The 54,232-nt window shown below is 65.6% G+C and carries 59 protein-coding genes and 2 pseudogenes (2 of these 61 cut by a window edge); 28 read left to right on the top strand and 33 right to left on the bottom strand.

Annotation, left to right across the window (positions count from 1 at the left end; genetic code table 11):
• On the top strand, positions 1–332 hold the 3' end of the coding sequence (locus WMN78_RS20850; RefSeq protein WP_340535649.1) for a helix-turn-helix transcriptional regulator. The gene continues 2,473 nt to the left of window position 1, outside the view; only the last 332 of its 2,805 coding nucleotides appear in the window; its start codon lies off the left edge, out of view; the stop codon is at positions 330–332.
• Positions 333–343: 11 nt separating this feature from the next.
• Here WMN78_RS20850 and WMN78_RS20845 read toward each other — a convergent pair whose 3' ends face one another.
• The 6 genes from WMN78_RS20845 to WMN78_RS20820 form a co-directional block, all read right to left on the bottom strand.
• Positions 344–1,165: a hypothetical protein gene (locus WMN78_RS20845; protein WP_340535648.1), complete on the bottom strand. Its 822-nt coding sequence runs from the start codon at positions 1,163–1,165 to the stop codon at positions 344–346.
• A gap of 123 nt (positions 1,166–1,288) precedes the next feature.
• On the bottom strand, positions 1,289–3,619 hold the full coding sequence (locus WMN78_RS20840) for a hydantoinase B/oxoprolinase family protein (RefSeq protein WP_340535647.1): 2,331 nt from the start codon (positions 3,617–3,619) through the stop codon (positions 1,289–1,291).
• 64 nt (positions 3,620–3,683) lie between these two features.
• Positions 3,684–5,810 (bottom strand): hydantoinase/oxoprolinase family protein, encoded by a 2,127-nt coding sequence (locus tag WMN78_RS20835; protein ID WP_340535646.1) that lies wholly within the window; start codon positions 5,808–5,810, stop codon positions 3,684–3,686.
• Between the two features lie 27 nt (positions 5,811–5,837).
• Complete coding sequence (locus WMN78_RS20830) at positions 5,838–6,278, bottom strand: acetone carboxylase subunit gamma (protein ID WP_340535645.1); 441 nt, start codon at positions 6,276–6,278, stop codon at positions 5,838–5,840.
• 52 nt (positions 6,279–6,330) lie between these two features.
• Positions 6,331–8,259 (bottom strand): hydantoinase/oxoprolinase family protein, encoded by a 1,929-nt coding sequence (locus tag WMN78_RS20825; protein ID WP_340535644.1) that lies wholly within the window; start codon positions 8,257–8,259, stop codon positions 6,331–6,333.
• Between the two features lie 196 nt (positions 8,260–8,455).
• A complete protein-coding gene (locus WMN78_RS20820) occupies positions 8,456–9,055 on the bottom strand; it encodes a heme-binding protein (protein ID WP_340535643.1) in 600 nt (199 codons plus the stop codon).
• A gap of 229 nt (positions 9,056–9,284) precedes the next feature.
• On the opposite strand from WMN78_RS20820, the gene WMN78_RS20815 reads away from it, so the two are divergent.
• The 7 genes from WMN78_RS20815 (at position 9,285) to WMN78_RS20785 (ending at position 16,687) form a co-directional block, all read left to right on the top strand.
• The gene (locus WMN78_RS20815) at positions 9,285–10,448 is read left to right on the top strand and encodes a sensor histidine kinase (protein WP_340535642.1); all 1,164 of its coding nucleotides are present in this window, start codon (positions 9,285–9,287) and stop codon (positions 10,446–10,448) included.
• Positions 10,445–11,071, top strand: coding sequence for a response regulator transcription factor (locus tag WMN78_RS20810; RefSeq protein WP_340535641.1), 627 nt, complete (start codon positions 10,445–10,447; stop codon positions 11,069–11,071). The genes WMN78_RS20815 and WMN78_RS20810 overlap by 4 nt, the downstream gene beginning before the upstream one ends.
• An 81-nt stretch (positions 11,072–11,152) precedes the next feature.
• Positions 11,153–12,304, top strand: a complete 1,152-nt coding sequence (locus tag WMN78_RS20805; protein ID WP_340535640.1) for a GGDEF domain-containing protein — start codon at positions 11,153–11,155, stop codon at positions 12,302–12,304.
• Positions 12,305–12,395: 91 nt separating this feature from the next.
• Positions 12,396–12,713, top strand: a complete 318-nt coding sequence (locus tag WMN78_RS20800; RefSeq protein WP_340535639.1) for a hypothetical protein — start codon at positions 12,396–12,398, stop codon at positions 12,711–12,713.
• A 9-nt stretch (positions 12,714–12,722) separates the two neighbouring features.
• Positions 12,723–15,461 carry a PEP/pyruvate-binding domain-containing protein gene (locus tag WMN78_RS20795; RefSeq protein ID WP_340535638.1) on the top strand — a complete coding sequence of 913 codons (2,739 nt, stop codon included), beginning with the start codon at positions 12,723–12,725 and terminating at the stop codon, positions 15,459–15,461.
• Positions 15,461–16,339, top strand: coding sequence for an alpha/beta fold hydrolase (locus WMN78_RS20790; protein WP_340535707.1), 879 nt, complete (start codon positions 15,461–15,463; stop codon positions 16,337–16,339). The genes WMN78_RS20795 and WMN78_RS20790 overlap by 1 nt, the downstream gene beginning before the upstream one ends.
• A 144-nt stretch (positions 16,340–16,483) precedes the next feature.
• The gene (locus WMN78_RS20785; RefSeq protein WP_013599688.1) at positions 16,484–16,687 is read left to right on the top strand and encodes a cold-shock protein; all 204 of its coding nucleotides are present in this window, start codon (positions 16,484–16,486) and stop codon (positions 16,685–16,687) included.
• A gap of 371 nt (positions 16,688–17,058) precedes the next feature.
• Here the strand turns inward: WMN78_RS20785 and WMN78_RS20780 are convergent, their stop codons facing one another.
• Complete coding sequence (locus WMN78_RS20780; RefSeq protein ID WP_340535637.1) at positions 17,059–17,499, bottom strand: VOC family protein; 441 nt, start codon at positions 17,497–17,499, stop codon at positions 17,059–17,061.
• A gap of 204 nt (positions 17,500–17,703) precedes the next feature.
• Between WMN78_RS20780 and WMN78_RS20775 the strand changes: the two genes are divergently transcribed.
• From WMN78_RS20775 to WMN78_RS20760, 4 genes and pseudogenes are all read left to right on the top strand, one after another.
• Positions 17,704–18,237 (top strand): MBL fold metallo-hydrolase, encoded by a 534-nt coding sequence (locus WMN78_RS20775; RefSeq protein WP_340535636.1) that lies wholly within the window; start codon positions 17,704–17,706, stop codon positions 18,235–18,237.
• A 93-nt stretch (positions 18,238–18,330) separates the two neighbouring features.
• Positions 18,331–18,669, top strand: a complete 339-nt coding sequence (locus tag WMN78_RS20770) for a transcription initiation protein (RefSeq protein ID WP_340535635.1) — start codon at positions 18,331–18,333, stop codon at positions 18,667–18,669.
• 39 nt (positions 18,670–18,708) lie between these two features.
• Positions 18,709–18,870: pseudogene (locus WMN78_RS20765) on the top strand (patatin-like phospholipase family protein); the annotation flags it as partial.
• 20 nt (positions 18,871–18,890) lie between these two features.
• Entirely contained in the window at positions 18,891–19,418 is a 528-nt protein-coding gene (locus tag WMN78_RS20760; RefSeq protein WP_340535634.1) for a DUF427 domain-containing protein, read from the top strand.
• A 19-nt stretch (positions 19,419–19,437) separates the two neighbouring features.
• Here the strand turns inward: WMN78_RS20760 and WMN78_RS20755 are convergent, their stop codons facing one another.
• Positions 19,438–20,493: a DNA polymerase IV gene (locus WMN78_RS20755; protein WP_340535706.1), complete on the bottom strand. Its 1,056-nt coding sequence runs from the start codon at positions 20,491–20,493 to the stop codon at positions 19,438–19,440.
• A 139-nt stretch (positions 20,494–20,632) separates the two neighbouring features.
• On the opposite strand from WMN78_RS20755, the gene WMN78_RS20750 reads away from it, so the two are divergent.
• A complete protein-coding gene (locus WMN78_RS20750; protein ID WP_340535633.1) occupies positions 20,633–21,700 on the top strand; it encodes a hypothetical protein in 1,068 nt (355 codons plus the stop codon).
• A gap of 101 nt (positions 21,701–21,801) precedes the next feature.
• Complete coding sequence (locus WMN78_RS20745; RefSeq protein ID WP_340535632.1) at positions 21,802–22,266, top strand: phage tail protein; 465 nt, start codon at positions 21,802–21,804, stop codon at positions 22,264–22,266.
• A 37-nt stretch (positions 22,267–22,303) separates the two neighbouring features.
• Here the strand turns inward: WMN78_RS20745 and WMN78_RS20740 are convergent, their stop codons facing one another.
• The gene (locus WMN78_RS20740; protein WP_340535631.1) at positions 22,304–22,624 is read right to left on the bottom strand and encodes a hypothetical protein; all 321 of its coding nucleotides are present in this window, start codon (positions 22,622–22,624) and stop codon (positions 22,304–22,306) included.
• Between the two features lie 151 nt (positions 22,625–22,775).
• The gene (locus WMN78_RS20735) at positions 22,776–23,489 is read right to left on the bottom strand and encodes a hypothetical protein (protein WP_340535630.1); all 714 of its coding nucleotides are present in this window, start codon (positions 23,487–23,489) and stop codon (positions 22,776–22,778) included.
• A 144-nt stretch (positions 23,490–23,633) separates the two neighbouring features.
• Here WMN78_RS20735 and WMN78_RS20730 point away from each other — a divergent pair.
• Positions 23,634–23,735: pseudogene (locus tag WMN78_RS20730) on the top strand (cupin domain-containing protein); the annotation flags it as partial.
• Between the two features lie 12 nt (positions 23,736–23,747).
• Here the strand turns inward: WMN78_RS20730 and WMN78_RS20725 are convergent.
• A complete protein-coding gene (locus WMN78_RS20725; RefSeq protein WP_340535629.1) occupies positions 23,748–24,395 on the bottom strand; it encodes a response regulator transcription factor in 648 nt (215 codons plus the stop codon).
• Complete coding sequence (locus WMN78_RS20720; RefSeq protein WP_340535628.1) at positions 24,386–25,600, bottom strand: sensor histidine kinase; 1,215 nt, start codon at positions 25,598–25,600, stop codon at positions 24,386–24,388. The genes WMN78_RS20725 and WMN78_RS20720 overlap by 10 nt, the downstream gene beginning before the upstream one ends.
• Before the next feature lie 109 nt (positions 25,601–25,709).
• On the opposite strand from WMN78_RS20720, the gene WMN78_RS20715 reads away from it, so the two are divergent.
• The gene (locus WMN78_RS20715) at positions 25,710–26,708 is read left to right on the top strand and encodes a hypothetical protein (RefSeq protein ID WP_340535627.1); all 999 of its coding nucleotides are present in this window, start codon (positions 25,710–25,712) and stop codon (positions 26,706–26,708) included.
• Between the two features lie 151 nt (positions 26,709–26,859).
• Here the strand turns inward: WMN78_RS20715 and WMN78_RS20710 are convergent, their stop codons facing one another.
• Positions 26,860–27,258, bottom strand: a complete 399-nt coding sequence (locus WMN78_RS20710; RefSeq protein WP_340535626.1) for a DUF1304 domain-containing protein — start codon at positions 27,256–27,258, stop codon at positions 26,860–26,862.
• A 120-nt stretch (positions 27,259–27,378) separates the two neighbouring features.
• Here WMN78_RS20710 and WMN78_RS20705 point away from each other — a divergent pair, with 120 nt between their 5' ends.
• Complete coding sequence (locus WMN78_RS20705; protein WP_340535625.1) at positions 27,379–28,416, top strand: helix-turn-helix transcriptional regulator; 1,038 nt, start codon at positions 27,379–27,381, stop codon at positions 28,414–28,416.
• Positions 28,417–28,473: 57 nt separating this feature from the next.
• On the opposite strand, the gene WMN78_RS20700 is transcribed toward WMN78_RS20705, so the two are convergent.
• The 4 genes from WMN78_RS20700 to WMN78_RS20685 form a co-directional block, all read right to left on the bottom strand.
• Positions 28,474–29,409, bottom strand: a complete 936-nt coding sequence (locus tag WMN78_RS20700; protein WP_340535624.1) for a hypothetical protein — start codon at positions 29,407–29,409, stop codon at positions 28,474–28,476.
• Positions 29,410–29,433: 24 nt separating this feature from the next.
• The gene (locus tag WMN78_RS20695; protein WP_340535623.1) at positions 29,434–30,153 is read right to left on the bottom strand and encodes a TetR/AcrR family transcriptional regulator; all 720 of its coding nucleotides are present in this window, start codon (positions 30,151–30,153) and stop codon (positions 29,434–29,436) included.
• A 154-nt stretch (positions 30,154–30,307) separates the two neighbouring features.
• Positions 30,308–30,610 (bottom strand): hypothetical protein, encoded by a 303-nt coding sequence (locus WMN78_RS20690; RefSeq protein ID WP_340535622.1) that lies wholly within the window; start codon positions 30,608–30,610, stop codon positions 30,308–30,310.
• Positions 30,611–30,963: 353 nt separating this feature from the next.
• Entirely contained in the window at positions 30,964–31,365 is a 402-nt protein-coding gene (locus WMN78_RS20685) for a cytochrome c oxidase subunit 4 (RefSeq protein WP_340535621.1), read from the bottom strand.
• Positions 31,366–31,549: 184 nt separating this feature from the next.
• Here WMN78_RS20685 and WMN78_RS20680 point away from each other — a divergent pair, with 184 nt between their 5' ends.
• The 3 genes from WMN78_RS20680 (at position 31,550) to WMN78_RS20670 (ending at position 32,727) form a co-directional block, all read left to right on the top strand.
• Complete coding sequence (locus WMN78_RS20680) at positions 31,550–31,837, top strand: hypothetical protein (protein ID WP_340535620.1); 288 nt, start codon at positions 31,550–31,552, stop codon at positions 31,835–31,837.
• Entirely contained in the window at positions 31,821–32,093 is a 273-nt protein-coding gene (locus WMN78_RS20675; RefSeq protein WP_340535619.1) for a GNAT family protein, read from the top strand. The genes WMN78_RS20680 and WMN78_RS20675 overlap by 17 nt, the downstream gene beginning before the upstream one ends.
• A 61-nt stretch (positions 32,094–32,154) precedes the next feature.
• Complete coding sequence (locus WMN78_RS20670; RefSeq protein WP_340535618.1) at positions 32,155–32,727, top strand: dihydrofolate reductase family protein; 573 nt, start codon at positions 32,155–32,157, stop codon at positions 32,725–32,727.
• A 9-nt stretch (positions 32,728–32,736) separates the two neighbouring features.
• On the opposite strand, the gene WMN78_RS20665 is transcribed toward WMN78_RS20670, so the two are convergent.
• The gene (locus WMN78_RS20665) at positions 32,737–33,870 is read right to left on the bottom strand and encodes an acyl-CoA dehydrogenase family protein (RefSeq protein WP_340535617.1); all 1,134 of its coding nucleotides are present in this window, start codon (positions 33,868–33,870) and stop codon (positions 32,737–32,739) included.
• 159 nt (positions 33,871–34,029) lie between these two features.
• Here WMN78_RS20665 and WMN78_RS20660 point away from each other — a divergent pair, with 159 nt between their 5' ends.
• The 3 genes from WMN78_RS20660 (at position 34,030) to WMN78_RS20650 (ending at position 36,792) form a co-directional block, all read left to right on the top strand.
• Positions 34,030–35,751: an AMP-binding protein gene (locus WMN78_RS20660; protein WP_340535616.1), complete on the top strand. Its 1,722-nt coding sequence runs from the start codon at positions 34,030–34,032 to the stop codon at positions 35,749–35,751.
• 30 nt (positions 35,752–35,781) lie between these two features.
• Positions 35,782–36,288: a MarR family transcriptional regulator gene (locus WMN78_RS20655; protein ID WP_340535615.1), complete on the top strand. Its 507-nt coding sequence runs from the start codon at positions 35,782–35,784 to the stop codon at positions 36,286–36,288.
• A 75-nt stretch (positions 36,289–36,363) separates the two neighbouring features.
• Positions 36,364–36,792: a DUF1761 domain-containing protein gene (locus tag WMN78_RS20650; protein ID WP_340535614.1), complete on the top strand. Its 429-nt coding sequence runs from the start codon at positions 36,364–36,366 to the stop codon at positions 36,790–36,792.
• 6 nt (positions 36,793–36,798) lie between these two features.
• Here WMN78_RS20650 and WMN78_RS20645 read toward each other — a convergent pair whose 3' ends face one another.
• Entirely contained in the window at positions 36,799–37,377 is a 579-nt protein-coding gene (locus WMN78_RS20645) for an XRE family transcriptional regulator (RefSeq protein WP_340535613.1), read from the bottom strand.
• Positions 37,378–37,454: 77 nt separating this feature from the next.
• Between WMN78_RS20645 and WMN78_RS20640 the strand changes: the two genes are divergently transcribed.
• A complete protein-coding gene (locus WMN78_RS20640; protein WP_340535612.1) occupies positions 37,455–38,420 on the top strand; it encodes an NAD(P)/FAD-dependent oxidoreductase in 966 nt (321 codons plus the stop codon).
• A 63-nt stretch (positions 38,421–38,483) separates the two neighbouring features.
• Positions 38,484–39,116, top strand: a complete 633-nt coding sequence (locus WMN78_RS20635) for a class I SAM-dependent methyltransferase (protein WP_340535611.1) — start codon at positions 38,484–38,486, stop codon at positions 39,114–39,116.
• 12 nt (positions 39,117–39,128) lie between these two features.
• Here the strand turns inward: WMN78_RS20635 and WMN78_RS20630 are convergent, their stop codons facing one another.
• The 4 genes from WMN78_RS20630 to WMN78_RS20615 are packed head-to-tail and all read right to left on the bottom strand — an operon-like array spanning position 39,129 to position 43,537.
• On the bottom strand, positions 39,129–39,908 hold the full coding sequence (locus WMN78_RS20630) for an enoyl-CoA hydratase (protein ID WP_340535610.1): 780 nt from the start codon (positions 39,906–39,908) through the stop codon (positions 39,129–39,131).
• 56 nt (positions 39,909–39,964) lie between these two features.
• Positions 39,965–40,897: a 3-hydroxyisobutyrate dehydrogenase gene (gene mmsB / locus WMN78_RS20625; RefSeq protein WP_340535705.1), complete on the bottom strand. Its 933-nt coding sequence runs from the start codon at positions 40,895–40,897 to the stop codon at positions 39,965–39,967.
• Positions 40,898–40,925: 28 nt separating this feature from the next.
• Positions 40,926–42,038, bottom strand: coding sequence for an enoyl-CoA hydratase/isomerase family protein (locus WMN78_RS20620; protein ID WP_340535609.1), 1,113 nt, complete (start codon positions 42,036–42,038; stop codon positions 40,926–40,928).
• Positions 42,038–43,537 carry a CoA-acylating methylmalonate-semialdehyde dehydrogenase gene (locus WMN78_RS20615; RefSeq protein ID WP_340535608.1) on the bottom strand — a complete coding sequence of 500 codons (1,500 nt, stop codon included), beginning with the start codon at positions 43,535–43,537 and terminating at the stop codon, positions 42,038–42,040. Before WMN78_RS20615 ends, WMN78_RS20620 begins: the two co-directional genes overlap by 1 nt.
• Positions 43,538–43,821: 284 nt before the next feature.
• On the opposite strand from WMN78_RS20615, the gene WMN78_RS20610 reads away from it, so the two are divergent.
• Positions 43,822–44,628: an exodeoxyribonuclease III gene (locus tag WMN78_RS20610; protein ID WP_340535607.1), complete on the top strand. Its 807-nt coding sequence runs from the start codon at positions 43,822–43,824 to the stop codon at positions 44,626–44,628.
• Between the two features lie 10 nt (positions 44,629–44,638).
• The gene (locus tag WMN78_RS20605; RefSeq protein ID WP_340535606.1) at positions 44,639–45,589 is read left to right on the top strand and encodes a hypothetical protein; all 951 of its coding nucleotides are present in this window, start codon (positions 44,639–44,641) and stop codon (positions 45,587–45,589) included.
• Here the strand turns inward: WMN78_RS20605 and WMN78_RS20600 are convergent.
• From WMN78_RS20600 to WMN78_RS20580, 5 genes are all read right to left on the bottom strand, one after another.
• Positions 45,586–46,665 carry a LacI family DNA-binding transcriptional regulator gene (locus WMN78_RS20600; RefSeq protein WP_340535605.1) on the bottom strand — a complete coding sequence of 360 codons (1,080 nt, stop codon included), beginning with the start codon at positions 46,663–46,665 and terminating at the stop codon, positions 45,586–45,588. The two genes, WMN78_RS20605 and WMN78_RS20600, sit on opposite strands and share 4 nt — an antisense overlap.
• Positions 46,666–46,765: 100 nt before the next feature.
• Entirely contained in the window at positions 46,766–47,035 is a 270-nt protein-coding gene (locus tag WMN78_RS20595) for a hypothetical protein (protein ID WP_425341191.1), read from the bottom strand.
• Complete coding sequence (locus WMN78_RS20590) at positions 47,032–47,928, bottom strand: carbohydrate ABC transporter permease (protein WP_340535603.1); 897 nt, start codon at positions 47,926–47,928, stop codon at positions 47,032–47,034. Before WMN78_RS20590 ends, WMN78_RS20595 begins: the two co-directional genes overlap by 4 nt.
• Complete coding sequence (locus tag WMN78_RS20585) at positions 47,925–48,962, bottom strand: sugar ABC transporter permease (RefSeq protein WP_340535602.1); 1,038 nt, start codon at positions 48,960–48,962, stop codon at positions 47,925–47,927. Before WMN78_RS20585 ends, WMN78_RS20590 begins: the two co-directional genes overlap by 4 nt.
• A 6-nt stretch (positions 48,963–48,968) precedes the next feature.
• On the bottom strand, positions 48,969–50,255 hold the full coding sequence (locus tag WMN78_RS20580; protein ID WP_340535601.1) for an ABC transporter substrate-binding protein: 1,287 nt from the start codon (positions 50,253–50,255) through the stop codon (positions 48,969–48,971).
• Positions 50,256–50,365: 110 nt separating this feature from the next.
• On the opposite strand from WMN78_RS20580, the gene WMN78_RS20575 reads away from it, so the two are divergent.
• Positions 50,366–52,270 carry an alpha-amylase family glycosyl hydrolase gene (locus WMN78_RS20575; protein ID WP_425341190.1) on the top strand — a complete coding sequence of 635 codons (1,905 nt, stop codon included), beginning with the start codon at positions 50,366–50,368 and terminating at the stop codon, positions 52,268–52,270.
• A gap of 99 nt (positions 52,271–52,369) precedes the next feature.
• On the opposite strand, the gene WMN78_RS20570 is transcribed toward WMN78_RS20575, so the two are convergent.
• The 5 genes from WMN78_RS20570 to WMN78_RS20550 form a co-directional block, all read right to left on the bottom strand.
• Positions 52,370–52,981 carry a hypothetical protein gene (locus WMN78_RS20570; RefSeq protein ID WP_340535600.1) on the bottom strand — a complete coding sequence of 204 codons (612 nt, stop codon included), beginning with the start codon at positions 52,979–52,981 and terminating at the stop codon, positions 52,370–52,372.
• Positions 52,978–53,541 carry a DUF6286 domain-containing protein gene (locus tag WMN78_RS20565; RefSeq protein ID WP_340535703.1) on the bottom strand — a complete coding sequence of 188 codons (564 nt, stop codon included), beginning with the start codon at positions 53,539–53,541 and terminating at the stop codon, positions 52,978–52,980. Before WMN78_RS20565 ends, WMN78_RS20570 begins: the two co-directional genes overlap by 4 nt.
• 113 nt (positions 53,542–53,654) lie before the next feature.
• The gene (locus WMN78_RS20560) at positions 53,655–54,038 is read right to left on the bottom strand and encodes a hypothetical protein (protein ID WP_340535599.1); all 384 of its coding nucleotides are present in this window, start codon (positions 54,036–54,038) and stop codon (positions 53,655–53,657) included.
• The gene (locus tag WMN78_RS20555; RefSeq protein WP_028272905.1) at positions 54,035–54,226 is read right to left on the bottom strand and encodes a hypothetical protein; all 192 of its coding nucleotides are present in this window, start codon (positions 54,224–54,226) and stop codon (positions 54,035–54,037) included. Before WMN78_RS20555 ends, WMN78_RS20560 begins: the two co-directional genes overlap by 4 nt.
• A protein-coding gene (locus tag WMN78_RS20550; RefSeq protein WP_340535598.1) for an Asp23/Gls24 family envelope stress response protein crosses the window boundary here: on the bottom strand, positions 54,223–54,232 show its 3' portion. It continues 452 nt past the right edge of the window; 10 of the gene's 462 nt are visible here — the last part of the coding sequence; the start codon falls outside the window, past its right edge; the stop codon is at positions 54,223–54,225. Before WMN78_RS20550 ends, WMN78_RS20555 begins: the two co-directional genes overlap by 4 nt.

The following is a 54,232-nucleotide window of genomic DNA, read 5'->3' as shown; positions in this document are numbered from 1 at the left end:
GTGGCCACGAGTTACCGCGTTTCCTCAGTATCCTCATCCGGCTGGACACCCAGGCCAAGACCAACCGCGACGCCGGGTGGTCAGCAGAGGCCGTCTCTCCCACCACCGGCGCGGGCACCACCGTTCCGGAACCGGGCTTGTCGCAGCGCGAACAGATGATCCTGCGCCTTGTGGAGAAGGAACGGTCCAACCGCGAAATCGCCCAGGAGCTCCATCTGGGCATCAATACCGTCAAGTGGTATCTCAAGAGCCTGTTCAACACTCTCGGCGTCAGCGACCGAAGAGCCTGTGTCATGGAGGCCCGACGCCGGCACCTGCTCCCGTCGAAGTAGCCAGAGGGCAGTCACCCCAGGGTTTCCAGCCTGGCCAGTACGCACTCCGGCGAAGCGGCGCTGGGGATGTCGGCAAGGTAGAAGTCCCCGGCAGGGAGTTCCACGTCCGGTTCCAGCCAGAACCCTGCAGGAATATAGGCGCCAACCGCAGCGTCCCCTTTCAGGCGCGCCTGGTCGTCGTCGAGCTGCCCCAGTGTCCAGCGGTAGTTGCCGGCCAGATTGGCAATCGGAGTGTAGGCCTCCAGCGGAACGTGCACGCCGCGGGAGGCGCCGGCAGGCGTTCGGTTGTCCAGCAAGAGTCCCGCGACGGGCAGCCCCGCGAACGCCCGCAACCAGTCGCTGACATACATGGAGGCATTCTCGGCATTGTCGGCGTCGAGGCCGCTGGTGTCGTCCGAGCCCGAGAAGTGGTGCGTTTCCATGAGCCACGCCATCGGCGACTTGAAGCGCAGCACCACAGGCTGGCGGGCTGTCTTGGCGAACACGGTAACGAAGTCCAGCACCGCACGGTTCAGGTCCTCGTCTCCCAGCAAAGTCCTCAGCGCGAAACCCGTCCGGGATCTGGCCGCCATGGCGGTCTCGAGCCGGGCGTTACCGGTGGTCAGATGACCGTACAGCCGGTTCAGGTCCAGGAGCGCCACGTCCGGCCGGAGCAGCCCCTGTGCCTGGGCGAAGGAAGCCGCGTATGCAGTGGCGTTGTCCCAGGGAACGGGCCTGCCGCGAAGAATGACGGAAGCCGCGTACTCGTGGTGGTCGAACACCACAGCTTTCGGGCGCCCCGACGGAGGGGAGGCAACAACGTTGGCGAGGGTGGTGGCAGTGGAAGTGGTCATGACGTCTTTCTCCAAACTTGGGTTTTATAACGGCCTTCAGCGCCGCACCGTCCTGGGTTGGGAGGATGCGGCGCTGAAGGCTTCTTGAGTTGCTGCGCCCAGGCGGGGACGTACCGTGACGGGCTAGGACTTACGGTGGACGACTTCCCCATGCTTAGTTTCGAGCTCGCGGATTCGATCCTCCAGTGCGCTGATCTTGACTTCCCTGCGGTCCGGAAGCATGATCAGCGGCAGCTTGTCGATGGTCGCTTTGACCCGTTCCGGTCCGTTGTTGGTGAAGTGGGTGGCGGTGAGCTCCTCCGTGTCGTCGCCCCATGACCCGTAGTAGAGCAGGTCCTTGGGGGGCTCGGTCTTCACATAGCCCTCGAGGAACTCCTTGTAGGGCTTGCCGCGGGCGATCCGTGCCTGCCGTGAGTCGTGGCGCAACCGGGTAGTTGCCTCCTGGTCCACCACGAAGGTTTCGGGATCCCAGACGACGCCGTAGATGCTGGTGGCGACCTTCGGTGAAATGCGGCCGAGTTCCAGGTCCTTGGCCACCGCTTCCGGATCACGTTCCAGTACGTCGCCGTAGCCCCCGCCGGAGCCCTGGGCGATCATGTACATCTCGCCGTCCTTGGCGACGTCGAACTGCAGCCCCATATGGGAAGTGGTGTACTTACCGCCCTCGTAGGGCTGCTCGTTCATGATCCGTTCCATGGACAGATCGAACTTGCTGGAATCCTTGCGGATCACGTCGTAGATGTTGATGCCCTTGACCATCGCCAGCGGTGTGGTGCTGCAGCCGTAGCCGCCGAACATTCCCGTGACGGACGAGAACTTTGACCCTGAGGTAACGGTCATGAATCCCCACATCGGGGTTCCCTCGGCGGCGACGATCATCTCGTAGCCCATGCCACCGCTGTTCTTGCCGAAGCCCTGGTTGTCGCGGACGATCCGCTTGCTGACCAGCTGCATGAAAGGAACTTCCTCTTCCATGACTTCCTGTTCAGCGGTGTCAGCCATGGCACAGAACAGCGGTGAGACGGCGTCTTCGCCGTCGCGGAATGCCTTGGCACCGCCGCCCATGCCGTTGAGGTCGGCACACAGGTTTCCCACCTGGTCGCCGTGCTGGGTCAGGCCTCCCCACAGGAAGGTGTTGATCTGGTTGAACCACGGAGCCAGGACATTGGAGAACTTCTCCGGATTGGAGAACTGCATCTTGGCAAAGGCTGTCTGCAGGGCAGAGAATCCCCGGAACGACGCCTGCAGCGACTGCCCCATGGGGGCATCGTAACCAGCGTCGGCCCAGGTGTGTTCATCCGAGATGATGTCGATGGGCGACATCGCCGAGGTACACCGTGGCAGGTCCGGCCACCAGAACGCCAGGATCGCCTGCATCATCATCGACTTGACCGAGCACAGCGGGGAGTTGATGGCCCGGTTGAGGATTTCCGGTCCGGTCCCCCTCAGGTCCACCGTCATTTTGTCACCCTTGACCGTCACCTTGCAGGCGAACTTGATCAGGATGTTCTCCTTGAGCGTGGAGTCCATGAACTGGTTGAAGGACACGGTCCCGTCCGGCAGTTCACTGATGCGGCGCTTGACTTCCTGCTCCACGTCTTCAACGGTGACCCGCAGGGCGGCGACGAAGGTCTCCACTCCCACCTCGTCGATGATGCTGTCGACGCGTTCCTGGATGCGCTGGACGGCACCGATCTTGACCTTGAGGTCGGCCAGTTGCAGCTTGGGGTCGCGGACCGAGTGCTGCAGGAACGTCAGCAGGTCCCGGCGCAGATCGCCCTTTTCAACGATCTTGAACGGGGACATCCGGAGTCCGTCGTCGAACGGGGTTTCGGAGCCTGACGGCATTCCGCCTGGCTCGCAGGCCCCGTTCTCGCCTTCGTGAATGGTCGCGGCGACCCAGGCGATGATCTTCCCCTCGCGGAAGATCGGCATGATCATGGACTGGTCCGTGTTGTGGACGTTTCCGTACCGGGCATCATTGTGGATGAATCCGTCGCCGGGGTTGATCCCCACCGTCGGCTCGTCCTTCCAGTACTTCATGATGTAGCGGATCGGGTGATGCAGGATCGCCGAGAACGCGATCACGCCGTGGCAGGACAGGTACGTGACGTCCCCTTCGGCGGTGTAGATCGCCGTCGTCAGGTCCCCCCATTTGGCGCCCGGAGCGGCACCCATGGCCTCGCACATTTCGTAGCCCTCATCCAGGGCGCCGGCAAGGCGCTTGCGGATGCGGTCCACTTTGATGGGGTCCACGCCCTTGGAGATGCACTCGTCCTCGTAGGCGGAGCGGGACGTAATCTGGTGGCTTCGCATGATGGCCGGGTCCGGGCCGAGGAAGAGGGTCGTTTCGTCCATAAACTGGTCCACCCACTGCTGCTCCTGGGCAGTCAGCGGCTGGGAACCTTCTTCGGCTGGGCCGGTCGTGCTGGTTTCATTTGCTGTAAGCGTCATTGCTGTCGAGCTCCTTCAATGGGATGAGCTGGAAGGTCTGGATGTGGATCCGTGAGGCACGGGATCAGTCTTTGAGGAACCACACGGCTCCCTGCGATGTCGGTTCCAGGCGCCATCCCGGTTCCACCAGATATGTGGTGTTTTCCGTGGTGACGATGGCCGGGCCGTGGATGACGTGCTGGTGGTGGAGGGCCTCGGCGTCGTACACCGGGGTATCCACGGCTCCGTCGATCTTCACGAAGTGGACCTGGCGGGTGCCGACCGGGCTGGGCATGGTCCTGTCATGTCCGGAGTCGATGGAATCAAATTTGACGACGTCCCCGTCCACATAGGACGACACCCTCACGGTCTGGGCCCGGATGCCGGCCTCGGGAGCCTGGCTGCCGGCACCGTAGCGCTTGCCATAGATATCCGAGAACGTCCTGATCAGGTGCAGCACGTCCGCGACGCCGTTCACACGGTTGATGTCGAAAACGACGGCCGTGGTCACCAGCTGGTTGCCGTAGCGCATGTCCATTTCGAGGCTGTAGCGGATGTCGGCGGCGTCGTACCCCTGGCGGATCAGGTCTTCCTTGCCCTTGGCTTCCAGCTCCTGGATGACGTTGTTCAGTTCGTCGTAGCTCTTGTAAAGGCTGCGGTCCGTGGGGTTGTAAAGCACCACGTGGGAGCCGCGCTCATGGATGTGGAGGGGTTTCATGTTGCCGGCGCCGCAGGCCGAGAATACCGACGAAAAGGGCGGTGCAAGGATCCTGCGGATGCCGGCGTGGTCGGCAATCCCGCACGCGTGCAGGGGGCCGTTGCCGCCATAGGCCAGCATGGTGAAGTCTTCCGGAAGGTATCCCCGGACCCGCAGCTCCTTCGCCATCCCGATCGCCATCTGTTCGTCGACAGCATTCTTGACGATCTTGGCAACCTGGATGGTGTCCATGTTCAGCTCATCGCCGAGAACCTCGTCGATGGCGTAGACGGAACGCTTCTTGTTCAGCTTGATGTAGCCGTTGGCGTAGTTGTCCGGATCCAGGTACCCCAGGACCAGGTCGGCGTCCGTGACTGTCGGGCGGAGGCCGCCGCGGTCGTAGCAGGCCGGGCCCGGATCCGAGCCTGCCGATTCCGGCCCGATCTGTACGGCGTGGTGGATGCGGTCATAACTGGCAATCGAGCCGCCTCCCGCACCCAGCGTCAACAGGTGGATCATGGGAACGGATACCAGCCAGCGGCCGATGGTCGGCTGGAAGTCGTAGTGCTTGACGCCGCCTTCCGGGACCAGGCCGATGTCGAAGGACGTGCCTCCCATGTCCGTCGAAATCACGTTGCCCAGACCGGTGCTGTCAGCCAGGTGCTGGGCAGCGCCCACGCCGGCGATGGGTCCGGAGTGGATGGTCTGCAGGGCATCCGTGGAGTTGGACTGCGCCATGCCGCCTGAGTTGTGGATCACAAGCATGGGCTTGTCGTAACCGGACGAACGCAGGTTGTTGGACAGCTGCCCCAGCGCGTGGAACATGATCTCGTGTAGGAACGCATCCACGATCGTGGACGTCGCACGGACGTACTCGCCTTTTCGGCCCGACACCTGGCTTCCCAACAGGACGGGGATGGCCCCGAGCTCGTGGGCCGGGTACTCGTCCAGGATGATCTCCAGGATCTGCTGCTCATGGACCGGGTTTTCGGTCGAGTTGACCAGGGAGACCACGATCGCTTCCGCTCCGGCATCCACGAGTTCGCGCACCTGGGTGCGGACATCATCTTCCATCAGCGAAACGACCACCTTGCCGGCCGAGTTGATTCGCTCCTTCACCGACCGGATCAGGGCGCGGGGCACGAGCGGATCAGGACGGGTGGCATCAGGCATGTTCTGCTGTTTGGAAGGGTCCAGCCCTTCGCCGTAGCCACGGCCGCGGGACAGCGGGATGGTGTCCTCGAAGCCGTGGGTGACCAGCGCCCCCACACGCGGGCCTTTGCCTTCGATCAGGGCGTTGGTGCCGAGGGTGGTGGCATAGCGTACGGAATCGACTTCCTTCAGGACGAGGTCCCGGTCCAATCCGGCGCGTGAGCAGGCGAGATCGAGTGCTTCATTGAAGCCTTGGGCCAGGTTGTGGTGCGTTGTGAGCGCCTTTGCTTCAACGTACTGGTCGTCCCAGGCAAAGAAACAGTCGGTAAATGTGCCGCCGATGTCGACGGAGATTCGTTTCATGACCAGTGGTCTCCTTTATTCCAAGTACTAGCTGAACGAATGGGGGGAATGGTTGTGGGTGTTGTATGAGCCGAGGGCCGGGCTGAAATCGGCAACCGCCTCTTCGCCGGGTCCGTAGTTGATGACGACCTCAGGTTTGGTGCCCCGCTTGATCCAGGTTTCGCGGAGCGAGTCGATGTCCCACAGCATGTCCACTGTGGGCGGGTGTCCCGGCGGTACGTACTCCGTTTCCAGCTGCGTTCCGCACCCCGGGCAGTAGAACTCGAGGATCCGGCAGAACGTGGGGTCCGGGGCGAACGTGAATTCGTACTTCTCCGGGTCCAGGATCGACTGGTGGATTTCGGTGGGGTCCCGGTCGTAGACCAGGGTCCCCTCCTTGTAGTTGCCTCTGGCGTCGCCGAGGTCCTGGTCGCATACCTTGCAGTTCCACCGCTCGGTGTCGAGATCGATGATCAGATATTCCGTCATTGGAATTCGCATAACGTGTCTCACCTGTTTTCTTGCTGATGGGGGTGTGGGGTCACTTCTGGAGAGTGTCTGTGAGCATGAGGTCACCGGAGACCGTTACATCGAAGACCCAGCCATGCGGCACGCGGGCCGTGAAGTAGGGGCCTTCGACGATTGCGGGGCCCGCCGCCGAGGCCCCGGCCGTTTGGTTGTCCAGTTCGAAGACCTGAACCTCGTCCACCTTGTCCACGGCGGAACGGACCTTTCGGGTGGAGCCGGCGACGGCGGGCGTCTTCGCCACTGATTCGGCCCGCTTGATCGATGCGTGCGGCAGTTCGTACCGGGCGGTCAGGGTCAGCATGGAGTTGTGTTCGCTGGCGCCGGGCTGCGGATCGGAAGCCAGGTACGGCAGCTCGGAAACCAGCTGGCCTTCGGCGTCTTCCAGGACCACGTTCCATTCGAGCCGGCATTCGTCAATTTCGTGGCCCTCCTGGAACATGTCCCGCGCAGCCCGGGCCAGCAGCATCGCCTTGGCTGCGCCGAAGTTTTGCGCGTCCATTCCCGCGACATTCGCCTCATAGGTCTGCGCAATGTCGGAAAAGCCGATTCCGAAGGCTGAGAAGACCGCGGCCATCTTGGGCACCAGGACACGGCGAACGCCGGCGATCCGTGCCGCGCCGCAGGCGCTCATGGGGCCCGCACCGCCGAACGCGGCAACCGTTGTGGCGTCCGCATCCTCGACGTCGGCCGCAAAGGACCACGACATGCGTTCGAAGTATGCGGCCTCCATCCGAATCAGGGCGTCGTTCAGGGTGATTCCCAAAGGTTCTGCGATGACTTCGGTGATTACGGCGCGGGAGCGATCCGCGTCAAGACTGAAGCCTCCATCGAGGTAGGTGTCCGGATCGAGCACGCCGAGTAGCAGATTTACGTCCGTGATAGTGGCCTGCTTGCCCCCAAAACCAAAACAAGCAGGGCCCGGTGCAGCTCCGACGCTCTCGGGGCCGACGGTGATGACGCCGTTGCGAACGGCGATGACGGAACTGCCTCCCACGCCGCTGGAGTGGACGTTACTCATCTCAAATGACACCGGAACTCCCTGAATGGAGCCCCTGCGGTGCGTCGAGATGGTCGAGTTCTTGACGGAGCCGACGTCCGTGGTGGTGCCGCCGACATCGATCATGAGGACGTGCGCGAGTCCGTAGGCCTCCGAGAGGGCCTTCGTTCCTTCCAGCCCGCCGCGGGGGCCGGAAGAGTAGGTCTTCAACGCGACGGACTTGGCCACGCGTGACGACGCCCCGTCATTGCGGTAGATGAGGAGCGGGTTTTTGACCTTGTGGTCCCGCAGCCGGTGCTCGGTGCTGTAGAGGAAACGCTCCATGGTGGGATGCAGGAAGGAGTTGATGATTCCGGACCACACCCGGCGGGCCTGGACGGTGTCGGGCGTAAATTCCCAGGAGAACAACATGGGAACCGAGCCCAGCAGATGGCGGGGGAACTTCCGGAGCAGAACGCCTTTGACGGCCTTCTCCTTGGTGCGGTCCGCCATGGCGATGACAAGCCGCGCGGCGCCGTCGGTGGTCAGGCGGTTGACATGCTTGACGATTTCCTGGGAGAGCTCCTCCACGTCCTGTTCAGCGTTGATGACTGCCACCCGCGTGCCGACGAGGTCTGCAAACAGCTCAGCTGCCGCCTCGCCGTTGCGGAGCTCGCCAGCCAGCGTGGGGCCGTCTGTGAGGATGCCAATCCTGGGACCCTTGCGTTCCACGAGGGCATTGGTTCCCTGGGTGGTGGAGTACCGGATGTGGCGGGTTGAGTGCAGAAGCCCGGGGAGATCCTCTTCGCCGAAGATTTCCTTGGAAGCTTTGGCCATGCCGTCGAAGAGACACTGGGAGAGGTCAAAGGGTGTGGTGAGAGTCTTCGTGAACGAAAAATTCTCACCGTCCCAGACACAAATATCGGTCAGCGTCCCACCGTTGTCGATGTTAATGAGCCGTTCCATTGATACTCCTTTGTATGTTGAGGCGCGGTGACACCAGCGGCGTATTCCTCAACATGCGACTGTGATCCAAGCCACATTGAGGACTGACCTCAGTGTGGCTCAGCAGCCGGAGTGGCCCGCAACCACCTGACCGGGTGGACTATTCGGGGCCTGGACGGCCACCCGGGTGGGTGGTGGGGTGGTTTGCGGCGAGAGCCTACTTCGCGGAGCCAGCGGCGATGGCCTCGGCTCCGGCGGTTGCGCAGGCTTCGTCCAGGGCGCCGTCCGGGGCGCCGCCCACGCCGATGCCGGCCACGGACACCCCGTTGACCTTGAGCGGGACGCCGCCGGCCAGGAAGAGCGTGCCGGGGAGGTCCGCAATGCTGGGGCCGTTCCCGTTGACGCGCTTGGCGAGCTCGCTGGTGGGCGTGCCGAACGCGGCGGCGGTGTAGGCCTTCTGTTGCGCCGCCTCAATGGTGTGCTCGGCTGCGTTGTCGCCGCGGAGGAGTGCCTGGACGGTGCCGAACCTGTCCACCAGGGCCACCGTGACGAACGGCAGCTTGTCGGCCTGGCACTTGGCGAGGGCAGCCTTGACGGCGTCCGCTGAGGCACCCACGCTGATCCGGTTCTGCGCCACCACTGTTTCGGGCGCCGGCTGGACATCGACGGCGGGCACGGCCGCGGGCTTTGCGGCGGCGACGGCCACGGGTGCAGGGGCAGCAGTTGAGGTACCGGCGTTGGCCGCAGCGGTCAGCCCTCCGGTCAGAAGCAGTGCTCCTGCGGCAGCAGCGGCGGCGATCTTGTTGGACTTCTTCATGGGGTTCTCCTTGGATACGGGTTTTTCCGGGACGTGCCCCGGGACCGCCCGGAGCCACGTCCCGGGCCTCAAATCCATCCTTCCGGCCGGGGACCCGGCCGGGCATCGGGCATTGGTCTGCCGCAGCCTCCCCCATCGGGCTGGAGGTATCAGCCAAAAGGCTGAGAGACCAGCAACGGCGCGGGCCCTAGCATGGTGGATAAAACCCCTCCACCGGAACCGGACCCCCATGCCCTCCTTACCGCCAGCCCCTCGGACACCATTGGGCCGCATTGACGCCGTCGTCCATCTTGGTTTTGCCGTGCTGCTGGTGGCGTCGGCGGTGCGGTACGTGATGCGCCACAGCCCCGCAGACAACCTGTGGGTGCTGGCGCTGGCCGCCGCGGTGTGTTCGCTTTATGCCGTGATCGCCGTGCTTTCGCAGCGCCGACGGCCGTGGGCCGTATGGATGTTCGTCCTGGTGGCGTTGTGGGCGGTGCTGGTGGTCGCTGCGCCCAGCTTCGCGTGGTGCTCGTTTGCGCTGTTCTTCCTGTGCCGGACGGCCTTCACCGGCTGGGTGGCGTACCTGGCGGGAGGCGCGACGGCGGCAGCCACCGCCGTCGGATTGTTCCGGCTCAGCGGCGGCAGCGATATTGCCATGCTCCTGGGACCCCTCGCCGTGGGCGTCATGCTGACGCTGATTTACGACCGGATCGAGCAGGACGCCTCGGAGCAGCGCCGCCTCCATGCCGAGGTCTCGCTGGCCCAGGGACGGCTGGCGGCCAGCGAGCGCCGGGCCGGCACCGTCGAGGAACGCGAGCGGGTGTCCCGCGAAATCCATGACACCGTGACGCAGGGCCTGGCCAGCAGCCTGCTCCTGCTGGAAGCCGCGAACAGGTCGTGGCCCAGCCCGGCCGCGCGGGAGGACGTCCGCACCGCCAGCGGGATGCTTCGCCGGAACCTTGCAGACACCCGGAGCCTCGTCCACGAACTCGCCTCCCCCGGGCTGGACACCGCACCCCTGTCGGATGCCCTCCTGCACGCGGCATCCCAGTACATACCGGGTATGCGACTGCTGGTCACCGGCGAGCCTCGCTCCGTCCCGGCAGATGTCCGGCACGCCCTGCTACGCGTGGTCCAGAGCGCGGCGGCGAACACGAAGCTGCACGCTGCGGCGGCGAACGCGACGGTGACGCTGGGATTTCTGCCGGGCGCCGTCACCCTGGACGTGTACGACGACGGCGCCGGTTTCGACCCGCAGGCGCTGGCGCCGCCGTCGGACGCCGGAGGCTACGGACTCCGGGCCATGCGCCAGAGGGTGGAGCAGCTGGGCGGTGTGTTTTCGGTGGAAAGCGCCCCCGGGGAAGGGACGATCGTGGCCGCGCAGCTGCCCACCGGGGAGGACCACCAATGAACCGAATTACCGTGCTGCTGGTGGATGACCACCTGGTGGTCCGCAGCGGACTCAAGGCACTGTTGGGAACGCAGCCGGACATCGAGGTGGTGGCTGAGGCGGCCTCCGGAGAGGACGGCCTGGCCCTGGCGGAGCAGCACAGCCCCGCGGTGGTGGTGATGGACCTGGCCATGGGTGCCGGTATGGACGGAATCGAGGCCATCAAACAGCTGCGCCGGCGCAACGCCAAGCAGGCCGTGCTCGTGTTCACCACCTACGACTCGGATGCGGACATCGTCCGGGCCGTGGACGCCGGAGCCATGGGCTACCTGCTGAAGGACGCGGCGCCTGAGGAGATTTTCGCCGCGATCCGGGGCGCGGTCCAGGGCAAAAGCGTGATGAGCGCACCGGTGGCGTCGCGCCTCTTCCAGCAGTTGCGGAACCCGGACGAGGTCCTCACTCCGCGCGAGGCGGAATTGCTGAGCCTGCTCATCGAGGGACTCAGCAACCGGGAGCTCGGCCAGCGGCTGTTTATCTCCGAGGCCACGGTGAAGACTCACCTGGCCCACATCTACGCCAAGCTCGGCGTGGAAACCCGGGCCGCGGCGATCGCCACGGCAATCCGGCGCGAGGGGATGCGCTAGCGGATGCGATACTAAGTCTGCGTATGGTCCCGGTCGGAGTTCGGTCCGGGGCCTCGCTTGGTTGCGAACCGGGGGGACTGAATGCAACTCGACACGCTAACCCTCAGGGTTGCCTTCGCCATTGTCGCGTTCACGTTGGCATTGCTGTTCTACTTTGCCTCGTTCCGGAGTACGCGGTCCGCCTACAGCGCCTGGTGGTGCGTGGCCCTGACGCTTTTCCTGGCCGGTTCCGCGGCTTATCTCCTCAACGGGACGCCGCACCAGGTATGGGCCAATCCGCTGGGGAACTGCATGCTGGTTGCCGGCGGAGCCTGCGTCTGGGCCGGCGCCCGGTCGTTGCGGGCATCGCGGCCTAGTTCCTGGCAGTTGGCGGCGGGACCGGCCGTGGTCACAGTGTCCTCGGCCCTGGAGAACCCCGGCACGAACATCTGGGCCGGAGGCGCGGTCTTCCTTGCCCTGATGGGCCTGATGCTGGGCCTGGCATCGCGCGAACTCTGGCGGCTGGAGCCGGGCTACTCACGGGTGCGGATCCCGTTGGCCATCGCCGCTGCGTTCTTCTCGTTCTACTACCTCTGCCGCTTGATCGTTTACGTTGCTGAGGGTCCGGACGGCCCTGTCTTTGTCACGTACTTCGGCTCTGCCGTCACCACCCTGGTCACCATGGTGCTGCTGGTGGTGGTCTCCTTCAGCATGGCCGCCCTCAGCAGCGAACAGCAGACGCGCGCACTCCGGGCCGTGGCAACCCAGGACGGCCTCACAGGGCTGCTCAACAGGGCCGCCTTCCTGGACCTTGCCTCAGGTGAGCTGGAGCGGCTGCGGCACACCCGTGCACTGGGCTCCCTGGTCCTGGCCGACCTGGATCATTTCAAGGCAGTCAACGATACCTACGGCCACGCTGCGGGGGACGCAGCACTGCAGTCGTTCGCCGCCGCGTGCAACGGTACTGTCCGGTCAACCGACCTCGTGGGCCGGTACGGCGGCGAGGAGTTCATTTTCCTGCTGCCGGGCGTAAGTCCGGACCGGGCCGAGGCCATTACGAAGGAAATCAACCGGCATCTGAAGGCTGTCCGCGGTCCGGACGGGTCCCGGATGCCCACCGTCAGTTACGGCATCGCGCCCATTGACCGCGGAACGTCCGGCCTTGATGAGCTGATCGCGACGGCGGATGCCGCCCTCTACCGGGCCAAATCCCTGGGCCGCAACCGCACCGTCCGTGGAGTCCGCGCGCCGTAGGCCCCAAAGTAGGGCATTTCTCCCCTTTGCGCCGCCCGCCGCCGGGTCTAGGGTGATCCGCATCAGCGTCCACCGCCGTCGAGGAGCCGTCATGGCCGGGTTTGTGCAGATCATGGAATTCAAGACCTCCCGCATCAAGGAGATCGAAGAGCTGGGCCGTCCCTCAAGAACCGAGGGAAGCACTCCGCCCACGTTCCGCCGCATTGTTGCGACGGCGGACAGGGACCGGCCGGGGACCTATTTCACCATCGTCGACTTCGATTCCTTTGACTCGGCGATGGAGAATTCCGACCGTCCGGAAACGTCGGAATTCGCGGCCAAGATGGCGGCGCTGTGCGACGGACCCGTGATCTTCCACAATCTGGATGTTATGTGGGAGGACACCGGAGAAAGTGCGGACAACGGCTAGGAACATGCCATGGCTTCCGTGAGTCCCGCTCCGGAGCCGGGCTCCGGTGCGGGCAGCCTCGTTGCTGACCTGGGCCGGCTGGAGTCGGCGCCGCTGGCGCTCGTGGGCGGCAAGGCCCTGAACCTCGGCAGGCTCGCCGCTGCGGACTTTCCCGTGCCGCCGGGGTTCTGCCTGACAACAACGGCCTACCGGACGGCCGCACCCGCGGAACTGGACGCCATCGCCGCCCGCCTGGACGGCCTCGGACTGGACGGCACCGGCCTGGACGGGGCGGAACGGTCCGACGGCGATCGCGGACTTCCGGACGAAGACCGGGACGGGCTCGCGCGGCGTGGCCGCGAGGCGATGGCCGCAGCGCCGGTGCCTCCCGACGTCGAGGCCGCCGTCCGCGGCGCCTACGCCGCAATGGGCAGCGGACCGGTCGCGGTGCGTTCTTCGGCCACCGCCGAAGACCTGCCCTTTGCCAGCTTCGCAGGGCAGCAGGACTCCTTCATGGACGCTGTGGGAGCCGACGCCGTCGTCGCGGCCGTCCGGCGCTGCTGGGCCTCCCTGTGGACGGACCGCGCCGTGGCCTACCGCACAGCGAACGGGATCAGTCACCGCGAAGTGGGGCTCGCCGTCGTCGTTCAACGAATGGTCGACGCCGGGACGGCCGGCGTGCTGTTCACCGCCAATCCGGTGACCGGCACACGGACCCAGACCGTCATCGACGCCAGCCACGGGCCCGGACAGGCCGTGGTGTCCGGTGCGGTGAATCCGGACCATTTCGTCGTCGATTCGGCATCGGGCCGGATCCTGCAGCGGCCGCAGGGCCGGGCGCCGAGCCTGACGGAGGCGCAGCTTCGCGAACTCACGGCCCTCGGTGGCGCGGCCCAGCGGCTGTTCGGCGCGCCCCAGGACGTGGAGTGGGTGATCGACTCCGGCGGCAAGGCGTGGCTGACCCAGTCGCGCCCCATCACCACCCTGTACCCGCTGCCGGAAGAGGACCCGCTGGACAGGCAGTCCGGCACGGACCGCGCGGCGGACGCAGATACCCGCGTTTACCTGTGCGGCACCCTGCTCCAGGGCCTCACGCGCCCCATCACGCCGATGGGGCTCTCCGTCCTTGGCCTCATGAGGGGCACCAAGGGGCCGTGGAAATACGTGAACCCGGGATTGCGGATGTACGTCGAACTGACACCGTTTATCCGCAACAAATCCGGCCGCAAGGCAATGATGAGGATGCTGCCCCTCGCGGACGGAAGGTCGGCGGCCGTCTTCCCGGCGCTCTTGGACGACCCGCGGTTCAGCATCGTCAAGCCGGCCCGCAGGAAGTCAAGCCGCAAGGCGTCCGGTGGCAAGGACGCACCTGCCCGGACGCAGCCCAAGAGCACTGAAAGTAGCCAGAGCCTGGGCCTGTATTTAGGGCTCCTCCCGGCCATGGTCCGGGCCCTGCTGTGGCCGGACCTGGAACTGCGGAGGGCGCGGCGGTACCAGGACCGTCTTGCAGCCCAGCTGGTCCTCCCCCTACCTGCCACTGCGGCCAGGCGGCTCCAGCACGCCGAGGACATCCTGGTCACCACGGTCAACGGGTTGATCCGGGCCACGCTGCCGGCACCGTCCGTGGGGTACCTGATGCTGGCGGCGGCCCGCAGGTTGTTGCGCGGGATTGCCAAGCCGCGCGAACTTGAGGCTGTCCTTCGGGGGCTTCCCCACAACGTGACCACCATTATGGACCTTGAACTGTGGCACCTGGCTGTGTCCTTGGGCAGGGATCCGGAGGCCCGCCGGGCGTTCACGGAACTTAATCCCGGGGAACTGGCCGCCCTCTACAAGGCGGGCACGCTGCCAGCTTCCGCCCAGGCGGGGCTGCGGAAGTTCCTGTCAAAGTACGGCCACCGGGCCGTGGCGGAGATCGACCTGGGCATGCCGCGGTGGTCTGAGGAACCGGACCACCTTTTGGGAATGATCTCGAACTATCTGCGGGTGGAGGATCCCGAACAGGCGCCGGACCGGCAGTTCGCCCGGGCGGCCGACCACGCGGAGGCCCGGATCAGCGAGCTGGTGGAGCGGGCCGGGAGCAAGAGCCGGTTGCGGGGGCGCCTGGTGGCGCTGTGCCTGCGCCGGGCACGCCAGCTGGGCGGGCTGCGGGAATTGCCCAAGTTCTGTATTGTGACAGCGCTCGCGGAGATGCACCGGCAGCTCGTGGCGGTGGGCGCCGAACTGGTGAGGACCGGAACCGTCGCGGCCGCCGGTGATGTGTTCTTCCTGGACTTCGATGAACTCCGTGTGGGCCTTCGCGGTGCGGACCTGAAAGGCATCGTCGTCAGCCGCCGCCGGCTTTACGACGTCGAACTCCGGCGGCGGCGCGTACCGCGCCTTCTGCTCTCGGACGGCACCGACGTCGAGGCCGCCATGATGGCGGCGGCCGCCGCGCTGCCCCACCCGGCTGCGGCGGACAGGCTGACAGGGACGCCTGCTTCTGCCGGCACCGCCACCGGGAAGGTCCGGGTGGTCATGGATCCGGTGGGCGCCCACCTCGAACCCGGGGAAATCCTGGTGGCCCCGTCCACGGATCCCGGCTGGACGCCGCTCTTCATGACGGCAGGCGCCTTGGTGATGGAGATGGGCGGCGTCATTTCCCACGGGGCGGTGGTGGCCCGCGAGTACGGCATCCCGGCCGTGGTGGGTGTTCCGGATGCCACCACGCGGCTGCGCGATGGCCAGAGCATCACGGTGGACGGGGCCGCCGGTACAGTTACATGGTGATGGACGACGCGACGCTGAAGGACGCGGAGATCCGCGACTGGAACTGGGCGGTCCTCCCCGAAGGGGCCGTGAGCACCCGGTTTTCAGCGCCAAGCGGCAGCCTGGCAATGGTGTCCATGGGCAAGCCGCATAACCCGCGGGTGGTGCTGGTTCCCGGAGCCACAGGCTCCAAAGAGGACTTCGCCGTGATGATGCCGGAGCTCGCCGAGGCCGGGTTCTATGTGCTGAGTTACGATCTGGCCGGCCAGTACGAATCCGCGGGCGCCGGGCCGGAGAACCTCGTCCCGCCCCGAAAACACTATGACTACGAGCTCTTCGTGAACGATTTCATCGCTGTGCTGGAGGCCGGCGACGTTCCCGCCCATGTGGTGGGATACTCCTTTGCCGCAATCGTGGCCCAGGTTGCGTTTTCGCAGCGCCCGGAGCTGTTCCGCAGCTTTACGCTCCTGAGCTGCCCGCCGCTGACCGGGCAGTGTTTCCGGGGACTCAGCAGGATCGGGCCTTTCACCGGCTGGGCCAACGGCCGGGTGGGCGCCGCGCTGATGATCTGGGGCATCCGCCGGAACGTCAACAAGGTCTCCCCCAACCGGCTGCGGTTTGTGCGCAACCGGTTCAGATTCACGCGGCGCCAGTCCGTCCGCGACATCTATGAGCTGATGAAAAATGTCCCGGACCTCAGGCAGACCCTGGCCGCCGCCAAGGTACCGAAATTCGTGGCCGTGGGCGAGCACGATCTCTGGCCGCTGGCCCTGCACCGCCAGTTCGCACAGTCCATCGGCGCCCGCATTTCGGTCTATCGCGGCGGGCACAGCCCCTCCGAAACATCACCGCACCAGTTCGGCCGGGACCTGCTCGCCATGTACGCCGCGGGCACCTGAACCAGACACATAATGTCGCAAGGGCACTTATACCCTTGCAAGCAGGGCGTCCGCCCCGTACGTTGGGGACAGCGGGGGACGTTCTCCGCTCTGCGGGCCGCCGTGTTTGCAGAGAAAATCAGAGTCACATAAAGGAATGCAGCCATGGCAACAGGCACAGTTAAATGGTTCAACGCCGAAAAGGGTTTTGGCTTCATTGCCCCCGATGACGGATCAGCTGACGTTTTCGCCCACTATTCGGCGATCGCTAGCAGCGGCTACCGTTCACTCGATGAGAACCAGAAGGTCGAATTCGATGTGACGCAGGGTCCGAAGGGCCCGCAGGCAGAGAACATCCGCCCTCTCTAAAGGCTTAGGGTTACGGTTCCCGGCACCTAGCCGGACCACCCTGCACCAACAACAGCCCCTCCGAGCCATCCGGTTCGGAGGGGCTGTTGCGTTCCCGCCGGAGGTGGCAAGCCGGACATGCCTATTGGCCGGCGTGCCGGGTGCCGGGTGCCGGGTGCCGACAATGGTCAGGGGTGGGTAAGGGCCCAAGCCGCAATTGCAAGAATGATCAACTTCATAACTCCCCCAAGTCAGGGGCTATCCCCGTCGTGCTTAGATCTAGCCGTGAGGTGCTCTGAAGAGGACTGGTCCCAGTAGGCGTTCGACCATCGACTCTGGCTTGTGCGGTCGTCGAGGGCGCCCCAGGTTGCCTTGTCGGGCCGAGACTTGGGTCAGCTAATCCGCTCAGCCAACGCCACGATAATTCCCTCCGGACCGCGCACGTAGGCCATACGCCACGCATCCTCGTACCGGCCGATGCCGCCGACCAGCCCGTATCCCTCCGCGGCCAGCCGATCGACGTGAGACTGGAGATCGTCAACTTCGAAGGACAAACTGCGCAGTCCGAGTTCGTTTGCCATGGCGGCGGGCGATCCGGGATCGGGATCGGGCCGGATAAAGCTGGAAAGCTCCACGCCTGTACCTCCGTCAGGCGTTCGCAACATGACGATCTCTGTGCGGGAGCCCGGGATTGCTATGACCGTGTCAATGAACTCACCCTCTACGAACGTCCGGCCCTCGATTTCGAGCCCGAGTCCCACGAAGAATGCCGTCACCCTGTCGAGGTCCTGAACAGTCACGCCAACGTGGTCGAACCGCATGACTCGTGTCATGAGCAACACCTCCAAATGCTCGCTTCAGAACGGCCCAAGACGGAGTTTACGGCAGGCTGTAGTGATCGCCGAACATCTCGATGGTGGCGTCGTCCGGGCACACCCACCGCGGCTCATACGCTTCGTCCATAGTGCTTGCAATCCGCCACCGCCAGGTCCTACAGCCTCGAGAAGCGGTTGCAAACCACAAGCGGAAGGAGCCCGGTGCTGAGGCAGGTCGCGGATGGTGTGCTGCTCCACGAGAGCGAGTTCTGCCAGAGCAACACCGTTGTTGTGCACGGCTTCTCGACGCATCCTCATTGGGATCATCTGCTCTGGCACGTTGGGCTCGGCGCGGCGCCTCGTTACGGCACCGCGCGCTGCGCGGCTACTGCCCGGGATCGACTGTCGGACGGCGTCGATTCACGCCGGCTCGGCATCCCCGAGCAGGTACCGCTGGACCAGCTCGGCCTCATTACCGGCCTGCCTGCCGGGATGGCACAGATTCCTTGGGATGGCCCTCATGTCCGGATTATCGAGCATCAAGCGCGTGCCCCGGGTCATGCGGTTCTGTTGCTTGAGGAACGCGGGGTTCTCGTCGCCGGAGACATGCTTTCTGATGTCTTGATTCCGATGCTCGACTTGAACGACACCGCTGACCCGATCGAGGACTACCTCGCCGCGCTGCTGCTGCTCGAAGGGAGTGGCGGGCGACGTCGATGTCCTCGTCCCTGGCCACGGGTCCATCGGCGGAGCTGATCAGGTACGCGCACGGATCGACCAGCCACGGAACGCCCGGCTAACGATCCGCAACCGTTGCAGTCCGGCCCGCTCGCGGGGCACCATCGATACATGACCAAATACCTCATCTCCTTCCCGAGCGAAGCCATGGTTGTCACCGCCGAGGAGTTCCCCGTCGTCGTCGCCGAATCCCATGCTGTGATCGCGGAGGCGAAGGCCGCCGGCGTCTACGTATTCGGCGGCGGGATCGACGAAGCTGTGGACCCCGTGCTGGTCTCGGCCGACGGTTCCGTGAGCACCGGGACCTACCCGGGCAGCGAGCTCAAGGGCGGGTTCACCGTGCTGGAGCTGCCCACGCGGGAGGACGCGGTCGAGTGGGCGAGGAAGATCGCGGCGTCCTGCCGTTGCCCGCAGGAGCTCCGAGAGTTCATGTACGACCCGGAGAGCTAGCTGTGCTCGTCTTCGTCCCGGACTGTCCCGTGTCCCGGACGCGTCCGCGGCACCAGAGTCGAAACGGTCTTCCCGGATAGCAACTCCGAGCACATGTTCGGTGCCAATGCGATGGATCCGTCGCTGCGTCCGGCCGCTGCTCGGGCTGGTTACGACCAAGGCAGAGCCCTTGCCGAGCAGCTCACCGAGTTCTGGCGCTGACGCCATGGCAACATGGGGGCATGACTCCTGCTCGCGGTATTCCCGGCTTCTTCCGGCGTCCCCACCCCATCAAGCCAAAAGCCGGTCAAGAATCGGTGTGGGACTACCCGCGGCCGCCAAGGGTCGAGCCGCGATCGGAACGGGTTATCGTCCGGCTTGGCGGTCAGGTGATTGCCGACACCACCGATGCAGTTCGCGTCCTGGAGACGAGTCATCCGCCTGTCTACTACCTGCCATTGGACGCATTCCCTGCCGGTGCACTAGTCCCGGTCGAGGGCACGAGCTTCTGCGAGTTCAAGGGAGAAGCACACTACTTCGACGTCGTTGCCGGCGGAGTCGTCGTTCCCCGTGCCGGGTGGACCTACCCGGAACCCACCCGGGGTTTCGAGGCACTCAGCACCCGAGTGGCCCTCTACCCGGCTCACATGGATTCCTGCGAGGTCGACGGCGAGCAGGTGACCTTCCAGGAAGGTAACTTCTACGGCGGTTGGATCACCAAGCAGATCGTTGGTCCGTTCAAGGGTGGTCCGGGCACGGCCGGGTGGTGAGCACGTCGCTCTTGCGCCGTCACCAACCGCCGCGCGTCGGCGTATGTCCCCTTCGGGCATCCTCGGGCATTGCCATTTCGGCCCGCAGGCCGAGGAGTCGGATCGGACGGCCCGCTTCGATTGCGGCTGCTAGGTCCAAGGCCCGTGTGAGGATTTCGTTCCGGTCGAATGTCTCGGGAATCTTCCTCGCGTGGGTCTTGGTGAAGAAGGGCGCGTACCGAACCTTGAGGGTCAGCCCAACCACGGGCCGTCCTTCGGCCACAACATCCTCAAGGACACGCGCTGTCAACTCCCTCACGGCGTCGTCCACCTGGGCGGGCTCGGTCAGGTCCCGCTGGAAGGTCGTCTCCCGGCTATGCCCGCGGGCAACCCATGGGGTGTCGTCCACAACGCTGGCGCCGTCCCCGCGTCCGAGCCCCGCGTACCAAGGGCCCATCTTGGGGCCGAACTCCGGGACCAGGTCTTGGGGGTCGCACGCGGCGAGCTCGGCGACTGTGTTGATGCCGAGTTTGGCCAGTCGGCCCGACACTTTGGTTCCGACGCCCCACAGGTCCTTGGTGGGCCGGCTGCCCATGACGTCCAGCCAGTTCCCGGCAGTGAGACGGAAGACGCCGGCCGGCTTGCCGAAACCGGTGGCCACCTTGGCTCGGACCAGGGTGTCGCCGATGCCCACGCTGCAATGCAGCTGCGTTCGCTCCAGGACAGCGGCCTGCACCTGCCGGGCGTAGGCCTCCGGATTCTCTGTCTCGGTGCCCACAAAGGCTTCATCCCAACCGAGCACCTGCACGGTGGCGCCGGGCTGCGCGCGCAGGGTAGCCATGACCGTTTCAGATGCCGCGAGGTAAGCCTCCTGATCAACGGGCAGGATCACAGCGTCGGGCACTTTCCGGGCCGCAATGCGTAAGGGCATTCCTGAACCCACGCCGAACGCCCTGGCTTCGTAGGATGCGGTCGACACCACAGCTCGTTCCGTGGGGTCGCCCCGGCCGCCGACAATGATCGGCCTGCCAGCAAGCTCCGGCCGCCGGAGCACTTCGACCGCCGCGATGAACTGGTCGAGATCGACGTGCAGCACCCACCGGATTCCGCTCACGCCACCAGTCTGCCCTAAACATCCCGAGCAAGCATCGGCTCTCCGCCAAACCTGGCCGCTGAGCCTGCGGGTCGGAGACGAGAGTGTCCCGTTGAGGGTTCGATGGTGCGAGGATGATCTGATGACGCCAGGTGTCGACCTACTTCTGCAGGGACCTCGGGGGCGTCGCCTGTGTCTCGAGGTTGCGATGCAACTGGATCCGGATGTCAAAACGCTCGTGTTCTGGTTGGGGTACGAACTCGATACTGGGACCGGGACGTCGAGGATCCTACTGACAGCCGGCGCCTCCGGTGGCACTGCGGGTCCGCTCGCCGCTCCGTCACCCGAGCAGCTGGCGGCAGGGCTCGCTTCGTTGGACTTCGCCAACCTCGAAACAGAGCTAATCCAGGCGGCTCTTGAACGGTCCGTTGACACTGCACGGTATTGGCAGGAGCCTGACGGAGAAGATGTCCTCGCCGGACTCCCGATCATCAGCGCCGCCCTAGCCCCCATTGCTGAACAGCTCATCGCAGAACCCGGCATCCAATGGTTCTGGCAGTCTCGTAGCGTCCAGCAGTGGGCCATCGACTGGCGGCCGGCAAGCGACCCGGCACCGCTGCCCAATGATCCGCGACAAACGTTGACAAAGTGGGGCAGCAAGGAACGTGCCGAAGAAATACGAGCTGCGCGCGACCGCCCGCTCGACCCTCGCGCGAACGTGTCAGGCACATGGTGGTCGGTCCCGCACGGGCTGATCCATACCGCTGGGCGAATCCCTGCCGCGCTGAACCTCGTGGAAGATTCCTTGGGATGGGAGCATGCCACCACCGTTCCAATTCGGGGAGCGGGCCGGACGCTTGAGATCCGCACAGCAGAAGACTGGATATCGCTGTGCCGCAAGTTCCCGATTGAAGTCACCGCATCCCGACGGCACGACTGGTTTCGCGCGACCGGACGCCACGGCCGATGGGTGATCCCGGATTGGGAAAAAGTCGCGGGCGAATGGGACGCCGCGCACCTCACAGTCCTCGGTTACCTCAGCGGCGCTACGCGCGCACTCCAGATCGACGCCGAAACTGCAACGGTCATCGCCGGATGGGCCCCCGACACTACACTCTGGCTCACGGACGTCGCACGCGAATCCGATGACCCCCGGCAGACATGGCACCGCACTTCCCAGGGCGATCCCTGGATACGGGTGCTGCACTAGACGCCTCGGCGGCATTGCCTGAGTCCAACGCTCCGAAAACGCCGCCCGCGCAGCACTTCCTCACGTTATCCTTGGTCCCAACTCGTTTGCCAGGAGGCCGCATGCCGTACATCGTTGACTTCGAGAACGTTTCCACAGTCGGACTGGAATCGTCTCCCGTCGCCGAGGCCCTTGCCGGGTTACGCGCCAACGAGGGCCGCTACTACCGGAACAAGTATGACCACGTCTTCACTGTGAGCCCTGCAAGCGAGGTTCCGGAGGTGGTCGAGCGGGTGAGCCGCATCCTCAAGGACGAGCGCGACATCGTCATCGGCTCCCGCCCGCTCCAAGCGACCGCCTTCGAAGTGGACGGCTTGCAGATGGCTTACGTGTTCTACGAGTCCGGGCTGTCGGTCAATGTCATGTACAGCATCGACGACGGCGGTAAGCGTGCGGTCGGATTCAAGCTCGCCGAAGGCATGGAGATTCCGGAGGAACTGGCATCACGCTTCAAATTCGCTCGCCAGAAGTCGAAGCTGGCAGGCGTTATCCGCGGTTCCTTCTTTGTGATCAAGGGCGAGTACTGACGAACCGGCGTCGAGAGCCGGCCTTAGACGACTGGTCCTAGTCGGCCTCATCCTGCGAAGCTGCGGCATGCCTTCCGGACGGCGCTCTCCTGATAACGGGTAAAGCTGCAGTGTCGAAAAACTGGTAATCCGTCGCGGGAACTCGGATTGTTCCGGCGGCTTCTGCTTTCTCCCGGATGAAATCGTGGTCGGCCCGGGACAGTACAACCTGCCCGTGCTGATCACGCTCAATGTCCTCGTGGGCTTCCTTGCTGATTTTGCTCGACATAGTACGGGGCAAAACCAGGCATCCCGGATTTTCCAGAAGCCAGGTCCGGGTCTCGGAGTCGAGGCCGTCCCACTCGTCCTTGAGGCTCATACGCCTGCGTACCCTTCCATTCCGGCTTGTCTTGAGGTGAATTCCGTACCAGATTACGCCTGTGGTCGAGCGGTTGACAGTGCTTTTGCGCCGCCCCTAAGCGCCTCCCAGTGGTCTCCGTCCCTTGCAATGGGTCTTGCGCTCAACCATGTCAGACCGACGAAACTTCCGTCCGGGCGTCGGGGGCGTGCCCGCCCGGCGAGGCGGTAATCGGCGGGCGGGGTTGCCCATCCCGGCGTTTTTGAAGTTCTTCGGTGGCCAGTTCGAACCATGTTTGGGCGGAAAACGTGGGGTTCGGGGAGTCCAGGTGCCGGTATAGCGCGTCGGTGAGTTGTTCCAGTGCACGATCCGAAAGGGCGTGGACGGTCGTGCCCGGGTCCAAGGTTCCGTCGTAGAACTCGGAAAACCCTTCTCCGTCGGCGATCGCGCGGTCCTCGGTGCACCGGCTGATAACGCAGCCTGCGGCATGGGCATCATCCCCAGGTACGGCATCGAGTTCCGCCAGGACTTCCCCGTCGGCGCCGACATGCAGCAGGCAGATGGGCAGTTCCTGCGGTTCCACCAGAGTCACGGGGATTTCGTTCGGGCCGGACAGACCGTTGGTACTCGCGGTGACGTGAGAACGAGGGATTTCCAGACGCCGGAGTGCGAGCAGCACACCCGGATCCAGATGGGTGGCCCGGCTGAGGTCAAGGACGAGTGTGCTGCCCGCGGCGATGCGGGCGGCACCGCGAAGGTTCCGGAACAGGTCGGGGTAGTTCTCCTGGGTCAGGCATCCCCTGGCGTCGACGTTGATCTGCCCGGTGCGCGGGTCCACGCGGTCGGTCAGGTGCAGTTTGTGGTCCACGGATTCTCCAATAGACATGTCCGGGAGCCACTGCTTGACTCACCTCAAACGATACGAGAAACGGCCCCAGCCGACAACGGCGGGCAAAACTCACCCCCGGAGAAGGCGGTTGCAATCCTCCACTTGTTAAAGGGGCCGCGGCCCCTTTAACAAGGAGAACGCATGAACATTGAACCCACCAACCCCACCGGCAAGAACCCGCCCGAGCAGTTCGCCGGCGATGTGTGGCTGGACCCCATCGCTCTTCCCCACGAAGCCAGTGAAGCTAGCAGGTGTTCACGGCGGGGCCGAAGAGATAAAGCCGGACTCGTAGGCGTGGATCACGGCCTGGGTGCGGTTGCGGGCTCCGAGCTTCCCCAGAACCGCGCCGACGTGCGTTTTGACGGTCTCCACGGTGACGAACAGTTCGCCGGCGATCTCGGCATTGGACATCCCGCGTGCCATCAGAAGCAGCACACCCCGCTCACGCCTGCTCAGGCGCTTGACTGAGTCAGGCTCCGTACCGGCACCGAAGGAACCCACCAGCCGCCGGATCGCGGCCGGAAATAGGAGCGAATCCCCCGCGGCGACGGTGCGCACCGCCTGCACGATTTCGTCTGGCTGGGAGCGCTTGAGCAAGAAGCCGCTGGCCCCTGCGCGCAGCGCGGCGTAAACGTACTCGTCGTTCTCGAACGTCGTCACCACCAGCACCTTGGTCGGATCAGCGGCCGCCATCAGGCGCTGGGTGGCCGAAATGCCGTCGATCCGTGGCATCCGCACGTCCATCAGCACCACGGACGGACGTAGTCGTGCCATTAGCGCCGGCACTTCGGCCCCGTCTCCGGCCTCGCCCACCACATCGATGTCTTCGGCGCCGGCGAGTACCGCCCGCAGTCCGCTGCGCACCAGCGGCTCGTCATCGACCAGCAGGGTGGTTATCGCCATCGTCGCGCCCTCGTCGGCACAGCGGCCAGAAGCCGCCAGCCGTCGTCGGTCCTTCCGGCCTCGACGCGCCCGCCCAGCAGCTTCATTCGCTCGCGGATCCCGTCCAGGCCATGGCCGCCACCGCGGCCTCGGAGCGCCCGCGGGAGGCGGCCGGCCACATTCAGTACCTCCGCCGTCAGCTCATCGCCGGCGACGGCCAGCCGGACTTCAGTCGGCACCGCGCCGCTGTGCCGTTGCACATTGGTCAGCCCTTCCTGGATGATCCGGTAGACCTCACGCGAGAGGACCGCCGGAACGGCTGCGAGGTCCCCTTCGACGATGAGTGTGACCGGAAGGCCCGCCTTGCGGTGCGAAGCAACAAGCGTCTCCACATCACCGAGACCTGGCTGCGGTGCACGCGCGGTCACGTCCTCGCGGAGAAGTCCAAGAAAGGTGTCGAGCTCAGCGGCGGCCGTCCGGCCGGTCTGCTCGATGGCCAGCAGGGCCTCCTCGACGAAACCGGGGTCGCTGCGCAGCACGGTGCGGGCCGCGCCTGCCTGCAGGGTGGTCACCGTCAGGGCGTGCCCGATGGAGTCGTGCAGCTCGCGGGCCAGCCGGTTGCGCTCGGTGAGCTCGGCGGTCCGCCGTTCCAGCTCGGCCAGTTGTGCAGCCGGGCCGGGACCGAGCAGCCACGGGGCCATGCGTGCCGCGGCCGCGCCCGCTCCCCAGATTGCGGCCAGCATCATCACGACCAGGAAGGTAGCGAGGAACGGCACCCATTCGTCGGGAATCGAGATCTCGCGGTCCCCTGCCGGGACGACGGCGTCCCCGCGGTTCCATGAGGACAGCATGAGAATGACCGTCGTCGGCGTGAGCACCGAAACCAGCGAGATGGCTGCGCCGACAATGGTGTGCAGCAGATACCACGTTGCCGTTCGTCCCCGTTCCTGCCAGGTGTGCGCCGGGGTGATGACGAGGCCAGCCGCCGCGCCGCCAAGCAGCACGGGCGCCAGGGTTCCCTCAAGCGTGCGGACAACGGGCAGCAATGAGGTGGCTGCGATCGCGAGGAAGACAACCGCCGTCATCACGGGGACGAAGGCGCCGTCAGCTGTCTGTGCCAAGGACGGCGCAGCCAGCGGCACTGCCATGCCCGCGAAGATCGCGTACGGCGTGAACAGCGCTCCTCCGAGCACCAGGAACAACCATCGCCGCCAGAGAACCCCCACGTCGTCCAGTCTGCCACGACGCCTGCGTTGTCCGCCTCCCTCTTCAGGGGGAGCGCGATGGCCCGTTCGGGGGATCCGGACCGGCCGGACCGTGGGCAGACTGGACAGCATGAACACCGATGCAGCTCGCCCAGGACTGAACGCCGACCCACTGTCCACGGGGCCGGTCACGTCACCATTGCTGAAAATGCGTCGCATCAGCGGTTATGGTGTCGCCATCGCAGTGATGCCATACCTCGCGATCAAGATTCTCTGGACCTTCGGTCTCTTCCTGCCGACCGAACAAATGGGCGAATCCAGTTGGCGCACGATCAATGCGGCAACCGTGGTTCTGGCCGTAGTCGCCATCATGCTGGCGATGGCGTTCTGCATGCCGTGGGGTGAGCGGCTGCCCGCGTGGTTAGTGGTCCTGCCTGTCTGGGTGGGAACAGGCTTGATCGTTCCCATGGTCCTGCTGGCACCGGTGCTGGGCCCTGCCGCCATGGCCAAAGACAATGCGGCCGGCGCCGCCGGCATCTGGGCCTACGAACAGACACTCATCATGGTGTCCTTGGTCGGGGTCGGCATCGGTTTGCCGCTCTGCCTGGCCGGGTACGCCAAGGCGAGGTGGCCGGAGGCACTTGGGGGCAGGACGCCCTGCACGGAACCCGCGGGAAACACCCGGCAGCTGCAAGTCACCCTCGCAGGGCTCGCCGCGGGCGGCTGCGTCCTGCTCGCCGTGACCAAGGTTTACTGGGCGACGGGCGGCACCCTCGGCATCGATCCAACCCTGCTGGCTAAACGCGATGTGTGGTGGCACCTCCTGTCATTCAGCACCGGCGCGTGGGCGCTCGCGGGGGCCTGGGGCGTGCTCATGCTGGCCATCCGCCGCGGGTCGCGCCGGTTCCTGCCACCTATGGCGGCTGCGTGGACCTCGTCGGGAGTCCTCTTTGCCCAGAACCTCTACAGCAGCCTGTCCGCCACCCGCGCCGACGCGCAGCCCTCTCCCGAGTACCCGGTGGCGCGCGTCCTGACCGGCGAGGCCGGCATCGTCCTGGGAGTGATGATGGGGATGACCATCCTGCTGGTGTTGCATGACCGCCGGCGCGCCCTGGGTGGTCAGCCCTGATCCGCGGAACGCCCGTAGCAAGTCCACTCGATGGCTATTTAGAAGCGCTGTACCGTTTTAATTGCGAAGGCCCGTCTGTCCCCCATAGGCGGGCCTTCGTTATTCCTGGCGCTGGTTCCTGGTGTCGATTTAGCACCGGGCCCGGCCTTTTTCAGAAAGCCGATGCAACGAGCGCGATCAGTGCCGGCACCGTGGCGGCCAGGGTCCCGGGGATGCTGTCGCCCTTCCTGGGGTAGTGCCCCAGCGCGTCGGCCAGAGCCATGGTGGATCCGCCCAGGACCATGTAGGCGCAGCAGTACGTCACCAGGGTCCGCCCCACGACGTCGTTGCCGGTGTTCAGGGCCACGAGTCCTGCGATGACCCCCAGGGCTATGAGGAGATTCCGGAAACCGACCGGGATAGCCCACATCATGACGGCCCGGACATTTTCGGCGGGCGTACTCAGGAACCTCTGCACTGCCGGCCGGCGCAGGAAAAACGCCTCAAGGGGAAAAACCGCGATATAGATCAGGGCTGCAAGAAGGGCAAACAGCTGGGATACGGCGTTCATGGTCGAAGAATACGTCGGTCATCGAGCGCACTCCCATCCCCCGCGAAGGGGTACCGCCGGCCTCCAAAGATCCCCCGCCGAGGGGATTGCAGTCCCCCTTCGGCGGCGGATACTGGAAGCATGTGGGCAGATCGCGCAGAACGAGCCCGACGCGAGATTTCAGCGATGGCGGCCACCGGCATGGGTGTGGCTGACCTGCACGCCGCAGCGCTCGCCGTCGTACACCAGACGGTGCCGTTCCAGCAGGCCTGCTGGGCCGGCGTCGACCCCGACTCCCTGATCATGACGTCGATCACCAACTGGCCGCCCTGGCCCGCACCGGACGAATACGCCGCACGCTTCGCCGAGACCGAATACGCCGGGACGGAGCCGAATCCCTTCGCGGAGTTGACCCGGCGGCCGCTGCCCGCCGCACGCCTGTCTGATGCGCCCCACCGTGACGTTATCAGGAGCGTGCGGCTCAACGACCTGCTCCGTCCCCAGGGCCTCGAGCACGAACTGCGTGCTGTGTTTCGGAGCGACGACGCGTGCTGGGCCGTGGGCGGCCTCTTCCGCGAGCCGGGTCCGGACTTCACTGACCGGGAAATGGAATTCCTGACTTCCATCGCGGCGTCCCTGGCCGCGGCCACGCGGGTCGCGGTGCGCCTGGAACGGCACGCGATGCGCGGACCGGACGGTCCGGTGATCGTGCTGGTGGGACCACGCGGTGAGTTGCGCGCCGCCACGGAGGCAGCTGCCAGCTGGCTTGCGGAGTTGGACGATCAGGCTCCCGGCCGTTTCAGCATCACACTTTATGCCGTGGTGGCTGCCGCGAAGGCGGCTGCGTCCGGGACGGCCCGCATGAGGATGCGCGACGCCGGTGACAACTGGGTGGTGCTCCAGGCCAGCCGGCTCATCACCGGAGACGATCCCGGGCAGATGGTGGTCACGGTGGAACCCGCAACCACGCACGAAATGGCCGGCCTGCTGCTCGCTGCCTACGGTGCCACGGCCCGGGAACGGGATGTGTGCCTTCAGGTGGTCTCCGGCTCGACGACGGCGGAAATCGCCGACCGCCTGTTCATCTCTCCGCATACGGTGCACGACCACCTGAAGTCCCTCTTTGACAAGGTGGGAGTGGGAAGCCGGGGCGAACTGGTCGCGAGGCTGCTCGGCTGAGCGCGTCCGGCCGGCGACGGCCGAGCAGCCTCGGCCCCGGCGGGGCCCCGGTGAGGGCTACCGGCGCCCGTACCACTGAAGCACGCGGAGCGCCCTGAGGGTGTTCCACCGGCTCGGGTGTCCGTCACCGTCCTCCAGGGCGAAATGGACTCGGCCGGGGTGGGTGTTTTCCAGCAGCCAGGTGCCATCAGGCTGCTGTTTCGAGCTCAGCATCTCCACCGCCTCGGCGACCCGTTCGTCCGGGCGGTTGCCCGCGGCGCGGAAGTAGTCGAGGCCGCGCAGCGCGTCGTAAAACCAGCGGGGCGGATATGAAAACTCCAGCCAGTCACTGTCGATCAGTTCGCCCGTGGTCTTGCGCCGAAGGAGTCCGCGTTCCAGCAGGTAGTCCTCGGCACGCTGCCGCGCAGCGATTGAGCCCGGTGATCCTCCGGTGGCGTGCTCGTGCTCCAGCAGCCCTTCGAGCACGTTGATGGTTGTCCCGAACGATGAACGCACCGAGCCGCGTTCGGCCTCGCAGTTCCATCCGCCGTCGGCGAGTTGCTCCCCGAGCAGGCGCTGCACCACGCCGTCGACGTCTTCGCCGAAGTAGGCGCCAAGCGCCACCGCCATGCCGTTGACGCACGGCTCCACTTCTCCGTCGAAAAAAGGCTGGTCTCCTTCCTCCCAGCGGCTGTTTTCGCGAACGCGCGCGACGGCGGTGCGGGCCTTCCCGCTGCGGGGGTCGAGCCCGAAGTCACGCAGCAGCAACAGGCTGTAGGTGGTTGCTGTCCACGGCTGGCCCGGCTCCGATTCGTCGAACTGCGCCGGGAAGTAAGTGCCGCCGTCCCACTGGCCGTCTTCGTCCTGCAGCGCCAGTAGGCGGGCACCCCAGCCCCGGGTTGCGACGAGGGCACGTTCGGCCTGCACTTCCGCAGGCGGCGCGTCCGTGAGGTCGCGTAGGACCTGCCAGCGGATCGCCGGGTCAGAGTCGAGCAGCCAGTCGAGCGCCTCCATCCCCACAAGCTAGCACCAGGGGAGCTAACGCTCCAGCTTCGGCCGCTCCGACGTCCAACCCTGCTGGTGGAACCGCTCAAAGCCGTCCAGGAGAAGATCCAGCGCAAACTCGAACTCAAACTGATCGTCGCAGCCCTGCGAGACCACCGAGCCGTCGTCGTGATTGGCTGCCATGGCGACCTGCAGAATGTTCGGATACCGCCTTGCCATTTCCTGCATCATGGCTGCCTGCATTTCAGGCGGGAGGTCAGCCGGCATACCGCCGGCCGAGTCCTCGAACAACTCCTGGGTGAACCCCCACATGCGGCTGCCGAGGGCATGCATCACGTGATGGGTGAGATCGACGGAGAAGCCGCCTGCCAGGAACATCCCGATGAACGAGTCCATATACCCGAGAACCGCTGGCGTCCTGGTGGTGCGGGACTCAAGCACCTGGCGGGCCCACGGATGCCGCAGCAGGGATTGCCTCGCCGAGAGCACCCTGAGCCGCACCGCGCTCTTCCAGCCGGAATCGCGGACGGGAGGATCGATTTCGCCAACAATAACGTCGACCATCCCATCGAGGAGTTCCTCTTTGTTGGCGATGTGCTTGTACAGCGCCATCGGCACCACACCCAGCTCCTGTGCCAGCCGCCTCATGCTGAGTGACTCGATACCCGCCTCATCGGCCAGTACGACGGCGGCAGCCAGCACACGCTCCCGGTTGAGCGGGATCCGGCGCGTGGCTTCCGCCTGCTGAGTCATGGGGGCACCTTATCTGGCCGATACTTGTCAACGAGTGTACTCCGTACACCGGTTGTGCGGGCAGCAAAAAGCGGCGGGACCATGTGGTCCCGCCGCCGGCTGCGTTCAGCTAACGCTACAAGGCGCGCACGTCGCAGTGTGCCAGTTCAAAACCTCAGTTTTGAACGATGGTGATCGGACCGCCGTTGTCCGTGCAGACCACAGACTCGGTGCTCGTGGCGTCGACAGCCTCGCCCAGAACGGCGACAGGCCCAACTTCCAGTCCACAGATCTCAGCTGTCACATCAGCGGCTACGCCAACGTTGACGTCCTCAAGGATTGTGACGTCCCCGACCGTGACGTTTACCAGGCCATCGTTCACGGTGCTGTTGTCCGCGGCCATGGAAGGCCCTGCGGCCATACCTACCAGGAACAGGGATCCGGCAACTGCGGTGGTGGCTTTCTTCATAACTGACATGTTTCGCTCCCTCGATTTTGATGCGCGCAAACCCCGCCCCCGGACTGCGGCCAAGACGGCCGCAACGGTAGCTCCGGCCCGGTTTCAGGCCGCGGTTCACTGCATCTCTTTTTGGTTGCTAACAGCACTAAGCCTCAATGGGCAACGGGAGTACCTATGGAACAGGCATCTCTCCCGCGCTGCGCGGTCCACTTCGGACCTTGCGAAAGGGCGTCCGTGCGCACAACTTCCGTGCGCATAACGCTGCACCCCTTCATGACTTCAACTCTAATCATAAGTAGGCTTAGTTTCAAGTCGATGGGTGAATTTTTTTTCGGCGGCCACTTCCGGCCGCCGACGCGCACGTCGCCTAACTAGTGGGCGTGGTCCCCGCGGCTGTACTCAAACACCCAGCCAATAAGCGCAACCAGCGCGAATCCTGCACCAAGGTAGAGGATCCAAAATCCGATGGCCAGGCCCAGGAACCCCGTTGCTGCGGAAAATCCCAGGGCAATGGGCCACCAGCTCCACGGGCTGAAGTGCCCTTGTTCTCCCGCGCCTTCGTGGGTCTCCGCATCGTGGCGGTCTTCCGGGCGCATGCCGACCCGCCGCCCGGTATAACCGAGGTAGAGCCCGATCATCCCCGCCAGGCCGCCCACCAGCCACAGGGCAAGGAAGCCCACGGGCTCCGTCCAGCTGGTGATCAGTCCGTAAACCACACCAACGGGTACGAAGAACAGGGCCAGGCCTCCGAAAATCCAGGATTCGATCTTCACGGCTACTCCTTCTGCTGTGCCTCTACGCGGGGACTGCCTGAGCGCAGTCCCCTGAGGCAACTCTGGCCCTTCCTCGGGTCCTCCGTAAGGGACAAAGGACCCGTTCTCGTCTGCGGCAACGCGACGGCCGCCCCGGCAACGAGGCACCCGCGTTAGGACTGCCGCCCACAGATAGGGTCGGAGGATGACTACGGAGGCCACCACACTGATGGGCGCTGTTCAAATGCGGGCACTCCGGGCATCTGATGCCGGACCGCTCAGCGCCGCGTACCGGGAAAACCGGAACTACCTGGCCCCTTGGGAACCCGCCAGGGCTGAGGAGTTCTTCACGCCGGCAGGCCAGCGCGCCGTGATCGAATCGAAGCTCGCTTCGCAGGCGGCGGGCCAGGAGGTTCCCTGGGTGCTTCTGGCCGGCAGCCGCATCATCGGAGCAATTACCCTGACGGGAATAGTCCGTGGACCCGTTCCTTAGCGCCAACGTTGGTTACTGGGTGGACCAGGAATTCACCGGGCGCGGCATCGGCAGCGCTGCCATGGGATGGGTCCTCGCGGCCGCGAAGGACGATCTGGGGCTGCACCGGGTCCAGGCGGCCACGCTCAAACACAATGCGGCCTCCCGCAAGATACTGGGCCGTGCAGGCTTTGAAGAGATCGGCATGGCCCCGGCGTACCTCAAGATTGCCGGCTCCTGGCAGGACCATGTCCTGTTCCAACGCATCCTTGAGTGATTCACTGGAAGACACGGCGGCGGTTCCGCCCGGGTGACCGCCGGCCCACGGAGGGATTCACATGCGGAAGATCATTCTGATGGCGTCAGTGTCGGTGGATGGATACTTCGAGGGGCTGGACCGCGACATCAGCTGGCACCTGGTGGACGAGGAACTGCACCAACACTTCAACGACGAGTGCAGGGCCATGGGGGCGTTCCTCGACGGACGGATCACCCACGAGCTGATGGCTGGGTACTGGCCCACGGCCGACCAGGATCCTGACAGCACACCCGCCGAAGTGGAGTTCGCCGGAATCTGGCGCGACATGCCCAAGTTCGTCTTCTCCCGGACCCTCACCACAGCGGACTGGAACACCACGGTGATGCACGACGTCGTGCCTGAAGAAATCGCGGAGCTCAAGGCGCAGCCCGGCGGCGACCTTGCGGTGGGTGGCGCCAATCTGGCCGCAACGTTCATGCGGCTCGGCCTCATTGACGAATACCGGATCTACGTGCACCCCGTAGTCCTGGGCCAGGGCAACGGCCGGCCGCTGTTCGAGTCACCGGACGTCCGGCTGAACCTGAAGCTGGCCGGGACGAGGACGTTCGGCAACGGGGTGGTTCAGCTCCGCTACGAGCGCGGCCAGGACTGAGGAGAACGGTCAGACGAACGCTGACTTCCCGGTCACCGCGCGTGCCACGATCAGCGAGTTGATCTCGTAGCTGCCCTCGTAGGTATACAGAATTTCGGCGTCACCAAACAGCTTGCCCATCTCGTAGTCAGTGCTGATGCCGTTTCCGCCCATCAGCGACCGCCCCATTGCCACCGAGGCGCGTGCCAGCCGGGTGGTAGTGGACTTAGCCATGGCCGCCTGCACCATCTCGAGCTTGCCGTCCTGCTGGATCCGGGCCAGCTGCGCCATCAGCGCCAGGGAGGCGCTGGCATTGCCCAGAATTTCGGCCAGCTGCTGCTGGACGAGCTGAAACCGCGCCAGTTCCTTGCCGAACTGCTTCCGTTCCAGGGCATAGGAACGGGCAACGTCGAACGCGGCCAGCTGGATACCGGCAGCCTGCCAGCCCACCCAGGCCCGCGAATCCCGCAGGAGGTCGTTCGCCTTCGAAAAGTCCGTGGCTCCGGGCAGGAGATTCGCCGCCGGAATGCGGACCTCATCGAGAACGATGTCCGCGTTCTGCATGATCCGCAGGCCGATCTTGTTCGAGATCTTCGTAGCGGAGTAGCCGGGACGGTCCGTCTCCACGATGAAGCCCTTGATCTGCCGGTCCGCCTCATCCCGGGCCCAGACCAGCGCGAAGTCAGCGATGGTCCCGGCGCCGATCCAGCGCTTGGCACCATTGATGACCCATTCGCCGCGCTCCAGCCGGGCTGACGTTTCCAGGCCGCCGGCAATGTCCGAGCCGTGCTCCGGCTCCGTGAGCGCGAAGGCGCCCAGCTGCGTGAACGCTTTCAGCCCCGGAAGCCACCGTTGTTTCTGCTCCTCCGACCCGAGCTGGTCGATCATCCCCACGATCAGCTCGTTGTGGATCCCCACCAGCGCGGACAATGACACGTCGGCCCGGGCAACCTCCACATACATCAGGCCCTTGAAGAGCGCCGAGGTCCCGTCCGTCTGCAGTCCGCCCAGCCCGTACTTGCCCATCTCGGCCAGCAGTCCAAACGGAAATTCCTCACGGTTCCAGTATTCGATGGACGCCGCGCGAACACGGGACTGCAGGAAGTCCCGCACTTCCAGGTACCGTGAGCGCTCCCCCGCCGGCAGCAGGTCCACGATGTACATGAGGTCCGCATCCGGGAATGGAGGTTCCTCCTGAACTGGACTGGCCTCCCCGCCGTCACGTCGTTGTGGCTGCACCGGCACGCATCCCTTCGCTCTTCCAAACCCTTGGATGTCCTAGTATATTGCACAGTGATATGGATCACTAGGCGAAAGGGCCCCATGACAGTCACCGACGACTTCCGGGCCGCGAGGGACAGGCTTCTGGCCCTGCGCGAGGACTACAGCCAGGCACGGGATGAATTCCAGTGGCCCCGCTTTGAGGAATTCAACTTCGCCCTCGACTGGTTCGACCGGATCGCCGCGGACCCCGCGAAGGGTTCCAACCCCGCCCTGGTGATCGTGGAGCAGGACGGCCGCGCCACACGGCGGAGCTTCGCAGAGCTTTCCGCGCGCTCCAACCAGGTAGCCAACTGGCTCCGAAGCCAGGGCATGCGCCGCGGGGACCGCATGATCATCATGCTGGGCAACCAGGTGGAACTGTGGGAGCTCATGCTGGCCGGCATCAAGCTGGGCATCGTGATGATTCCCACCACCACCCTGATGGGCCCCGCGGACCTGACTGACCGGGTGGAGCGCGGCGAGGCGGGCTGGGCCGCCGTCGGAAGTTCCAACATCGGCAAGTTTGCCGGCGTCCCCGGCGACTACCAACTGATTGAAATCGCCGACGGCGAGCGGAGCGGCTCCAGCGGCCTACAGTACGCCGATTCCCACGGCGCCCCGACCGGCTTCACCCCGGATGCCCCCACCTTGGCGGACGAAACCCTGCTCCTGTACTTCACGTCGGGGACCACCTCCAAGGCCAAACTGGTGGAGCACACGCACACCTCCTACCCCGTGGGCCACCTCTCCACGATGTTCTGGATCGGGCTGGGACCCGGCGATGTGCACCTCAACGTCGCCTCACCCGGCTGGGCAAAGCACGCCTGGTCCAACGTGTTCACGCCCTGGATCGCCGAGGCCTGCGTGTTCATCTACAACTACAGCCGGTTCGACGCCAAGGCCCTCATGGAACAGATGGACCGCGAGAAGGTGACCAGTTTCTGCGCCCCGCCCACAGTGTGGCGCATGCTGATCCAGGCGGACCTCACCCTGTTGAAGAACCCGCCCACCAAGGTGGTTTCCGCCGGGGAACCCCTCAACGCCGAGGTGATCGACCAGGTGCACCGCGCCTGGGGCCAGACCATCCGGGACGGTTTCGGGCAGACCGAATCCACCGTGCAGATCGCCAACACGCCCGGCCAGCCGATCAAGATCGGTGCCATGGGCAGGCCGCTGCCCGGCTACGACGTGGTGCTGGTTGACCCCGCAACGGGACAAGAAGCCGACGACGGCGAGCTCTGCCTCCGCCTCGACCCCCGCCCCGTGGGGCTGATGAAGGCGTACTACGGCGACCCGGAGAAGACCGCCGATGCCTTCCGCGACGGCTACTACCACACCGGCGACATGGCCAGCCGGGACGAGCGCGGCATCATCACTTACGTGGGCCGCGGCGACGACGTGTTCAAATCCTCCGACTACCGGCTGTCCCCGTTCGAGCTGGAAAGCGTGCTGATCGAGCACCCCGCCGTGGCGGAAGCCGCCGTCGTCCCTTCCCCCGACCCGCTCAAGCTGTCCGTGCCGAAAGCGTTTGTGGTCCTGGCCGCCGGGCACCAGCCCGGCCCCGAACTTGCCGAGGATATCCTGCGCTACTGCCGCGACCACCTGGCCCCTTTCAAGCGCATCCGGCGGCTGGAATTCGCGGAGCTGCCCAAGACCATCTCGGGCAAAATCCGGCGCGTGGAACTCCGGCACAACGAAGAGCTCCGGCACGGCGGCGGCCCGCTGCCCGAAGGCCTCGGGACCGAGTACTCGGAGACGGATTTCCCCGACCTGAAAAGCTAGGCTGGAGCAACCCACATGTCAGGAGGTGCCATGGGAAACCCGCTGCCGCGCGATCCCATTGCCGACGCCCAGCGCAACTGGGAACGGCACGGCTGGGGCGATGTTGCCGCGCCCATGGCCGCCATCACGGCGATCATGCGGACCCAGCAGATCCTGCTGGGCCGGATCGAGGGCGTCCTCAAGCCCTTCGGCCTCACCTTCGCCCGCTATGAACTGCTGGCACTCCTGAGTTTCGCCCGCAGCGGCGCACTGCCCATGAACAAGGCGAGCGCGCTCCTGCAGGTGCATCCCACGTCGGTGACCAACGCCGTCGACCGCCTTCAGGACGCCGGCCTGGTGGTCCGCTCCCCGCACCCGACCGACGGGCGCACCACCCTGATTGAACTCACCACGGAGGGGCGCACCCTGGCCAAACGGGCGACGGCGGCACTCAACACCGAGGTGTTCGGCCAGTCCGGTTTCGGCAGCCAGGACGTGGACCAACTCATCCGGATCCTGGGGAAGTTCCGCCGGGAGGCGGGCGACTTCGCCGGCTGACCCCCGCGTTGCGTTGAAGAACCCGCGGCCGGCCCTAGACTTCGGAGGACTGGACCTGAAGCTGAGGAGAGCGCAATGATTCCGGAAATCAACATTTGGGCCGTACTGCTGGCCACGCTGTCCAGCATGGTGGTCGGATCCGCCTGGTACACGCCCAGGATGTTCGGCAACTACTGGATGAAGGTCGCAAAAGTGACGCCCAGCGGCGAGGCAAAGGATGCTGCCAGGCCCATCCTCATTACGCTGGTGGTCAGCTTTGTCAGCGCCCTGGTGCTGGCCGGATCGGCTGCGATCTCCCAGCACTTCTACGGCGGGAACTTCCTGGCCAACACGCTGATCACGGCCGTCATCCTCTGGGCCGGATTCACAGCCGCCCGCTTCATCACGCACGACGCCTTCGAAGGCCGCCCCGCCGGGCTGACCGTACTGAACTGCGCCCACGAACTGGTCACCCTGGTGGTCATGGGCCTGATCATCGGGCTGTTCGGCATCAGCGCGGCCTAGCTGAGCCTATGGGCGTGAGGGTTTCGCCCGAAGATGCATCCGTTCGCCCTGGCGGCCAAAGAGGCTGATGAACTCCACCGGCTGCTTCTCCGCGCGGCCGAACCAGTGCGGGGTTCGTGTGTCGAACTCGGCGGCTTCCCCGGCGGGCAGCACGATGTCCGTGTCGCCGAGGACCAGGCGCAGCCTGCCGTTGAGCACATAGATCCATTCGTAGCCCTCGTGGACCTGCGGCGACGGCTCCTCGGGCGGGCCGGCATTCAGGATGAGCTTGTAGGCCTGCACCCCGCCGGGTTTCCGCGTCAGCGGGATGATGGTCATCCTCTTGTTGACGACGGGCCGCAGGTGAACGCGGGGATCGCCAGTGTCCGGCGCCCCCACGAGCTCGTCCAGCGGCACTTGGTGCGCCTTGGCCAGCGGCAGCAGCAGTTCCAGGTTGGGCCGGCGCTGGCCGGACTCCAGCCGGGAGAGCGTGCTGACCGAGATGCCCGTGGCGGCCGACAGGGCTGTCAGCGTGGTGTCACGGCTCATCCTTAGCGCACGTAACCTGGGGCCCACTGCGGCCAGGACGTCATCGAGTTCTTCCATGCCTCAAGTTTGCCACTTCGGCAAATAAGTTTGCCAGCGTGGGACCTGCCTTCCACGATGGAAGCGGAGGTAGGAAAATGACTGAAAAGAACAACACACCGGTGGACGTCGTTATTGTGGGCGGCGGTGCAGCGGGCCTCAATGCGGCCCAGATGCTGGGCCGGTCCCGCCGCTCCGTAGTGGTGGTGGACGGCGGTGAGCCGCGGAATGCGCCCGCCGAGGGAGTGCACGGCTTCCTGTCGCGCGACGGCGTCAGCCCTGCAGAGCTTTACCGGATCGGCCGGGAAGAGGCGGCAGCCTATGGCGTCCGGATCATCAGCGGGCAGGTCTCGGGAGCCGGCGGGGCCAGGGGCGCCTTCTCTGTTGCGCTGGAAGACGGCAGCGTGGTTCGTGGACGGAGGCTCCTGATCGCCACGGGCCTGGTGGACGAGCTGCCGGACATCCCGGGGCTCCGCGAACGCTGGGGCAAGGACGTTCTGCACTGCCCCTACTGCCACGGCTGGGAAGTTCAGGACCAAGCCATCGGCATCCTGGGCACCGGGCCCTTTGCCGCCCACCAGGCCCTGCTGTTCCGCCAGTGGAGCGCCAACGTCACGCTCTTCCTCAATAACGCGATGGAGCCCACCGAACTCGAACTGCACCAGCTCGCCGCCCGCGGAATCACGGTGGTCCACGGTCCGGCGCGGGCCCTGCAGGTGGACAACGACAAGCTGGCCGGTGTGGTGCTGTCCGATGGCAGCCTGGTGCCCGTGGCCGCAGTGGCCGCGGCACCGCGCTTCATGGCACGGGCTGCAGCCTTCGCGGACCTTGGGCTTAAAGCCGTCCAACATCCCATGGGGATGGGCGAATACCTCGAAACCGACGCGGACGGGGCAACCGGTGTCCCCGGGGTGTGGGCGGCAGGCAACGTCACCGACCTCCGCGCGCAGGTGCTGTCGTCGGCAGCGGCCGGCGCCTGGACCGGCGTCGTGATCAATGCGGACCTCATGGCCGAGGAGCTGGAGGACGCCGTCACGGCGTATCGTGGCAGTGTCACGGCGTAGAGCGGGCAGCCCCTGAGGGCACGCAGCCGGGACGGGAACGCCGGCCAGCAAGGGAGACCATGGATGAAGTTTGACGAGTCGTTCTGGGATGAACGCTACCGCCAGCACGGCTCGGTCTGGAGCCGCAATCCGAACCCGACCCTGCTGGCCGAGGCTGCCGGCCTGCACCCCGGCTCTGCCCTGGACGTGGGCAGCGGCGAAGGTGCCGATTCCCTCTGGCTGGCACGCCAGGGCTGGCGGGTCACGGCGGTGGACATTTCCTCGGTGGCGCTGGCGCGGGCCGCCGACAGGGCGTCGCAGGACGCGGAGGCCGCCGCCCGGATCACCTGGGCACACCATGACCTCACCAGCTCACCGCCCCCGGCGGGTACCTTCGACCTCGTGTCCGCGCAGTTCATGCATTTGCCACTGGCCGAGCGGACGGAGTTGTACCACCGGCTGGCCGCATCCGTTGCACCGGGCGGGACCCTCCTGATCGTGGGCCACCATCCCGCCGACCTCGAAGCGGGGATCCACCGCCCCAGCGGTCCCGGCCTGCTTTTCACCCCGGAGGAAATTGCGGCCGGGCTGGATCCGGACGAGTGGGAAATCGACGTCTGCGAGGCCCGCCGGCGGTCCGTGACGGAGGCGGACGGCGGCTCGGTCACCGTCACGGATTCAGTGCTCCGCGCACACCGCCGGGCGCCGCGTCCCTAACGGCCGAATTCCCTAGCGGTGCTTGAATTCGGGCTGGCGCTTCTCGGAGAAGGCGGCCATGCCTTCCTTCTGGTCCTCGGTGGAGAAGACCGAGTGGAAGAGGCGCCGCTCGAAAAGCACGCCCTGCGCCAGCCCGGTTTCGAATGCGGCGTTGACCGCTTCCTTGGCCACCATGGTTACCGGCTTGGACTTGGAAGCAATCACCTCGGCGGCCTTGAGGGCCTCCTCCACCACGTCAGCCGCGGGCACCACCCGGGAAACCAAGCCCGCGCGTTCGGCTTCCTCCGCGTCCATGAAACGGCCGGTCAGGATCAGGTCCATGGCCTTGGCCTTGCCCACGGCGCGGGTGAGCCGCTGCGAGCCGCCCATGCCCGGCAGCACACCCAGGTTGATCTCCGGCTGGCCGAACTTGGCGTTGTCCCCGGCGATGATGAAGTCGCACATCATGGCCAGCTCGCAGCCGCCGCCCAGGGCAAAGCCTGATACAGCCGCCACTACCGGAATGCGGAGCCGGGTGAAATCCTCCCAGCCGCGGAACCAGTCCGCGGCGTACATGTCCATGTAGCCCTGGGCGGCCATCTCCTTGATGTCGGCCCCGGCGGCAAAGGCCTTGCCGGATCCGGTGACCACCACGGCGCCCACTTCGGGATCGGCGTCCATGGCGGTGACGGCAGCAACAAGTTCATCCATGGTGGCCTTGTTCAGCGCGTTCAGTGCTTCAGGCCGGTTCAGCGTCACCAGCCCCACTCGTCCGCGCCGTTCCACCAGAATGTTCCCGTACTGTTCCGTCATGCCTGACTCCTCACGTGGTTCTGCTTCGACAGTGGTTCTTCAAACTGCTGGCTTGCCTAGTGGGCGGACTTGTCCCGGATGTCCGTGATGATGCCGGAGAAGTCCCGGCCCGCGCCGCCCTCAGCCGCAAACGTATCGTAGATCTCCGATGCCAGCGGCCCCATCCGCGCGGCCACCCCGGTGCTTTGCAGCGCGTTGAGGGCCAGTTTGAGGTCCTTTGCCATCAGCGCCCCGGCGAAGCCCGGCTGGTAGTCGCGGTTGGCCGGACTGGTGGGCACCGGCCCCGGAACCGGGCAGTTGGTGGTGAGTGCCCAGCACTGCCCGGACGCTGCGGACGCAACATCGAACAGCGCCTGGTGGGTCAGCCCCAGCTTCTCGCCGAGCACGAACGCTTCGCTCACCGCGATCATTGAGACCCCGAGGATGAGGTTGTTGCAGACCTTGGCAGCCTGGCCCGCGCCGTGGGCGCCGCAGTGGACCACGCGCTTGCCCATCACTTCCAGCAGCGGCCGGACGGCCTCGAAGTCCTCGGGCAGGGCGCCCACCATGAAGGTCAGCGTGCCGGCTTCCGCGCCCACCACACCGCCGGAGACGGGCGCATCCACGGCCCGGTGGCCTGCGGCAACGGCGAGCGCCGACGCCTCGCGGGCCTCGTCCACGTTGATGGTGGAGCAGTCCAGGAACATGGTGCCCGGGCCGGCCAGCTCCAGCAGCCCGGGCTGGCCGTCCGTTCCGCGGTAGGCATCCAGGACGTGCTGGCCGCTGGGGAACATGGTCAGCACCACGTCAGCCCCGACGACAGCGTCCGCCGGGGCTGCCACGGTGGGCACCCCGTGCTCCCGGGCCGCGTCCAGTGCCGCCGGCACCACGTCGAATCCCGCCACCGTGTACCCGGCCCTGACCAGGTTGACGGCCATGGGTCCTCCCATGTGCCCCAGCCCGAGGAACGCGACGTGTTCCTTCTTCCCGGATCCTGCCGGTTCAGGCATTGCCGGTTCTTCAGACATTGCCGGTTCTTCAGACATTGCGGGCCTCCTTTGCTTGCAGGTTGAGCTCCCTGTCCCCCAGCGGCTCGAAGAACCTCGCGACGTCGGCAGCGGAAACCTCGTGCAGGCTGGCCGGCTTCCACTGCGGGTTCCGGTCCTTGTCCACCACCTGCGCGCGGATCCCTTCGCGGAAGTCCGCGCCGGCCAGGAAGCGCAGTCCCACGCGGTATTCCTCGGCGAGGACTTCCTCCAGCGTCAGGCCACGCGCGCGGCGGAGCGATGCCAGCGCCACCTTCACGGAGGTGGGCGACTTCGCCTCGATGGTGTCTGCCGCGTCGGACGCCTCACCTGCAGCTTCCCCGGCAAAAGTGCGGAGCCTGCGAAGGATGTCCTCGGCGTCGTCGCTTGCGTAGCAGGAGTCAATCCAGTCCCGCTGGCCGGCCAGCACCGATACCGGCGGACTCCCCGCGAAGCGTCCGACGGCGGCTTCCGCCGTTTCGGTTTCCAGCGCAGCCGCCAGCCCGGGAAGGCTGCCGGACGCCACAAAATGGTCCGCCAGGCCCAGGAACAGGGCGTCCGCGCCGCTCAAGTGGGCGCCCGTCAGGGCCGCATGGGTGCCGGACTCCCCCGGCGAGCGGGACAGCAGCAGGGTACCGCCGACGTCGGGCACAAAACCGATGGTGGTCTCCGGCATGCCGGTGCGGGTGCGCTCGGTGACCACACGCACGGACCCGTGCGCGGAGATCCCCACGCCGCCGCCCAGCACCAGGCCGTCCATGAAGGCCACATACGGCTTGGGGTAGCCGGCGATGAGCGCGTTCAGCTGATACTCGGTGCGCCAGAAGTCCGCCGTCGCTTCACCGCCCGCCAGCATGTCCTCGTAGATGGCCACAATGTCGCCGCCGGCGCACAACCCCCGCTCCCCGGCGCCCTGCACCAGAACGGTGGCCACGCCGTCGTCGTCCTCCCATGCCGTGAGCTGGTCCAGCATGGCGGCCGCCATGCCCGCGGTGAGCGCGTTGACGGCCCTGGGCCGGTTCAGCGTGATGACGCCAAGGTGGCCGCGCCGTTCAAACAGGACATCGTCATTGGGCGACGCAGCGGGGCTGGCTGTGTTCGTACCAGCGGTAGGTCCTGCGCTCATCAGCTGCCTTCCGGCATCACGAAGCTGGCGCCCTGGCGGATGCCGGAGGGCCAGCGGGTGGTCACGGTCTTGGTCTTGGTGTAGAAACGGAACGCGTCAGCCCCGTGCTGGTTCAGGTCCCCGAAGCCGGAGGCCTTCCAGCCGCCGAACGTGTAGTAGGCAATGGGCACCGGGATGGGCACGTTGATGCCCACCATACCCACCTGCACGCGGCTGGCGAAGTCACGGGCGGCGTCGCCGTCGCGGGTGAAGATGGCCACGCCGTTGCCGAACTCGTGCTCGCTGCAGAGGCGGAGCGCCTCGTCGTAGTCCGCCGCGCGCAGCACACTGAGCACCGGGCCGAAGATCTCCTCCTTGTAGATCTTCATGTCCTTGGTGACGTTGTCGAAGAGTGTGGGGCCAACCCAGAACCCGCCTTCGCAGCCGTCCACGGTAAGGCCGCGTCCGTCCGCAACCAGGGTGGCGCCCTGGTCCACACCGGACTGGATGTAGCCTTCGATCCGTTCCTTGGCGGACGCCGCCACCACCGGTCCAAAGTCCGAGTCCTTGGCCAGGCTGTGGCCCACCTTGAGGTGCTTCACCCGGTCCTCCAGTTTGGCCACCAGGGCATCCGCAGTGTCCTTGCCCACCGGGACCGCCACGGAGATGGCCATGCAGCGTTCGCCGGCCGATCCGTAGCCGGCCCCCATCAGCGCATCCACAGCCATGTCCAGGTCCGCGTCCGGCATGATCACCAGGTGGTTCTTGGCACCGCCGAAGCACTGGGCGCGCTTGCCGTGGGCTGCTGCGGTGGCGTAGATGTACTGGGCGATCGGAGTGGAGCCAACAAAGCCGATCGCCTTGACCCGCTCGTCCTCCAGCAGCGCATCCACTGCTTCCTTGTCCCCGTTGACCACGTTGAACACACCGTCCGGAACTCCGGCCTCGGTGAAGAGTTCAGCCAGGCGCAGCGGCACGGAGGGGTCACGCTCCGAGGGCTTGAGGATGAACGCGTTGCCCGCGGCCAGGGCTGGCCCGGACTTCCACAGCGGAATCATGGCGGGGAAGTTGAACGGCGTAATTCCTGCCACCACCCCGAGCGGCTGGCGCATGGAGTGGACGTCGATCCCGGTCCCGGCGTCGTCGGAGAACTCGCCCTTGAGCAGGTGCGGGGCGCCGGCGGCGAACTCCACCACCTCAATGCCGCGCTGGATGTCCCCCTTGGCATCCGGGAGGGTCTTGCCGTGCTCGGAGGACAGCAGGGCGGCAAGTTCGTCAAGGTGCTCGTTGACCAGGTCCACGAACTTCAGCAGGATGCGGCCGCGGCGCTGCGGATTCATGGCACTCCACTCCAGCTGGGCCTTCTCCGCGCTGGCGATGGCGTTGCGTACTTCGTCGGCGCCGGCCAGCGGCACCCGGGCCTGGACCTGGCCGGTGCACGGATCGTAGACGTCGCTGAAGCGCCCGGAAGTGCCTTCTACCCGCTGTCCGTCAATATAATGTGAAAGCTCGCGAACCATGGCGGAATGCTCCTTTGCATGTGACCTACATCATCCTCGCTGCTGAATATACTCGGACTTCCTACTAAATTCCAGAGCGGCGTGGGCAGCGCCCCAAGGGCGCCCCGCCGCCGTCGTGCGTTGGCACTCCCGCCGCCGTAGTGACCTTTTTTGCAGGCTTCTGTTCGCAGACCCGCCGCGAACCCCGCGTGTCTGCACGCTTTCCGGGCGAAATAGGGTCACGACGGCGGCAAACGGCTGCGCTGGCCAGATGCCGGGCGCCCAAGTTCGGTAAGTTAGGGACTGTGAAGATTGCTACCTGGAATGTGAACTCCCTCCGAGCCCGTGCAGACCGTGTGGAGGCCTGGCTTGAGCGCACCGACTGTGACGTCCTGGCCATCCAGGAAACCAAGTGCAAGGACGACAATTTCCCCTGGGAGCTCTTTGAACGCATGGGCTACGAGGTGGCCCACTTCGGCGTGAACCAGTGGAACGGCGTGGCCATCGTTTCCCGCGTCGGGCTTGAGGACGTGGAACGCTCCTTCCTGGACCAGCCGGTGTTCGGCAAGAACGGCAAGGACCCCGTCCAGGAAGCCCGCGCCATCGGTGCCACGTGCGGCGGCGTCCGGGTGTGGAGCCTCTACGTTCCCAACGGCCGGTCGCTCGACGACGAACACATGCCCTACAAGCTCAGCTGGCTGGACATGCTGAAAACCCACGCCCAAACCTGGGTTACTGAGAATCCCGAGGCGCAGATTGCCCTGATGGGCGACTGGAACATCGCCCCGCAGGACGACGACGTCTGGGACATCGACTTTTTCCGCGCCAACGCCATGACCCACGTCAGTGAGCCCGAGCGTGCCGCCTTCCACGCCTTCGAAGCCGCCGGATTCCAGGACGTGGTCCGCCCGCACACTCCGGGCCCGGGCGTCTACACGTATTGGGACTACACCCAGCTCCGCTTCCCCAAGAAGGAGGGCATGCGGATCGACTTCGTCCTCGCCTCCCCCGCACTCGCCGCCCGCGTGACCGGCGCGTCGATCGACCGCGAGGAGCGCAAGGGCAAGGGTGCTTCGGACCACGCACCGGTCATCGTGGAACTGGCCGACTGATGGGGCCGCGATGACGGGCAACATTTACCGGGGCCAGGCAGGACTTCCCTTCTCCTCCGCGCTGCGGATCTATGAGCCGCTCTCCGCGTTCCCTGAAGAGCAGCGTGCCGCGCTCCGGGCGGCGGGCGCTCGGACTGCATCCCGCGCAGCCGTGGAAAACGCTGAACTGCAGGCATCCCTCGGCCGGATCACCCGCCCCGGCGGCGATCCCTTCCCCACCGGGCGCACTGACCTCGTGCGCGTCATTCCGGCGCCCCCGGAGCCTGAGCAGCCGCTGCGGCAGAAGGCGTCCGGAACGTCCGACGCCGGCGGGCCGGGTGACGCCGTTACCGGCGCCGAGAGTGCGGATGACAGAACTGCGGACCAGGCACTGCTGTACTGCCCCAGCCAGCTGGTGCTGCGGGCAGGACTGGCAGCCAACGCCCTCATGGAAGGTATCCACGGTCCGCTCGCGGAGCTGCTGATCCCGGAGGAACAGCGGGACAAGCACCAGGAACGCATCGACTTGGTCAAGGCCCGCGAAGGCACCACCCGCGTGCACACCCGCGCCTCCACCTGGGGCATCCCGTTCAGCTGGTTCTCTCTCTTCCAGGAATCCGATCCCCAGGACGTGGTGGAATCCGACGGGCGGATCGTCACGGTCCGCGTGTGGGCACGGATCGGTGAGGCCCTGGAGCGTGTCCGCTATGCCGTGGCCAACCTGGCCCTCGCCGCACCGGACCTGGACATGCTGGACGACATGACCCAGCTCACCGAATGGCTGGAACTTTTCCACCCCGGTTCAGTAGTGGAACTGGATTACGGGGCAGTGGCGGACAAGGTGTACCCCGATGATTCCCCCATGGACGTGCGTCTGGGCATCGAATGCCTGGCAGAGGGAGACATGACAGGAGCAGCGGCGGCCTACCGCCGGCTGGCCTCGCGATGGATACCCATCAGGCAGTTAGCGCGCGCGTCCTAGGCTGCCGAAGAAGGCGCCTGGCCCGCGGACGGGGGCGGCGCCGTCGTCCTCCGCACGATCAGCTGGTGCGGCGCAACTTCCGAATGAACGGCGCCTGCCATGCCGTCCAGCTCGTCCAGCAGCATCTTGGTGCCGAGTTCGGCCTGTTCGTCAGGGCGCTGCCCCACAGTGGTCAGCCCCATGGCGTCCGAAAAATCATGGTCGTCGATCCCGATGACGGACAGGTCTTCCGGAACACGGACGCCCGTCTTGTTGGCTTCGAAGATCACGCCCATGGCCATCTCGTCCGACGCGCAGAAGATCGCGGTGGGTTTCGGTCCGGGCCGGGACCACATCCTGGTGAAGGCCTCCTGCCCGCTGCGGACGGTGAAGTCACCCCACTCATCCCATTCCGGACGTACGGGCAGCCCTGATCCCGCCATGACGTCCTGGAATGCCTTGATGCGGACGCGGGGAACGTCGAAGTTAAGGTCGGTTTCGTCGTCGCCGTGCAACAGGGCGATGTCCTTGTGGCCCAGGCTGATAAGGTGCCGGACGGCAGTGGACGCTGCCGCGTAGTCGTCAATCCCGATGTAGGGGCACTCCTCCACATGGCCGCCGACCACCACCAGGGGGATGTCGATTTTTTGCAGATGCTCGAGTTCTTCATGGGTCAGCGCCATACAAAGCACCAGCAGGGCATCAATCTGCTTGTAGACCATGGTCTTGCTGAAGAGCCGCTCACGGTTACTGCCGTGGCCGCCCAAATTGAACAAGGAGAGGTTGTACTGGCGGGCGTGCAGTTCCCTGTCCGCGCCTTCAATAGCTTTGGAAAAGAACCAGCGGCTGACGAACGGCGCCAGCACTCCGATGGTTTTGGTCCGGCCCGTCGCCAGGCCCGATGCGGATGACGATGCCACGTAGCCCAAGGCACCGGCCACCTCGAGAATCTTTTCCCTGGTGGCCGGTGAAACCCTGGGCAGTCCGCGGACTGCGCGCGAGACTGTGGCAGTGGAAACCCCGGCTGCGGCTGCGACGTCCTCAATGCTGACGCCGGAATGGCCGCCCCGTTGAGCCCTGTCAGTTGTGCGTGCCACAGTTTCCCCTTGCTTGCTGTTCGCAGATTCTTGCTACCTGTGCTTCCCCTGCGGCAACAAGCCAGTCTAATCCGCCCAGCCTTGAGCTCTTGATCAGCTCCTATTTCTTACGTGTAGCGGTCCTGGCGGGCAGGCGCCGGCGCAACCGCACCATGCCGTAGAGGGCCAGGAGTACGCCCAGCAGGCCCAGCGCCCAGCCGAGGGCCGGTTGGGCGGTCACCTCCATCCAGACGGTGACCACCAGCAGGACAACGGCCCAGAACCCGAGGAATCCGATGATGATGTCGAAGTCTTCCCCGGAGCGGGCCCGTCGGTGTTCGCTGCGGACCCGCCCGTGGTTCTGTTCTCCGCGCACAGCCGAACCTGTCACTTGACGGCGCCGGCGGTGAGGCCGGCAACAATCTTGCGCTGGAAGACCAGGACCAGGATCACCAAGGGAATGGTAACGATGGTTCCGGCGGCCATGATGGCGGTGTACGGAATCTGGTTAGGCTGCGCACCGGCGAAGCTGGCAATGGCCACCGTCACCGGCTGTGTTGCGTCGCTGGACAGCTGGCTGGCGATCAGGAACTCATTCCAGGAGGAAATGAACGCCAGGATGGCCGTGGTGAAGATGGCCGGTGCGGCCAGCGGCAGGATCACCTTTCGGAACGCCTGCCCCTGGGTGCAGCCGTCCACCCGCGCCGATTCCTCAAGCTCCCACGGCATTTCACGGAAGAAGGAGGTCATCGTGTACACGGTCAGAGGGAGCACGAAGGAGATGTTCGGGATGATCAGCGCCTGGTAGGTGCCCATCCAGCCGATGTTGGTGAAGAGCTGGAACAGCGGGGTGATGAGGGCGACGCCCGGAAACATGGATGCGCCCAGGATGAAGCCCAGCACCAGGTACTTGAACCGGAAGTTCAACCGTGCCAGGGCGTACGCCGCGAAAACACCGATCAGCAACGACACCAGCGTGACGACGACGCCGATGAAAACGCTGTTGAGCAGTGCCTGCCCGAACCTGTTTCCAAAGGAGGTATCGAAGGCCGTGTTGAAGTTGTCCAGCGTGATGTGGGTCGGCAGTATCGAGGTGTCGTAGGTGAAGTCCACATCGCGGAACGCCGTCACCACCATCCAGTACGCCGGCGCCAGGCACCAGATGAGGATCACGGCGGCGCTGATGTAGGTACGCCCCTGCGCCAGTTTCTCCCGGTTCTGGGCGGCTTTCCTGCCCCTGTCCTGCTCTGCCCTCAGGGCAGTCGTGGCTGTCCCGGCGCTCATTTCTTCCCCTTACCGGTGGCTCCGCTTTGTTCCACGACGTTCGCACCCAGGAAGCGTACAAAGATGAACGCGACAATGAAGATGATGATGAACGTGATGGTGGACAATGCTGCCGCCGCGTTGAACCCTTGCCTGATCTGGTTAATCACCAGGATGGACAGCGTGGTGGTGTTGTTGGCACCGCCCGTCAGGATGTACGGGAGGTCGAACATGCGAAGTGCGTCCAAGGTACGGAACAGGATGGCCACCATCAGCGCCGGCTTGACCAGCGGCAGGGTGATCATGCGGAACCGCTGCCAGGTGCTGGCACCGTCAACCTTGGCAGCTTCATACACCTCTGCGGGGATCATCTGCAGGCCGGCGAGGATGAGGAGGGCCATGAAGGGCGTGGTCTTCCAAACGTCGGCGATGATCACCGCCCACTTTGCCGGCCACTCACTGCCGGTCCACAGGATGGTGGTATTGAACAGCTTGTTCGCGATGCCCTCGAAAGCGAAGATGAACAGCCACAGCTTGGCCGTCACGGCGGTGGGAATGGCCCACGGGACCAGGACTGCTGCACGGACCAGGCTGCGTCCCCGGAAGGTCCTCGCCATGATGAGGGCCATCCAGAAACCGAGGACGGTTTCCAGGGTCACGGTCACCACGGTGAAGAAGAAGGTGGTGGCCGTCGCGGACCAGAACTGGGCGCCAAGTGTTCCGGGCGGGCAGGCAACCGTGCCGCCGCCGGGAGCGGAGCACTGCTGGGCCAGCCAGTTCACGTAGTTCTGGACGCCCGCGGGACCGCCGGCGGTGAAAAGCCCGGTGACAGGGTCCAGGCCGGCGTCCTTTTGGAAGGACATCACGAGCGCGCTGATGATCGGGTAAACGATCACTACCGCCAGGGCAATGATGGTGGGGGCAAGGAGCCAGGAAGCCCATTTGCCCTGGCTCAGGATCTTGTTGTCCTCACCGACGCCCTTAGGGCCGTGATGGACCGGAGTACCGCCCGACGCCGGCTTTTTTACCGGCGTCGGGCCCAATTCGGTAGCCATGAGAGGCTACTGTCCCGCGCTAGCGGATTCGATGGACTTTTGCATGTCAGACAGAGCAGTTTCCACGGATTTCTCTCCCTTGATGGCAGGGTAGGCGTTTTCCTGGATGGCCTTGGTCACCGCCGGGTAGAACGGCGTCACAGGCCGCGGTACCGCGTTTTCGATGGACGTCTTCAGGACCGGCAGGTACGGCAGCTTGGCCACGAGCTCTTGGTCCTCGTAGAGGTTACCGAGCACGGGCGCCAGCGAACCCTGGGTGGCGAAGAACTTCTGCTGCTCTTCGGCCGTCAGGAACTTCACGAAGTCCAGGGCAGTGGCCTTGTTCTTGGAGTACACGCTCACAGCGGCGCTGTGGCCACCAAGCGAGGAGGCGCCGGGGCCGCTCTGACCGGGCAGGGCGGTCATGCCCAGGACGTCCTTGACCTTGGACGACGCTTCAGTGGTGGCCAGGTTGTACACGTACGGCCAGTTGCGGTGGAAGAGAAGTTTGCCGTCCTGGAATGCCTGGCGTCCTTCCTCTTCCTGATAGGTGATGGCTTCCTTCGGGATGTTGCCGTTTTCGTAGGCCTTCGCCAGGTTCTCGAGGCCGGTCTTGGCTTCCGGAGTGTTCAGGCTCGGCTTGCCGTCCTTGTCCAGCACGGAACCGCCGAAGGAGTTGATCGCCTCGGAAGCGTTGACGGTGAGGCCTTCATACTTCTTGAACTGGCCCGCGTAGCAGCCGATGTTGTTGGCCTTGGCGATGGAGCACATCTCCATCATCTCGTCCCAGGTCTTGGGCGGAGTGGGGACAAGGTCCTTGCGGTAGTAGAGGATGCCGCCGTCGGACGATACCGGTGCCGCATAGAGAGTGCCCTTGTAGGAGCCTGCCTCGATGGTGGGCTCCAGCATGCCCGTGGTGTCTACCGCCATCTTGTCCTTCAGCGGCTGGAGCCAGCCCTTGGCGGCGAATTCAGCCGTCCACACCACGTCGACGCTGGCTACGTCGTAATTCGGGTTCTTTGCCTGGTAATTCTGGACCAGGTCGTCGTGCTGCTGGTCAGCGGCGTCGGTCTGTTCCTTGAAGGTGACCTTCTCGTTCGGGTGCGCAGCGTTCCATTTCTCAATGAGCGGGCGGACGACGTTGCTGTTGTCCTTGCCCTGGACGTAGGTGATGGGGCCGCGGCCATCGAGGCCTTGTTCAGCGTCGCCGCCGCCACCCCCGCCCGTAGTGCCGCCTCCGCCGCCACAGGCGGAAAGGGTTAACGCCAAAACGCCGGCAGCAGCTGCCGGCAAAAAGATTTTAGGGGTTTTCATATGAAGAGACTCCTCGCTGAGTGTCGAGCAAAATCGGCGGTGCGGTTGAAGTGGTGCCCATCACACTAGTAACGTTGCGGTGAGAAATGCAAGCGTTTACACCGATGTTTATGGAAAGGATATCTGTGGCACACAGCCCAGTACCGACAGGCGGCTCCTCGATTCCGGCGTGGTGGGCCAGCGCCGTCGTGTACCAGGTTTACCCCCGGTCCTTTGCCGATGCCAACGGGGACGGGATGGGCGATCTCCGCGGAGTGACGGCCCATTTGGACCATTTGCACCAGCTCGGAGTGGACGCCGTCTGGCTGTCCCCGTTCTACAAGTCACCCCAGGCGGATGCCGGATACGACGTCGCCGACTACCGCGAAGTGGACCCGCTCTTCGGCACCCTGGCGGACTTCGACGAAATGTTGCAGAAAGCTCACGGACTGGGGCTGAAGGTCATTGTTGACCTTGTTCCCAACCACACCTCGGATGAACACGTGTGGTTCCAGGAAGCCCTCGCTGCGCCCCCGGGTTCACGGGAACGGGACCGGTACATGTTCCGGCCCGGCAAGGACTCCGTCCCGGGTTCGGGGAGCGGGGACCTGGCGCCGAACAACTGGAAATCCATCTTCGGCGGACCGGCCTGGAGCCAGGTCACGGAGTCCGACGGAACGCCCGGCGAATGGTACCTGCACCTCTTCGATACCAAGCAGCCGGACCTGAACTGGGACAACGCCGAGGTCAAGGAGGAAATGCGCTCGGTGCTGCGGTTCTGGCTGGACCGCGGCGTGGACGGGTTCCGCGTGGACGTGGCCCACGGCATGGTCAAGGAAGCGGGGCTGCCGGACTGGGACGGCATGGCAGCCATGGTGGAAGGAGCCACCGACCTGCCGGGCGAAGCCCATGGCGGCCATACCGAGGCCGAGGAACCGCACCGAGCCCACCACGCTCCTTCCCCTGCCGCTGGAGCTGCAACAGCCGGCGCCGGCGCCGCAGCCGACGACGAGCACCAGGCAGTCTCGCCGCTCTACCCGCCGTCGCCCTTTTTTGACCAGGACGGCGTGCACGACATCTACCGCGACTGGAACCGCGTGCTGGCCGAATATGACGGCGACCGCATGATGGTGGCCGAAGCCTGGGTGGAGCCGGCCGAACGGCTTGCCCGGTACGTCCGGCCCGACGAAATGCAGCAGGCGTTCAACTTCGACTTCCTGCTGGCCGGCTGGGACGCGGAACGGACGGCGGCGGCCATTGAGGATTCACTGCGTGCCGCCGCCACGGTGGGGGCAACCACCACCTGGGTCCTCAGCAACCACGACACGGTCCGGCACACCACCCGCTTCGGGCTGAAGGACCCCACCACCTTCCCGAAGGGCATAGCCGCCGAGGACGAGCAGCCCGACGCCCGGCTGGGCCGGGCCCGGGGCCGCGCCGCCACCATGGTTTCACTGGCACTCCCCGGTTCGGCCTACCTTTACCAGGGAGAGGAACTGGGCCTGCCGGAACACACCACGGTCCCCGCCGAGGCCCGCCAGGACCCCACATTCTTCCGGACCAACGGCGTGGAGCGGGGACGCGACGGCTGCCGTGTACCCCTTCCGTGGAAAGCCGCGGAGCCCGGCTACGGTTTCGCGTCCGTGTCCGCAGTCAGCGCGCCGGCCACCCCATGGCTCCCCCAGCCGGAGTCCTTCGGCGAGCTGGCCGCGGACCAGCAGGAGGGCGTCGAAGGTTCCACCCTGGAGCTGTACCGAGCCGCTCTGGCGCTCCGCAAGAAACACCGGCTTGGCGCCGGAAGCTTCCGCTGGGCTGACGTGCATGCGCCGGCGGAAGGCGTGCTCGCCTTCCACAACAAGGACGTCCTGGTGGTCGCCAACATGGGCATCGCCGCAGCACCCCTGCCGGAGGGTTACCGGGTTGCCGTCGCAAGCAGCCGGGAGGCCGTGACGGGCGGACAGGCCGACTCTGCGGCGGGTCCCGGCGGCGCCCGGAAACTCGCGCCGAACTCTGCGGTCTACCTGGTAGCCGGCTAGACCGCGAACAGCAGGGGCGCCGCCTTCCGGAGGGAAGGAGCGCCCCTGCTGTATAGAGGGTTCTGTTTATAGGGTGCTGTCCAAAGCGTGCTGCTGCGCTCAGCGCACGCGTTCCGCCCTGCTGAACCGGGAGCGCGCCCCCACGCCAATGTGGATCAGCACCGGGATGCGCTTGCCTACGACGGCATCCAGCGCCTCCACGAGGGCCGACAGGTCCGCCGCGAGTAGGTGCGGGGGCACGCCATGGCGGGGCTGGAGCCGGATCTTCAGCGCGGGCTCGCCGCGGATCTCGTAGGTTGCCACGGTGGCGCCGGCCAGGTCCTGCCGTTCGGCCAACGCTGCCCGCAGCGCCTGCTCGGCAACGCCGGCGCCGATCCGCACATTGCCGGGGAAGCCTCCGGCGTCGTCCTCGGCAACGATCAGGCCGGAGCGGCCTTTGCCCTGCTGGGCTACCCAGGCGACCATCAAGGCTATAACCACGGCCAGCAACAGGGCGATGACGGCCCACAACCAGCTTTCTCCGCGGCCCGGAACCGTGGTGCGCCGGAAGAGTTGGCTCATTCCGTTCCACACGCCGGCGGACCACTGGTGCCACCACGGCGCCACCGCCGGGACGGTGGCCAGCAGGACTAGCAGCAGCCCGATGACCAGCAGCTTCAACCCGAGGATTCCGATCAGGATCCTGTTCAGTGTTCTGGGTGTGTTGTTCATGCCCCGATCACTCCTGACGTGGCCACATTGACGCTTACTTCGGGCATCGGCTCCGGCGCCATCTCGCGCAGTTCGTCCAGGACGGCGGCCAGGACGGCGTTCTCGCTGACCGGGACGCCTGAGGTGGGCCGCACGTTGACGGTCACCTGGCGCTGCGACACGATGACCATCACCTGCTCCTGCGTGACGTTCGCGGCCAGCCGGGCACGACGGGCCAATGCCGAGGCGATGACTTCGTCGTCAACCACCACCCCTGCGCGGGGATCCGGAAGCAGGTGCCTGGCGCGGCGGCCGGGCAGCACGGCGTTGAGCACGAAGAACAGCCCCGCCATGGCCGTCACGGCTCCGATGACACCAAGCAGCAGCGGCGGCATGCCCTGCGGGAGTGCGATGATGCGTTCCGCTGCGGTCTGCGGATCGATGAGCCACGGCGGCTGCCCGATCGCGCGCACCGCGGCCTCGAGTAGCCCGTAACCGCACAGGACGATCACCAGGACTGCGGCAATCCCGGACACCCCGGCCCGGGAAGATCGCGTTTCGCGGTCCAGGATGCGGCGCATCCCGGCACCCCGGGAGTCCGGGGTGCCCGCGCCGGCAAGGGCATCGGCAGCAGGACCGGAGCCGCCATTGCCCGCCGCGCGGCTGCCGTTGGAGCGGACGTCGGTCGCGTTGTTCACTGGACCCTTCCCCCTTCGCTGATGGCAACGCCGCTGATTCGGATATCCACCCGGCTCAGCTGCGCCCCGCTGAGTTCCGCAACGCGGTGCAGGATCACCGGCCTGGCGGCGAGGGCGCGCTCCCGGATGGATCCGCCGAAGCCGCCGACGCGGCCAGGGTCGCGCAGGACCGTGGTCAGCGGCGGGATCCTGATGGGGAGGACCAGCGAGAGGGCCAGCAGGCCGTCGTCGTCGGACCAGTCGGCCCGGACGTCATGCGCCGGGACGCCCAGCGCCTCAGCGGCTGCGGCCCGTGCCAGGCTGGTAAGGGCCTGCGTGCTGATGCGGTTGTGCCCGGCCATCACGGAGCCACCGGCCACGGATCCGGCCGTGCTGCTCATGAGGAGGAGCGCCGGCCTGTAATGGCATCGAACACGCTGCGCAGGTCAAGTTTCCCTTCCGCGGCACGGCCAAAAAGGGCACCGATCCCCATGAACAGCAGCGAGACCAGGAAGCCCCAGACGCCGAACTGGAAAGACATAAACGCCACGAAGGCGCCCACCGCAATTCCCACCACGGTCAGGTTCACTGCAGG

The sequence above is a fragment of the Arthrobacter oryzae genome (assembly GCF_037911235.1).
Taxonomy (GTDB): Bacteria; Actinomycetota; Actinomycetes; order Actinomycetales; family Micrococcaceae; genus Arthrobacter; species Arthrobacter oryzae_E.
The sequence above is the reverse complement of the archived record's forward strand: the minus strand, read 5'-3'. Positions and strand labels throughout refer to the sequence as shown.

Bases quoted from the DNA above. Each gene is read 5' to 3' on its own strand.
- WMN78_RS20845 (WP_340535648.1), bottom strand. From the start codon at position 1,165: ATGACCACTTCCACTGCCACCACCCTCGCCAACGTTGTTGCCTCCCCT.
- WMN78_RS20840 (WP_340535647.1), bottom strand. From the start codon at position 3,619: ATGACGCTTACAGCAAATGAAACCAGCACGACCGGCCCAGCCGAAGAA.
- WMN78_RS20835 (WP_340535646.1), bottom strand. From the start codon at position 5,810: ATGAAACGAATCTCCGTCGACATCGGCGGCACATTTACCGACTGTTTC.
- WMN78_RS20830 (WP_340535645.1), bottom strand. From the start codon at position 6,278: ATGACGGAATATCTGATCATCGATCTCGACACCGAGCGGTGGAACTGC.
- WMN78_RS20825 (WP_340535644.1), bottom strand. From the start codon at position 8,259: ATGGAACGGCTCATTAACATCGACAACGGTGGGACGCTGACCGATATT.
- WMN78_RS20820 (WP_340535643.1), bottom strand. From the start codon at position 9,055: ATGAAGAAGTCCAACAAGATCGCCGCCGCTGCTGCCGCAGGAGCACTG.
- WMN78_RS20815 (WP_340535642.1), top strand. From the start codon at position 9,285: ATGCCCTCCTTACCGCCAGCCCCTCGGACACCATTGGGCCGCATTGAC.
- WMN78_RS20810 (WP_340535641.1), top strand. From the start codon at position 10,445: ATGAACCGAATTACCGTGCTGCTGGTGGATGACCACCTGGTGGTCCGC.
- WMN78_RS20805 (WP_340535640.1), top strand. From the start codon at position 11,153: ATGCAACTCGACACGCTAACCCTCAGGGTTGCCTTCGCCATTGTCGCG.
- WMN78_RS20800 (WP_340535639.1), top strand. From the start codon at position 12,396: ATGGCCGGGTTTGTGCAGATCATGGAATTCAAGACCTCCCGCATCAAG.
- WMN78_RS20795 (WP_340535638.1), top strand. From the start codon at position 12,723: ATGGCTTCCGTGAGTCCCGCTCCGGAGCCGGGCTCCGGTGCGGGCAGC.
- WMN78_RS20790 (WP_340535707.1), top strand. From the start codon at position 15,461: ATGGACGACGCGACGCTGAAGGACGCGGAGATCCGCGACTGGAACTGG.
- WMN78_RS20785 (WP_013599688.1), top strand. From the start codon at position 16,484: ATGGCAACAGGCACAGTTAAATGGTTCAACGCCGAAAAGGGTTTTGGC.
- WMN78_RS20780 (WP_340535637.1), bottom strand. From the start codon at position 17,499: ATGACACGAGTCATGCGGTTCGACCACGTTGGCGTGACTGTTCAGGAC.
- WMN78_RS20770 (WP_340535635.1), top strand. From the start codon at position 18,331: ATGACCAAATACCTCATCTCCTTCCCGAGCGAAGCCATGGTTGTCACC.
- WMN78_RS20760 (WP_340535634.1), top strand. From the start codon at position 18,891: ATGACTCCTGCTCGCGGTATTCCCGGCTTCTTCCGGCGTCCCCACCCC.
- WMN78_RS20750 (WP_340535633.1), top strand. From the start codon at position 20,633: ATGACGCCAGGTGTCGACCTACTTCTGCAGGGACCTCGGGGGCGTCGC.
- WMN78_RS20745 (WP_340535632.1), top strand. From the start codon at position 21,802: ATGCCGTACATCGTTGACTTCGAGAACGTTTCCACAGTCGGACTGGAA.
- WMN78_RS20740 (WP_340535631.1), bottom strand. From the start codon at position 22,624: ATGAGCCTCAAGGACGAGTGGGACGGCCTCGACTCCGAGACCCGGACC.
- WMN78_RS20735 (WP_340535630.1), bottom strand. From the start codon at position 23,489: ATGTCTATTGGAGAATCCGTGGACCACAAACTGCACCTGACCGACCGC.
- WMN78_RS20725 (WP_340535629.1), bottom strand. From the start codon at position 24,395: ATGGCGATAACCACCCTGCTGGTCGATGACGAGCCGCTGGTGCGCAGC.
- WMN78_RS20715 (WP_340535627.1), top strand. From the start codon at position 25,710: ATGAACACCGATGCAGCTCGCCCAGGACTGAACGCCGACCCACTGTCC.
- WMN78_RS20710 (WP_340535626.1), bottom strand. From the start codon at position 27,258: ATGAACGCCGTATCCCAGCTGTTTGCCCTTCTTGCAGCCCTGATCTAT.
- WMN78_RS20705 (WP_340535625.1), top strand. From the start codon at position 27,379: ATGTGGGCAGATCGCGCAGAACGAGCCCGACGCGAGATTTCAGCGATG.
- WMN78_RS20700 (WP_340535624.1), bottom strand. From the start codon at position 29,409: ATGGAGGCGCTCGACTGGCTGCTCGACTCTGACCCGGCGATCCGCTGG.
- WMN78_RS20695 (WP_340535623.1), bottom strand. From the start codon at position 30,153: ATGACTCAGCAGGCGGAAGCCACGCGCCGGATCCCGCTCAACCGGGAG.
- WMN78_RS20690 (WP_340535622.1), bottom strand. From the start codon at position 30,610: ATGTCAGTTATGAAGAAAGCCACCACCGCAGTTGCCGGATCCCTGTTC.
- WMN78_RS20680 (WP_340535620.1), top strand. From the start codon at position 31,550: ATGACTACGGAGGCCACCACACTGATGGGCGCTGTTCAAATGCGGGCA.
- WMN78_RS20670 (WP_340535618.1), top strand. From the start codon at position 32,155: ATGCGGAAGATCATTCTGATGGCGTCAGTGTCGGTGGATGGATACTTC.
- WMN78_RS20665 (WP_340535617.1), bottom strand. From the start codon at position 33,870: ATGTACATCGTGGACCTGCTGCCGGCGGGGGAGCGCTCACGGTACCTG.
- WMN78_RS20660 (WP_340535616.1), top strand. From the start codon at position 34,030: ATGACAGTCACCGACGACTTCCGGGCCGCGAGGGACAGGCTTCTGGCC.
- WMN78_RS20655 (WP_340535615.1), top strand. From the start codon at position 35,782: ATGGGAAACCCGCTGCCGCGCGATCCCATTGCCGACGCCCAGCGCAAC.
- WMN78_RS20650 (WP_340535614.1), top strand. From the start codon at position 36,364: ATGATTCCGGAAATCAACATTTGGGCCGTACTGCTGGCCACGCTGTCC.
- WMN78_RS20645 (WP_340535613.1), bottom strand. From the start codon at position 37,377: ATGGAAGAACTCGATGACGTCCTGGCCGCAGTGGGCCCCAGGTTACGT.
- WMN78_RS20640 (WP_340535612.1), top strand. From the start codon at position 37,455: ATGACTGAAAAGAACAACACACCGGTGGACGTCGTTATTGTGGGCGGC.
- WMN78_RS20635 (WP_340535611.1), top strand. From the start codon at position 38,484: ATGAAGTTTGACGAGTCGTTCTGGGATGAACGCTACCGCCAGCACGGC.
- WMN78_RS20630 (WP_340535610.1), bottom strand. From the start codon at position 39,908: ATGACGGAACAGTACGGGAACATTCTGGTGGAACGGCGCGGACGAGTG.
- mmsB (WP_340535705.1), bottom strand. From the start codon at position 40,897: ATGCCTGAACCGGCAGGATCCGGGAAGAAGGAACACGTCGCGTTCCTC.
- WMN78_RS20620 (WP_340535609.1), bottom strand. From the start codon at position 42,038: ATGAGCGCAGGACCTACCGCTGGTACGAACACAGCCAGCCCCGCTGCG.
- WMN78_RS20615 (WP_340535608.1), bottom strand. From the start codon at position 43,537: ATGGTTCGCGAGCTTTCACATTATATTGACGGACAGCGGGTAGAAGGC.
- WMN78_RS20605 (WP_340535606.1), top strand. From the start codon at position 44,639: ATGACGGGCAACATTTACCGGGGCCAGGCAGGACTTCCCTTCTCCTCC.
- WMN78_RS20590 (WP_340535603.1), bottom strand. From the start codon at position 47,928: ATGAGCGCCGGGACAGCCACGACTGCCCTGAGGGCAGAGCAGGACAGG.
- WMN78_RS20585 (WP_340535602.1), bottom strand. From the start codon at position 48,962: ATGGCTACCGAATTGGGCCCGACGCCGGTAAAAAAGCCGGCGTCGGGC.
- WMN78_RS20580 (WP_340535601.1), bottom strand. From the start codon at position 50,255: ATGAAAACCCCTAAAATCTTTTTGCCGGCAGCTGCTGCCGGCGTTTTG.
- WMN78_RS20575 (WP_425341190.1), top strand. From the start codon at position 50,366: ATGGAAAGGATATCTGTGGCACACAGCCCAGTACCGACAGGCGGCTCC.
- WMN78_RS20570 (WP_340535600.1), bottom strand. From the start codon at position 52,981: ATGAACAACACACCCAGAACACTGAACAGGATCCTGATCGGAATCCTC.
- WMN78_RS20565 (WP_340535703.1), bottom strand. From the start codon at position 53,541: ATGCGCCGCATCCTGGACCGCGAAACGCGATCTTCCCGGGCCGGGGTG.
- WMN78_RS20560 (WP_340535599.1), bottom strand. From the start codon at position 54,038: ATGAGCAGCACGGCCGGATCCGTGGCCGGTGGCTCCGTGATGGCCGGG.